This is a genomic window from Bradyrhizobium genomosp. I (2014) (assembly GCF_000261685.1).
Classification (GTDB): domain Bacteria; phylum Pseudomonadota; class Alphaproteobacteria; order Rhizobiales; family Xanthobacteraceae; genus Bradyrhizobium.
This window is the reverse complement of sequence record NZ_AJQE01000085.1, coordinates 1-51,096: the sequence shown is the minus strand read 5'-3', so window position 1 is coordinate 51,096 and position 51,096 is coordinate 1. Positions and strand designations below refer to the sequence as shown.

At 65.1% G+C, this 51,096-nt stretch carries 47 protein-coding genes; 21 read left to right on the top strand and 26 right to left on the bottom strand.

Annotation, left to right across the window (positions count from 1 at the left end):
* Positions 1-247: 247 nt before the first annotated feature.
* The 7 genes from IC50_RS08225 to proB form a co-directional block, all read right to left on the bottom strand.
* Positions 248-1,606, bottom strand: a complete 1,359-nt coding sequence (locus tag IC50_RS08225) for a S41 family peptidase (RefSeq protein ID WP_035702865.1) — start codon at positions 1,604-1,606, stop codon at positions 248-250.
* The gene (locus IC50_RS08220) at positions 1,603-2,940 is read right to left on the bottom strand and encodes a murein hydrolase activator EnvC family protein (protein WP_035702863.1); all 1,338 of its coding nucleotides are present in this window, start codon (positions 2,938-2,940) and stop codon (positions 1,603-1,605) included. The genes IC50_RS08225 and IC50_RS08220 overlap by 4 nt, the downstream gene beginning before the upstream one ends.
* Positions 2,941-2,974: 34 nt before the next feature.
* On the bottom strand, positions 2,975-3,457 hold the full coding sequence (gene rlmH / locus IC50_RS08215; RefSeq protein WP_035702862.1) for a 23S rRNA (pseudouridine(1915)-N(3))-methyltransferase RlmH: 483 nt from the start codon (positions 3,455-3,457) through the stop codon (positions 2,975-2,977).
* A 110-nt stretch (positions 3,458-3,567) separates the two neighbouring features.
* Positions 3,568-3,924 carry a ribosome silencing factor gene (gene rsfS / locus IC50_RS08210; RefSeq protein WP_035702860.1) on the bottom strand — a complete coding sequence of 119 codons (357 nt, stop codon included), beginning with the start codon at positions 3,922-3,924 and terminating at the stop codon, positions 3,568-3,570.
* Between the two features lie 197 nt (positions 3,925-4,121).
* Complete coding sequence (locus tag IC50_RS08205; protein WP_035702859.1) at positions 4,122-4,766, bottom strand: nicotinate-nucleotide adenylyltransferase; 645 nt, start codon at positions 4,764-4,766, stop codon at positions 4,122-4,124.
* Between the two features lie 19 nt (positions 4,767-4,785).
* Positions 4,786-6,093: a glutamate-5-semialdehyde dehydrogenase gene (locus IC50_RS08200; protein WP_035702857.1), complete on the bottom strand. Its 1,308-nt coding sequence runs from the start codon at positions 6,091-6,093 to the stop codon at positions 4,786-4,788.
* Positions 6,094-6,312: 219 nt separating this feature from the next.
* Positions 6,313-7,434: a glutamate 5-kinase gene (gene proB / locus IC50_RS08195; RefSeq protein ID WP_035702854.1), complete on the bottom strand. Its 1,122-nt coding sequence runs from the start codon at positions 7,432-7,434 to the stop codon at positions 6,313-6,315.
* A gap of 204 nt (positions 7,435-7,638) precedes the next feature.
* Between proB and IC50_RS08190 the strand changes: the two genes are divergently transcribed.
* Positions 7,639-8,604, top strand: a complete 966-nt coding sequence (locus IC50_RS08190) for a Bug family tripartite tricarboxylate transporter substrate binding protein (RefSeq protein ID WP_035702852.1) — start codon at positions 7,639-7,641, stop codon at positions 8,602-8,604.
* A 102-nt stretch (positions 8,605-8,706) separates the two neighbouring features.
* On the opposite strand, the gene IC50_RS08185 is transcribed toward IC50_RS08190, so the two are convergent.
* Positions 8,707-9,933, bottom strand: coding sequence for an ABC transporter substrate-binding protein (locus tag IC50_RS08185; RefSeq protein ID WP_035702850.1), 1,227 nt, complete (start codon positions 9,931-9,933; stop codon positions 8,707-8,709).
* 193 nt (positions 9,934-10,126) lie between these two features.
* Positions 10,127-10,483, bottom strand: coding sequence for a DUF1304 domain-containing protein (locus IC50_RS08180; RefSeq protein WP_244429557.1), 357 nt, complete (start codon positions 10,481-10,483; stop codon positions 10,127-10,129).
* 99 nt (positions 10,484-10,582) lie between these two features.
* On the opposite strand from IC50_RS08180, the gene IC50_RS08175 reads away from it, so the two are divergent.
* Positions 10,583-11,113: a methylated-DNA--[protein]-cysteine S-methyltransferase gene (locus tag IC50_RS08175; protein WP_035702848.1), complete on the top strand. Its 531-nt coding sequence runs from the start codon at positions 10,583-10,585 to the stop codon at positions 11,111-11,113.
* A 10-nt stretch (positions 11,114-11,123) separates the two neighbouring features.
* Here IC50_RS08175 and IC50_RS08170 read toward each other — a convergent pair whose 3' ends face one another.
* On the bottom strand, positions 11,124-13,913 hold the full coding sequence (locus IC50_RS08170) for a [protein-PII] uridylyltransferase (RefSeq protein ID WP_035702847.1): 2,790 nt from the start codon (positions 13,911-13,913) through the stop codon (positions 11,124-11,126).
* Between the two features lie 250 nt (positions 13,914-14,163).
* On the opposite strand from IC50_RS08170, the gene IC50_RS08165 reads away from it, so the two are divergent.
* The 3 genes from IC50_RS08165 (at position 14,164) to IC50_RS08155 (ending at position 17,710) form a co-directional block, all read left to right on the top strand.
* Entirely contained in the window at positions 14,164-14,673 is a 510-nt protein-coding gene (locus IC50_RS08165) for an OsmC family protein (protein ID WP_035702846.1), read from the top strand.
* Between the two features lie 168 nt (positions 14,674-14,841).
* Entirely contained in the window at positions 14,842-15,651 is an 810-nt protein-coding gene (locus IC50_RS08160) for a hypothetical protein (protein WP_035702845.1), read from the top strand.
* A gap of 382 nt (positions 15,652-16,033) precedes the next feature.
* Entirely contained in the window at positions 16,034-17,710 is a 1,677-nt protein-coding gene (locus IC50_RS08155) for a methyl-accepting chemotaxis protein (protein WP_085973631.1), read from the top strand.
* A 94-nt stretch (positions 17,711-17,804) separates the two neighbouring features.
* Here the strand turns inward: IC50_RS08155 and mutS are convergent, their stop codons facing one another.
* Positions 17,805-20,543, bottom strand: a complete 2,739-nt coding sequence (gene mutS / locus IC50_RS08150) for a DNA mismatch repair protein MutS (RefSeq protein ID WP_035702839.1) — start codon at positions 20,541-20,543, stop codon at positions 17,805-17,807.
* Positions 20,544-20,758: 215 nt separating this feature from the next.
* Between mutS and pcaF the strand changes: the two genes are divergently transcribed.
* The 5 genes from pcaF to IC50_RS08125 all read left to right on the top strand — a co-directional run bounded on the left by pcaF (position 20,759) and on the right by IC50_RS08125 (position 26,562).
* Positions 20,759-21,967, top strand: a complete 1,209-nt coding sequence (gene pcaF / locus IC50_RS08145; RefSeq protein WP_035702838.1) for a 3-oxoadipyl-CoA thiolase — start codon at positions 20,759-20,761, stop codon at positions 21,965-21,967.
* Between the two features lie 206 nt (positions 21,968-22,173).
* A complete protein-coding gene (gene pcaH / locus IC50_RS08140; RefSeq protein WP_035702837.1) occupies positions 22,174-22,875 on the top strand; it encodes a protocatechuate 3,4-dioxygenase subunit beta in 702 nt (233 codons plus the stop codon).
* Entirely contained in the window at positions 22,876-23,478 is a 603-nt protein-coding gene (gene pcaG / locus IC50_RS08135; protein ID WP_085973630.1) for a protocatechuate 3,4-dioxygenase subunit alpha, read from the top strand. It abuts the gene before it with no gap.
* 254 nt (positions 23,479-23,732) lie between these two features.
* Positions 23,733-25,421 carry a methyl-accepting chemotaxis protein gene (locus tag IC50_RS08130; RefSeq protein ID WP_035702836.1) on the top strand — a complete coding sequence of 563 codons (1,689 nt, stop codon included), beginning with the start codon at positions 23,733-23,735 and terminating at the stop codon, positions 25,419-25,421.
* Positions 25,422-25,470: 49 nt separating this feature from the next.
* Positions 25,471-26,562 carry a phosphotransferase gene (locus tag IC50_RS08125; RefSeq protein ID WP_035702835.1) on the top strand — a complete coding sequence of 364 codons (1,092 nt, stop codon included), beginning with the start codon at positions 25,471-25,473 and terminating at the stop codon, positions 26,560-26,562.
* 117 nt (positions 26,563-26,679) lie between these two features.
* On the opposite strand, the gene IC50_RS08120 is transcribed toward IC50_RS08125, so the two are convergent.
* The 3 genes from IC50_RS08120 to IC50_RS08110 are packed head-to-tail and all read right to left on the bottom strand — an operon-like array spanning position 26,680 to position 29,920.
* Positions 26,680-28,236, bottom strand: coding sequence for an MDR family MFS transporter (locus IC50_RS08120; protein ID WP_035702834.1), 1,557 nt, complete (start codon positions 28,234-28,236; stop codon positions 26,680-26,682).
* A 39-nt stretch (positions 28,237-28,275) separates the two neighbouring features.
* A complete protein-coding gene (locus tag IC50_RS08115; RefSeq protein WP_035702832.1) occupies positions 28,276-29,445 on the bottom strand; it encodes an HlyD family secretion protein in 1,170 nt (389 codons plus the stop codon).
* A complete protein-coding gene (locus IC50_RS08110; protein WP_035702872.1) occupies positions 29,438-29,920 on the bottom strand; it encodes a MarR family winged helix-turn-helix transcriptional regulator in 483 nt (160 codons plus the stop codon). Before IC50_RS08110 ends, IC50_RS08115 begins: the two co-directional genes overlap by 8 nt.
* 157 nt (positions 29,921-30,077) lie before the next feature.
* Between IC50_RS08110 and IC50_RS08105 the strand changes: the two genes are divergently transcribed.
* The 3 genes from IC50_RS08105 to ispG all read left to right on the top strand — a co-directional run bounded on the left by IC50_RS08105 (position 30,078) and on the right by ispG (position 33,017).
* Positions 30,078-30,572, top strand: coding sequence for a Fur family transcriptional regulator (locus tag IC50_RS08105; RefSeq protein WP_035702830.1), 495 nt, complete (start codon positions 30,078-30,080; stop codon positions 30,570-30,572).
* A 35-nt stretch (positions 30,573-30,607) separates the two neighbouring features.
* Entirely contained in the window at positions 30,608-31,591 is a 984-nt protein-coding gene (locus IC50_RS08100; protein ID WP_035702828.1) for a DMT family transporter, read from the top strand.
* Between the two features lie 142 nt (positions 31,592-31,733).
* Entirely contained in the window at positions 31,734-33,017 is a 1,284-nt protein-coding gene (gene ispG / locus IC50_RS08095; RefSeq protein WP_035702827.1) for a flavodoxin-dependent (E)-4-hydroxy-3-methylbut-2-enyl-diphosphate synthase, read from the top strand.
* 6 nt (positions 33,018-33,023) lie between these two features.
* Here ispG and IC50_RS08090 read toward each other — a convergent pair whose 3' ends face one another.
* The gene (locus IC50_RS08090; RefSeq protein WP_035702825.1) at positions 33,024-33,446 is read right to left on the bottom strand and encodes a type II toxin-antitoxin system VapC family toxin; all 423 of its coding nucleotides are present in this window, start codon (positions 33,444-33,446) and stop codon (positions 33,024-33,026) included.
* On the bottom strand, positions 33,439-33,828 hold the full coding sequence (locus IC50_RS38380) for a DUF7662 domain-containing protein (RefSeq protein ID WP_050990933.1): 390 nt from the start codon (positions 33,826-33,828) through the stop codon (positions 33,439-33,441). The genes IC50_RS08090 and IC50_RS38380 overlap by 8 nt, the downstream gene beginning before the upstream one ends.
* A gap of 132 nt (positions 33,829-33,960) precedes the next feature.
* Between IC50_RS38380 and IC50_RS08080 the strand changes: the two genes are divergently transcribed.
* Positions 33,961-34,857, top strand: coding sequence for a TauD/TfdA dioxygenase family protein (locus IC50_RS08080; RefSeq protein ID WP_035702823.1), 897 nt, complete (start codon positions 33,961-33,963; stop codon positions 34,855-34,857).
* Positions 34,858-34,994: 137 nt separating this feature from the next.
* Positions 34,995-35,807 (top strand): N-acetylmuramoyl-L-alanine amidase family protein, encoded by an 813-nt coding sequence (locus tag IC50_RS08075; protein WP_035702819.1) that lies wholly within the window; start codon positions 34,995-34,997, stop codon positions 35,805-35,807.
* Positions 35,808-35,830: 23 nt separating this feature from the next.
* Here IC50_RS08075 and IC50_RS08070 read toward each other — a convergent pair whose 3' ends face one another.
* The 3 genes from IC50_RS08070 to IC50_RS08060 form a co-directional block, all read right to left on the bottom strand.
* On the bottom strand, positions 35,831-37,438 hold the full coding sequence (locus IC50_RS08070; RefSeq protein WP_035702818.1) for a Na+/H+ antiporter: 1,608 nt from the start codon (positions 37,436-37,438) through the stop codon (positions 35,831-35,833).
* 49 nt (positions 37,439-37,487) lie between these two features.
* Positions 37,488-38,345: a class A beta-lactamase gene (gene bla / locus IC50_RS08065; protein ID WP_035702817.1), complete on the bottom strand. Its 858-nt coding sequence runs from the start codon at positions 38,343-38,345 to the stop codon at positions 37,488-37,490.
* Between the two features lie 187 nt (positions 38,346-38,532).
* Entirely contained in the window at positions 38,533-38,907 is a 375-nt protein-coding gene (locus tag IC50_RS08060) for a nuclear transport factor 2 family protein (RefSeq protein WP_035702816.1), read from the bottom strand.
* A gap of 112 nt (positions 38,908-39,019) precedes the next feature.
* Between IC50_RS08060 and IC50_RS08055 the strand changes: the two genes are divergently transcribed.
* On the top strand, positions 39,020-39,448 hold the full coding sequence (locus IC50_RS08055) for a GFA family protein (protein WP_035702868.1): 429 nt from the start codon (positions 39,020-39,022) through the stop codon (positions 39,446-39,448).
* A gap of 172 nt (positions 39,449-39,620) precedes the next feature.
* Positions 39,621-41,420: a caspase family protein gene (locus IC50_RS08050; RefSeq protein ID WP_035702815.1), complete on the top strand. Its 1,800-nt coding sequence runs from the start codon at positions 39,621-39,623 to the stop codon at positions 41,418-41,420.
* Positions 41,421-41,463: 43 nt separating this feature from the next.
* On the opposite strand, the gene IC50_RS08045 is transcribed toward IC50_RS08050, so the two are convergent.
* On the bottom strand, positions 41,464-42,156 hold the full coding sequence (locus IC50_RS08045) for a DUF1345 domain-containing protein (protein WP_035702807.1): 693 nt from the start codon (positions 42,154-42,156) through the stop codon (positions 41,464-41,466).
* Between the two features lie 9 nt (positions 42,157-42,165).
* Positions 42,166-43,089, bottom strand: a complete 924-nt coding sequence (locus IC50_RS08040; RefSeq protein WP_035702867.1) for a polyprenyl synthetase family protein — start codon at positions 43,087-43,089, stop codon at positions 42,166-42,168.
* Between the two features lie 169 nt (positions 43,090-43,258).
* On the opposite strand from IC50_RS08040, the gene mtgA reads away from it, so the two are divergent.
* The 3 genes from mtgA (at position 43,259) to IC50_RS08025 (ending at position 45,083) form a co-directional block, all read left to right on the top strand.
* The gene (gene mtgA / locus IC50_RS08035; protein WP_035702805.1) at positions 43,259-43,933 is read left to right on the top strand and encodes a monofunctional biosynthetic peptidoglycan transglycosylase; all 675 of its coding nucleotides are present in this window, start codon (positions 43,259-43,261) and stop codon (positions 43,931-43,933) included.
* A 170-nt stretch (positions 43,934-44,103) separates the two neighbouring features.
* Positions 44,104-44,286, top strand: coding sequence for a 50S ribosomal protein L32 (gene rpmF / locus IC50_RS08030; protein WP_007598106.1), 183 nt, complete (start codon positions 44,104-44,106; stop codon positions 44,284-44,286).
* Between the two features lie 143 nt (positions 44,287-44,429).
* Entirely contained in the window at positions 44,430-45,083 is a 654-nt protein-coding gene (locus IC50_RS08025) for a hypothetical protein (RefSeq protein ID WP_035702803.1), read from the top strand.
* A 6-nt stretch (positions 45,084-45,089) separates the two neighbouring features.
* Here IC50_RS08025 and IC50_RS08020 read toward each other — a convergent pair whose 3' ends face one another.
* Positions 45,090-45,350, bottom strand: a complete 261-nt coding sequence (locus IC50_RS08020; RefSeq protein WP_035702797.1) for a hypothetical protein — start codon at positions 45,348-45,350, stop codon at positions 45,090-45,092.
* A 221-nt stretch (positions 45,351-45,571) separates the two neighbouring features.
* On the opposite strand from IC50_RS08020, the gene IC50_RS08015 reads away from it, so the two are divergent.
* Positions 45,572-47,266, top strand: a complete 1,695-nt coding sequence (locus IC50_RS08015) for a bifunctional diguanylate cyclase/phosphodiesterase (RefSeq protein WP_035702795.1) — start codon at positions 45,572-45,574, stop codon at positions 47,264-47,266.
* A gap of 86 nt (positions 47,267-47,352) precedes the next feature.
* Here IC50_RS08015 and IC50_RS08010 read toward each other — a convergent pair whose 3' ends face one another.
* From IC50_RS08010 to IC50_RS07995, 4 genes are all read right to left on the bottom strand, one after another.
* Positions 47,353-48,861 (bottom strand): tripartite tricarboxylate transporter permease, encoded by a 1,509-nt coding sequence (locus tag IC50_RS08010; protein WP_035702791.1) that lies wholly within the window; start codon positions 48,859-48,861, stop codon positions 47,353-47,355.
* 4 nt (positions 48,862-48,865) lie between these two features.
* A complete protein-coding gene (locus IC50_RS08005; protein WP_035702789.1) occupies positions 48,866-49,351 on the bottom strand; it encodes a tripartite tricarboxylate transporter TctB family protein in 486 nt (161 codons plus the stop codon).
* Between the two features lie 153 nt (positions 49,352-49,504).
* A complete protein-coding gene (locus IC50_RS08000) occupies positions 49,505-50,482 on the bottom strand; it encodes a tripartite tricarboxylate transporter substrate binding protein (protein WP_035702786.1) in 978 nt (325 codons plus the stop codon).
* 203 nt (positions 50,483-50,685) lie between these two features.
* Positions 50,686-51,096, bottom strand: a 411-nt coding sequence (locus tag IC50_RS07995; RefSeq protein WP_035702784.1) for an EAL domain-containing protein, incomplete at its 5' end; no start/stop codon positions are given.

Here is a 51,096-nt window from a genome sequence, read left to right as displayed (position 1 = left end):
AACGGCGGCCGCAGCCGGCGTTTCCGGCGCGGCTTGTCCTGTCCGAGCGGGGCGCTCAGATCATCGGCCGTTTCAGTCATGCGAGATCCCGAATCACTCCAGCCGACGATACCACGCCGCGGTCAAGCGGCGGCAGGCCGGGATAGGACGGGGACGGCGGAGTTCCAGGCAAAAAGGGCGGCTCGAAGAGCCGCCCTTTTTTCGTGAGATCGTGAGACCGCGCGTGGCGTCGACTTAGTTCGCCGCCTTAGTTCGCCGCCTTGGGCTTGTCGGCCGTGGCCTTGCTGTCGCCGCCGGGCGCGGGTGCGGCGGAGGCGCTGTTCTTGATGCCGTGGAGCAGGTCGCCGGCAAGCTTGAGTGCCTTGTCGTCCTTGGCATCGGGCGGGACGTAGGACTGCGAGCCGGTCTTCTCGTCGCCGTCGTTCTTCAGATGGCCGCGCAGCGAAGCCTCGCCCTTGGTGTCGGTGCGCGACTTCAGCTCGTCCGGCACGTCCTGGAGCACCTCGATGTCGGGCACGATGCCCTTGGCCTGGATCGACTTGCCCGACGGCGTGTAGTAGCGGGCGGTGGTCAGCCGCAACGCGCCGTTGCCGCTTCCCAGCGGAATGATGGTCTGCACCGAGCCCTTGCCGAACGAGCGCGTGCCGACGATGGTCGCGCGCTTGTGGTCCTGCAGCGCGCCGGCGACAATTTCCGACGCCGAGGCAGAGCCGCCATTGACCAGCACGATGACCGGCTTGCCCTTGGTCAGGTCGCCCGCATGCGCGGTGCGGCGCTGGGTCTCCTCGGCGTTGCGGCCGCGGGTCGACACGATCTCGCCCTTCTCCAGGAACGAGTCGGAGACGGTGACCGCTTCCTCGAGCAGGCCGCCTGGATTGTTGCGGAGGTCGATGATGTAGCCCTTGAGCTTGTCACCGATCTGGTTCGAGAGGTTGGCGACCTCGCGCTTCAGGCCTTCGGTGGTCTGCTCGTTGAAGGTGGTGATGCGGATATAGGCGATGTCGTCCTGCTCGACGCGCGCGCGCACCGAGCGGACGCGGATGTTGTCGCGCACCAGGGTGATGTCGATCGGATTGTCCTGACCCTTGCGGATGATCTTGAGCTTGATCTTGGTGTTGACCGGGCCGCGCATCTTCTCGACGGCCTGGTTGAGAGTCAGGCCCTGCACCGCCTCGTCGTCGAGATTGGTGATGATGTCATTGGCCATGACGCCGGCGCGGGAGGCCGGCGTGTCGTCGATCGGCGAGACCACCTTGATCAGGCCGTCTTCCATCGTGACCTCGATGCCGAGGCCGCCGAACTCACCGCGGGTCTGCACCTGCATGTCGCGGAAGCTCTTGGCGTCCATGTAGCTCGAATGCGGATCGAGGCCGGTGAGCATGCCGCTGATGGCGGATTCGATCAGCTTGGTATCGTCGGGCTTCTCGACATAGTCGGAGCGCACGCGCTCGAAGACGTCGCCGAACAGATTGAGCTGACGATAGGTGTCCGCAGTGGCGGCCCGCGCGCTGGAGCCCATGAACACCGCGCGCGGCTGGGTCACGAACAGCGTCAGCGCCGCACCGGTGGCGGCGCTGAGGAGGATTACTGAAGTCTTGCGCATCATCCGCGAACCTTCTCGCCTTCATTTGCGGCCCACCATGGGCCTGGATCGATTGGAGTGCCGTCCTTACGGAACTCGACATACAGCACAGGTTGACTCGCGTTCGTGGCGAGAATGGAGGCGACTTGAGATGTCGACCCCATGGTCGCGACCGGCTCCCCCGTGAGCACAAACTGTCCGATGTTGACCGAAATGCGCTCCATCCCGGCGATCAGGACATGATACCCGCCCCCGGCATTGAGGATCAAGAGTTGTCCATAGCTGCGGAATGGGCCGGCATAGACCACCCAGCCGTCACACGGCGTCGTGACCTGGGAGCCGGGCCTGGTGGCCAGCGAAATGCCCTTCTGAACCCCGCCGACCCCGTCGGAACCGCCAAAGTCCCTGATCTTGTTACCGTTAACCGGGAGAGGCAGGAGGCCCTTGGCCGACGCGAAGGCGATCGCCGGGGTCGTGCGGGACCGGTCCTTGAAGGCGGCCGGACCGGATTTGGCACTCGTATTGGCGCTGGCGGCCGCCTTGGCTTCGGCCTGCCTGGCGGCCTCAGCCGCCTTCTCCGCGGCCCTGGCGGCGCTTTGCAGATCCTGCTCCATCTTGGCGATCAGCCCCTGGAGATCGCCGACCTGTCTCGAGAGCGCGATGGCGCGCGCATTCTCGGCATCGAGGTCCTTCTCGCGTGCCGCCTGCTGGCGCTGCCGCTCGTCGACCAGGGCGGTGAGTCGGGTCTGGTCGTTGCGGACCTTGTCGCGGTCGGCGGCGAGTTGGTCGCGTTCGGTGGCGATGGTCTTGCGCAAGGCCACGAGCTCGCCGAGCTCGCCCGCGATCTTCTCGGCACGGCCACGCAATTCCGGCACGACGGCGCCGAGCAGCATCGCCGTGCGCAGCGATTGCAGCGCATCTTCGGGCCGCACCAGCAGCGCCGGCGGCGCGCGCCGGCCGGCGCGCTGCAAGGCCGCCAGCACCTCGACGATGTCGGAACGGCGCGAATCGAGCGAGATGCGCATCTGTTGCTCGCGGTCGTTCAGCGCGCGCAGTCGCGCTTCTGCCTCGTCGATCTTGGTCTCCACGGTGCGCACGTTGGCGGCGGTCTCGATCAGTTGCTGATTGAGCTGGGTGCGGTCCTGGCCGAGCGCGGTGATCTCGGCCTTGAGCTTGGCCTGCGCTTCCTCCGCGCTCTTCTGCCTGGCGCGCGCGGCCTCCAGCTCCTGCTCACGCTGCTTGATCGCGTCGGGCGAGACGGCTGCGGTCTGCGGCGCCGGCGTTGCCGTCTGGGCTTGCGCGAGGCTTGCGCCGGCGACGTTGGCGATCAGCAGCAGGTTGAGAATCGGCGCTCGCATCGCTTCTCAGCAAAGTTGCTCGTTGTGGCGCGCATCACGCGCGGTGATAGGGATGGCCGGCCAGAATGGTGGCGGCCCGATAAAGCTGTTCCAGAAGCATGACGCGGACCATCTGGTGCGGCCAGGTCGCAGAGCCGAACGCGATCGCGAGCTTGGCCTTACGGCGCAATTCGGGCGAAAGTCCGTCCGCCCCTCCGATCACGAAGACAGTATGTCCGGCGCCTTCGTCGCGCCAGCGCCCGAGATGCCGTGCGAATACGGTGGAATCGAGATTCTGGCCGCGCTCGTCCAGTGTCACCAGGATGGATCTCTCCGGAACATGCGCTGAGATCGCCGTGGCCTCTTCGGCCATCCGTGTCGCAGCATCGCGCGCGCGGCTCTCGGGAATTTCGTGGATGCTGAGCTCGCGGAATCCAAGCTTGCGGCCGGCCTCGTCGAACCGCTCGAAATAGCGATCGGCAAGCTCCCGTTCGGGGCCCTGCTTCAGCCGGCCCACCGCAATGACAGCAACACGCATGATATCTTCAGGGTCTGATATCTTCAGGGTCGCGCTTCGAGACCGCGCGCTACAAGCGCGCGCACGACGCTAGCATGCGCGTCAGCCGATTCGAAATCGGCTCGATGAGCCTAGATCGCCTTCGCCGCCCCAGGGCCCTGCGTGTACAATCGCTCGAGATTGTAGAACTCGCGGACCTCGGGTCTGAACACGTGCACGATCACGTCGCCGGAATCGATCAGCACCCAGTCGCAATTGGGCAAGCCCTCGACATGGATGTTCTTGACGCCGTTTTCCTTGAGGCTCTTGGTGACGTTTTCCGCGATCGCGCCGACGTGCCGGTTCACCCGGCCGGTGGTGACGATCATGTAGTCGGAGTACGCCGATTTGCCGCGAAGGTCGATGGTGACCGTCTCTTCCGCCTTCATGTCCTCGAGGCGGGAGAGGATCAGGCTCAGCGTCTTGTCGGCGTCGGGTTGCGCCTTCAAGGCCGCAGCTTTGGTCGATGTTTTACGCGTAGGCTTGGCAACCTTGGGTAAAACAGGCTTGGACAATACAGATGTGGTCAGGGACCATTCCTTTCACTGTATCGCGAACGCCGAATCCGACGCTCACTGGTTACACTACATCATGTGGGGTTAAGGGTTTCAATATGCCAGAGAGCCTCCAGCCCGCACACTTCGTCTCACTTCGTACCTTTCCAGCTGCCGTCCGGGTTCCGCAGGCCGGTCGAGGAGAGGTTCAGCTTCAATCCGGTCAGGAATACCCAGGCCGGAGCCCGTCGATCCGCAAGCCCTGCCGCCTTGTCCTCGGGCAGACGGTAGCGCGATAGCGCCTGAGCGGCAGGCGAGCCGAGGGCGCGAAAACTCTCCGGGGGGCGATCGATGATGGCCATTGGCACCTGGGCGGCGATGCGCCGCCAGTCCTGCCAACGGTGGAATTGAGCGAGGTTGTCGGCGCCCATGATCCAGACGAAGCGCAAGCCAGGGAAGCGGCGGCGCAAGGTGTTGATCGTGTCGATAGTATAGCGGGTGCGAATGACGGATTCGAGACAGCTCACCTCGATGCGCGGATCGTTGGCGACGTCGCGCGCGGCCTGCATGCGCGCGCCGAGTTCGTGCAGCGTGCCGTTCTCCTTGAGCGGATTGCCGGGGGTCACCAGCCACCAGACGCGATCGAGCTGCAATCGCTTGAGCGCAAACCGGCTGATCGCGCGATGCGCCTGATGCGGCGGATTGAAGGAGCCGCCGAGCAGGCCGATGCGCATGCCCTTGGTGGTGGGCGGAACCGCTTGGGCCACGAAACGCGGCACGACGAAATTGCTGCTCAATGCCCGCGCCTCGCGACGTCTACGGCCGGGTCTGTCCGGTGCCGTGAACGCGATATTTGAAGCTCGTCAACTGCTCGGCGCCGACCGGGCCGCGGGCGTGAAACCGGCCGGTGGCAATTCCGATCTCGGCGCCGAATCCGAACTCGCCGCCATCGGCGAACTGCGTCGAGGCGTTGTGCAGTACGATCGCAGAATCGACCTCGCTCAGGAATTTCTTCGCCGCACGCTCATCGGCGCTCACGATCGCATCGGTGTGATGCGAGCCGTGGTTCTGGATATGTGCGATCGCGCCGTCGACGCCGTCCACCACCTTCGCCGCGATGATCGCGTCGAGATATTCGGTGTCCCAATCGTCCTCGCCGGCGGGCTTGACCCGTACATCGGTCTTCTGCACGGCGTCGTCGCCGCGTACTTCGCAGCCGGCATCGAGCAGCATCTCGACCAGCGGCTTCAGGTTCGCAGCAACGGCGGCTCGGTCGACCAGCAGCGTCTCGGCCGCGCCGCAGACGCCGGTGCGTCGCATCTTGGCGTTGAGCACGATCGACTTCGCCATGGCGAGGTCGGCACTGCCGTCGACATAGACGTGATTGACGCCTTCGAGATGCGCGAACACGGGCACACGCGCTTCCTGCTCGACGCGCGCGACGAGGCTCTTGCCGCCGCGCGGCACGATCACGTCGATCGCGCCGTTCAGGCCCGACAGCATCATGCCGACCGCGGCGCGGTCGCGCGTCGGCACCAGCGTGATCGCGGCTTCGGGCAGGCCGGCTTCGCGCAGGCCCCGCACCAGGCACTCATGGATGGCGCGGCACGAGCGAAAACTGTCCGAGCCGCCGCGCAGGATCACGGCATTGCCCGACTTCAGGCAGAGCACGCCGGCATCCGCCGCAACGTTGGGCCGGCTCTCGAAGATCACGCCGACGACGCCGAGCGGCACGCGCACGCGCTCGATGGTCATGCCGTTCGGCCGCTGCCAGCTCTCGGTGACGACCCCGATCGGATCGGCGATGCCGCGCACGATGCCGATGCCCTCGGCCATCCCTTCGACGCGCGCCGGGGTCAGTGTCAGGCGGTCGATGAAGGAGGAGGTGGCGTTGCCGGAAGCGCGGGCCTCCGCAACGTCCTCGGCATTGGCAGCGAGAATCGCAGCAGAGTTTGCGCGGATCGCCCGCTCCATGGCCTCGAGCGCCCGGTTCTTCTGCTCCGGCGGCGCCAGCGCCAGCACGCGCGCGGCAGCGCGAGCACGGGCGGCGAGATCGGACATCAGCGCCAAGAGATCGCCAGCTCGATCGGCATTGCCGTCAACGGCTTTGAGGGGGGCGGCCATGGGGTTCAACCTTCTGCTAAGGCGGTGTCCTAGCACGGAAATCCCGCTTTTGCGAAGGGTGGGGAGGGTATGGCTGGTCTCCCGATGGCGGGTCAGTTGGTTCAATGGCCCAGTCCGATCGCATTCCGCGGCGGTGCGTCAGCACCGAAATGTCGAGATCCCCGGCGCGCAGTCGCGGTCTGGTCCTTCGGACCATCCCGGAATGACTGAGCAAAGGGGCTACCCGCCCACGACCAGATCGTCGCGGTGGATCATCTCCGATCGCCCGCTGATGCCGAGGATGGCCATCACGTCCGGGGAGGAGCGGCCCTTGATCCGATCGGCGACCTCGGCGTCGTAGGCGATCAGGCCGCGGCCGACCTCGCTGGCGTCGGGGCCGCGGACGATCACGGCATCGCCGCGGGCGAACTGGCCCTCGACGTTGATCACGCCGGCGGGCAGCAGGCTGGCGCCGGCGCGCAGTGCGGTCACCGCGCCGGCATCGATGGTCAGCGTGCCCTTCGGCTCCAGCGTGCCCGCGATCCAGCGTTTGCGCGAGGTGATGGGATTGGCCGGCGTCAGGAACCAGGTGCAGCGGCCGCCATCGGCGATCGCCTGGAGCGGATGCTCGATCTTGCCGGAGGCGATCAGCATGTGCGTGCCGCCCGTCGTGGCGATCTTGGCCGCCTCCACCTTGGTGCGCATGCCGCCGCGCGACAGTTCGGACTCGGCATCTCCCGCCACCGCCTCGATCTCGGAGGAGATGCTCTCGACCACCGGAATGAGCTTTGCGTCCGGGTTGTTCTTCGGGGGGGCGTCGTAGAGGCCGTCGATGTCGGAGAGCAGCACCAGAAGGTCGGCGCTCGCCATCGTGGCGACGCGCGCGGCGAGGCGGTCATTGTCGCCGTAGCGGATCTCGTTGGTGGCGACCGTGTCGTTCTCGTTGATCACGGGGATCGCGCGCCATTCCAGCAGCTTGCCGATGGTGGAGCGGGCGTTGAGATAGCGGCGGCGCTCTTCGGTGTCCTGGAGCGTCACCAGGATCTGCCCGGCGCCGATGCCGTGGGCGCCGAGCACCTCCGACCAGATCCGGGCCAGCGCGATCTGGCCGACGGCGGCGGCGGCCTGGCTCTCTTCCAGCTTCAGCGGACCACGCGGCAATTTGAGCCGGCTGCGGCCGAGCGCGATCGAGCCGGAGGAGACGACGAGGACGTCGCGTCCTTCCTTGTGCAGCTTGGCCATGTCGTCGGCGAGCGCGGCGAGCCAGGACGCCCGCACCTCGCCCTTGTCGGAATCCACCAGCAGCGCGGAGCCGACCTTGACGACGATGCGGCGGAATTGACTGAGTTCGGGGCTGGCCATGTGTGTATGTGCTGGCGCGTGTGACGAATGGCTCTGCATCGAGAAACGGCGGAGCGAAAGGCGGCGCCGGTGAGGACTGCTTTTGCAGCATGACGATGGCCGGCGCAAGGCGGGCGACAGGGTAGACGGCCGACGGCGGCCTTGTCTTGGACGCCGTTCCGGTTCTAATGCCGGCAACCAAAAACGAGGCTGGAGAGGAAACGTATGGACCGACGCAAATTCATGGCCGGATGTCTGGGGCTGCCGCTGCTGGCCCAGGCGGGCGAGGCGCAAGCGCAGGCCGGGCTGAGCAAGATCATCTTTCCCTTCGCGGCCGGGGCCGGCGGCGATACGCTGTGCCGTCTGATCGCACAGGAGATGGCCCCAGTGCTGCAACGGACCATCGTGGTCGAGAATCGCACCGGCGGCGACGGGCTGATCGGCATCAAGGCGGTGAAGGGCGCAAGCCCCGACGGCAGCATGGTGCTGGTGACGACGGGACCGACCATGTACCTGCTGCCGATGGTGGAGACGACACCGAGCTTCGACACCGCCAAGGATTTTGTGCCTGTATCGCTGCTGGCGCGGTTCGAATTTGCGCTGGTGATCAACCCGGCGGTCGACGCCACCGATTTCAAGAGCTTTGTGACGTGGCTCAAGGCGCATCCGGACAAGACCTCGTTCGGGGTGCCGAGCAACGGCACGATTCCGCATTTCATGGGCTCCAAGCTCGAGAAGGATCTCGGTATTCCCCTGACCCGCGTGCCCTATCGTGGCAGCGCGCCCATCCTCAACGACCTCGTCGGCGGCCACATCTCGTTCGGCATCACCACGTTGGCCGACGCGCTGCCGCAACATCGCGCCAGGGGCGTGAAGATCATTGCGGTCTCGAGCGTGGAACGTTCGCCCTTTGCGCCCGACGTGCCGACTCTGAAGGAGAGCGGCATCGATCTCGTTGCCGATGCCTGGTACGGCATGTGGCTTCCCGCCGGCAGTCCGCCGGATCTCGCCAGCAAGCTCGGCGCCGCCGCAAGCGCCGCACTGGCCAAGCCCGAGGTGAAGGAAAAGCTCACCGCGATCGGGCTCATTCCGGTCGGCTCGACACCGGACGGATTGACGAAGGAGCTCGCAGCGAACATCGCGTCGTGGCAACCGATCGTGAAAGCGACGGGATACAAGATCGAGAACTGAGGCGTTGCTCGCACGACGCGCTCCGCCGTCATGGCCGGACTCGATCATGCCCGGGTCAAGCCCGGGCATGACGGCATTGAGGCAGTTGCGTCCCGGCTTGGCCTAACCCGACGGGCCCGTGTCCTCGATGATCGGTCCGAACAGCTCCCAGCGTTCGCCGTTGAACTTCATCATCTGCATCTGCTTGTTGACGCGGTAGTCGTTCGGCCCGGTGGTGATCTTGATGCCGGGCAGCGCCAGGCTCGGCGTGTAGCCCTTGATGTTGGCGGCCTGCTTCATCACGTTCTCGCGCGTGAGGTCGTCGCCGCATTGCTTCAAGACCTGCACCAGCAGCTCGGCCACCGAATAGGCATAGGTGTTGATGGTGTTGAGCTTGTCGCCCTCCGGGAAATACTTGTCCATGAAGGCGAAGAAGGCCTTCACGCCCGGATCGTCCTTCCACTGGGGATCGCCGGGATCCTTGCCGTAATTGGTCGAGATGATGCCCTTGGAGATGTCGAGGCCGGCCGGCTTCAGCGTTGCCGACACCGGGCTCGCATTGATGTCGAGGATGTGCACCGGGGTCCAGCCGAGATCGGCAAGCTTCTTGATCGCCTGCGCCGCGAATTTCGGCGTCGAGGCATCAAAGAACAGATCGACCCCCATCGACTTCAGCTTGACCACCTGGGAATCGACGGTCGGGTCGGTGACTTCGTAGGAGACCTCGCCGACGATCATGCTGGCGGCCTTGTCGCCGAGGCCGCTCTTGAGGCCGGCCAGATAGTCGCGGCCCATGTCGTCGTTCTGGTAGAGCACGCCGATCTTGGCGTTGGGATGCTCCTTGAGAATGTACTTGGCGTAGATCCGCCCCTCGGACACGTAGTTGGGATTGTAGGCGATGGTCCAGCGATAGTTCTGCGGATCGCTGAAGCGCGCGGCGCCGGTCGAGGCGAGGAGTTGCGGGACCTTCTTGCCGTTGAGGTACTTCTGCACGGCCGCGTTCGCGGCTGTGCCGATCAGTTGGAAGGTGAACAGCACTTCGTCGCCCTCGACGAGCTTGCGCACCTGCTCGACGGTCTTTGGTGGCGAATAGGCGTCGTCATACTGGATCAGGTTGATCTTGCGGCCGTTGATGCCGCCCTGATCGTTGATCATCTTGAAGTAGGCGGCCTGGGTCTTGCCGATATTGGCGTAGACGGAATAGGCGCCGGAGAACGGCACGGTCTGGCCGATCTTGATCTCGGTGTCGCTTGCACCGGTGTCATACTTCTTCTGGGCGAGGGCCTGGCTGGTGGAGACCACGAAGGCGAGCGCCGCCGTGGCAGCTATGAAGGCTCTGCGATTGTTCATGTTGGGCTGTTCCTCCTGACGGAATTTTCGGCCGACGGTCTTTCTCCGTTGATTGCAACGGTCGCCATCGCTGCCGAAGATTGTGGAGGAAGGTTCGCCGCTACGCAAGGATCGCAGCGCTGCGCCGTAGCGTCTCAGGCCAGGAAGTCTTCGGTCAGGGACTCTTGGGTCAGGGAGTCTTGGGTCAGGCGTCTCAGGCCAGGAACAACGCAGCCAGCGCGACCGCCGCCGGCAGCGCCTGCACCATCAGGATGCGGGGGCTGACGGTGGCGGCGCCATAAGCGCCGGCTACGATCACGCAAAGCAGGAAGAACGTCTTGACCTGAAGTCCGAAGGCGGGGTTGCCGTGCACGAGGCCCCAGACCAGGCCCGCAGCCAGGAAGCCGTTGTAGAGGCCCTGATTGGCCGCCAGCACCTTCGTGATCTCGGCCTTCTCCGGCGAATTCCGAAACACTTTCAGGCCCAGCGGCCTGTTCCAGAGAAACATCTCCAGGATCAGGAAGAAGACGTGCAGTGCCGCGACCAGCGCCACCAGGACATTGGCGATCAGGTTCAAGGTGAGCTCCCCCAAAGCGTCAGCTTTCGGGTGGACGCTAGCACGGCCGGCATGGCAAGTGCGATGGGTGTGTTTCGATTGCCTGGTGCCGCAATGCCCGCTCGATCAACCAAGACGCCTGAACGCTTCGGCCTCGATCGCCTGGCGACGCCGATCGGGGTCGCGTTGCTTGTCACCGATGCCGAAGGCGCGTTGCGCGCGCTCGACTGGGAGGACTACGAGCACCGCATGCGCGGGCTGTTGCGCCTGCACTACGGCGCGGTGGATCTGAGTAATCAGCCTGCGCCCGCGGGTATGCGGACGGCGTTGTCCGGCTATTTCGAAGGCGAACTCGGTCGGCTCTCGGGCATCGCGTGGCGCATCGCCGGCACGCCGTTCCAGCAAAAGGTCTGGACCGCGCTCGCGCGCATCCCTGCCGGCACCACGATGAGCTATGGCGCGCTCGCCGCAAGGATCAACATGCCCAAAGCCATTCGTGCCGTTGGCCACGCCAATGGTTCCAACCCGATCAGCGTGGTGCTGCCTTGCCATCGGCTGATCGGTGCAGATGGTTCACTGGTGAAGTACGGCGGCGGACTGGAGCGCAAGCGCTGGCTGCTGCGGCACGAGGGTGTGGAGGTGTAGGCCTCTCCGCTCACGCCGCCGGCTGAACCGCCTTGTCGCCGGCCATCACATGGGTCAGCGCGCTCTTGATCGCGGCCTGCCGCGTCGGCGCGTTGATCTGCGCGCCCAGGAGGTCGGTGACGTAGAACACGTCGCGCGCACGCTCGCCGAAGGTCGCGACATGGGCGGAGGCGATGTTGAGATTGAGCTTGGAGATGGCCGTGGTCAGCTCGTAGAGCAGGCCGGGCCGGTCGAGGCCGGAGACCTCGATCACGGTGTAACGGTCGGACCACTGGTTGTTGATGGTCACTTCCGGCTCGATCACGAACGGCCTCGCCTTGCTGCGTACGGTGCGCCGCGCCACTGCTTCGGGCAGGCGCAGCTTGCCCTCCAGCACGTCCTCGATCATCTCGCCGATGCGCGTGGCGCGCCGGCCCTCGTCCTCGTCGCGGTCGTATTCCCGGGAGATCGAGATCGTGTCGAGCGCGCGACCGTCGGTCGTGGTGTAGATCTGGGCGTCGACGATGTTGGCGCCGGCCGAGGCGCAGGCGCCCGCGATGATCGACAGCAGCCAGGGATGGTCGGCGGCGAAGATCGTCAGCTCGGTGACGCCGCGCACCTCGTCGAAGCCGACATTGATTGCGAGCTTGTGGCCGGCCTGCTCGCTGGAGCGGACGAAGCGGGCGTGGCGGATCTTGCGCGGCAGCTCGACCTTGAGCCAGTAGGCGGGATAGTGCCGGCCGATATAGGCGTCGAGCTCGTCCTTCGGCCATTCGGCGAAGGCCATTCGGAATTCGGCCTGCGCGGCGGCAAGGCGTTTTCCCCGGTCGACTTCCGAGAAGCCGCCTGTGAGCACCGGTTCGGTCTCATAGTACAGAGAGCGCAAAAGCTGCGCCTTCCAGCCGTTCCACACGCCCGGGCCGACGCCGCGGATGTCGGCCGTGGTCAGGATGGTCAGGAGCTTCATCTGCTCGACCGACTGCACCACGGCGGCGAAATTCTCGATGGTCTTGCGATCCGAAAGGTCGCGCGACTGTGCGACCGTGGACATCGTCAGATGCTCCTCGATCAGCCATGCCACGAGCTCGGTGTCGGCCGGGCTGAAGCCGAGCCGCGGGCAGAGCCGGCGGGCCACCTTGGCGCCGGCGATCGAGTGATCCTCGGGCCGCCCCTTGGCGACGTCGTGCAGCAGCGTCGCGATGTAGATCACCGCGCGGTGCTCGGGCCGGGTCTTGCGCATCAGGTCGCTGGCGAGCGCGAACTCCTCGATGCCGCCGCGCTCGATGTCCTGGAGGAAGCCGATGCAGCGGATCAGGTGCTCGTCGACGGTGTAGTGATGATACATGTTGAACTGCATCATCGAGACGATCTTGCCGAAGGCGCGGATGAAATGGCCGAGCACCCCGGTCTCGTTCATCCGCCGCAGCACGATCTCCGCGTTGTCGGAGGTCAGGATCTCCATGAACAGCCGGTTGGCCTCGGGATTCTCGCGCAGCTGTGCATTGATCAGGCCGAGCGACCGTGTGACGTCGCGCATCGCATCCGGGTGGAAGGCGAGGTTGTTCTTCTGCGCCAGGCGGAAGATGCGGATCAAATTGACCGGGTCGTTCTTGAAGACGTCGGGCGCGGCGACGTTGATGCGGTTGTTGTCGACGATGAAGTCGTCGCTGTCAGGGACGCGCCGCTTCACCGCGGTCGGTCGCAACCGCGCCATCATCCGGCTCAGCACCGGGGCGGGCTTGGCCTGCTGGTCCTCGAGCTTGGCGCAGAGGATGGCGGTGAGGTTGCCGACCTCCTTGGCGACCAGGAAGTAGTGCTTCATGAAGCGCTCGACGTCCTGCATGCCGGGATGCGAGGTGTAGCCGAGCCGCACCGCGATCTCGCGCTGGAGGTCGAAGGAGAGGCGCTCTTCGGCGCGGTTGCAATAGAAGTGCAGATTGCAGCGCACCGACCAGAGGAAATCGGCGCAGCGGCGGAAGCTGCGATATTCCTGCGCGTCGAACACGCCGCGCCCGACCAGCTCGTTCGTATCGCGCACGCGGTAGACGTATTTGGCGATCCAGAACAGCGTGTGCAGATCGCGCAAGGCCCCCTTGCCGTCCTTGACGTTGGGCTCGACCAGATAGCGCGACTGGCCGCCGCGGCGGTGCCGCTCCTCGCGCTCGGCGAGCTTTGCGGTGACGAATTCCGACGCGGTGCCCTGCACGACTTCCTTGTCGAAGCGCTCGACCAGCTCCTCGTAGAGCGGCTTGTCGCCGGTGAGGAAGCGCGTCTCCAGGATCGCAGTGCGGATCGTCATGTCGCCGCGCGCCTGCCGGATCGATTCGTCGACCGAGCGCGTGGCGTGGCCGACCTTCAGCCCCATGTCCCAGAGGCAATACAGGATCGCTTCGGCGACCTGCTCGCCCCAGGCGGTCTGCTTGTAGGGCAGGATGAAGAGCAGATCGATGTCGGATTCCGGCGCCATCAGGCCGCGGCCATAGCCACCGGTCGCCACCACCGCCATGCGCTCGGCGCCGCTCGGGATCGGCGAGCGGTAGAGATGGCGGGTCGCGGCCGAATACAGGATGCGGATGATCTCGTCCTGCACGTGGCACAGCCGCTCGGCGCAGCGCCGGCCGTGACGGTCCTTCAAGAGGATTGCCTGCGCGGCCGCGCGCGCCGCGATCAGTTCCGCCTTGAGCAGTTGCGCCATCGCCGTGCGGAACGCGTCCTCGCGCCCCTGGTAATTTTCGGCAAGCGCATCGACCGCGGCGGTGATCCGCGCGGTGTCGAAACGATCGTCCACCCCGGCCTTCTGCTCAGTCGCGATGCTGTCCATGTCTCTCCGGATATAAGAGGTGACAGGCGCTGTCACGAGACATTCGCGAGAGGGCCACAGATGGGCTTGGCTGCACAGATGGGTGGGGCGCGGGGCCGGTCTCGATGGTCTGACGTAACATAATGAATATGCTGGATTTTCGGATTTGAGCTCCGGACGTTCATGGCAGCTTCGATCAATCATGGGCTGACACGAAACGGATCGCCTTCTATATCGCTCGTCAGATGCGATTTTTCCGGGAGAGAACGAGATGGACGCTGCCCAACTGCGCCAGATGCAAGCCCCGATCAAGGAGCGCTACAAGACCGATCCCAACGCCGCGCTGATCACGCTGAAGGCCAAGGGCTCCACCGATAGCGAAGGCATCGCCTGCAAGGTCGAGACCGGGCGCGCCATCGCAATGGCCGGTCTGCATCCGGGCACCGGCGGTTCCGGCCTCGAACTCTGCTCCGGCGACATGCTGCTGGAAGCCCTGGTCGCCTGTGCCGGCGTCACGCTCAAGTCGGTCGCGACTGCGATCGAAGTGCCCTTGAAGACCGGCAACGTCTACGCCGAGGGCGATCTCGACTTCCGCGGCACGCTCGGCATCGACAAGGTGACCCCGGTCGGCTTCGCCGAGATCCGGCTGCGCTTCGAGGTCGATACCGACGCGCCGCAGGACAAGCTCGATCTGCTGTTGAAACTCACCGAGCGTTATTGCGTGGTCTATCAGACCATCAAGAACGGCCCGAAAGTCTCGGTGTCGCTGCAGCGGATGTGAGGAGCGAAGGTCGCCACTCCACGGATGGTGTCGTTCCCGCGTAGGCGGGAACCCATAACCTCAGGCCGCCGTGACTTCGGACGGTCGTCGCTCCAGCTCTAGAACCACAACGGCCTGTGGTTATGGATTCCGGGCTCGCGCTTCGCGCGCCCCGGAATGACGGATAGAATGTCTCTCGACCTCCATTTCCTCCTCTTCCTTCTTCTGCGCATGGCGATCGCGGCAGCGTTCGTGGTGACGGCGTCGATCGTCACCGAACGCTCCGGGCCGGTGATCGGTGCGCTGGTCGCGACCCTGCCGGTGTCGGCCGGTCCCTCCTACGTCTTCCTCGCGATCGATCATGACGCCGCCTTCATCGCGCAGGGTGCGCTGGCGAGCCTGCCGGTCAATGCGGCGACGATCGTTCTCGCGCTCACCTATGTCGTGCTGGCGCAGCGACATGGGCTTCTCGTGAGTTGTGGAAGCGCAATCGCGGTCTGGATCGTGCTTGCATCGATCATCCGCCAGTTCGACTGGTCGCTCCCCGCTGGGCTCGCCGTCAATTTGATCGCGTTCGGCATCTGCATTCCGCTCTTGGCCGGCTATCGCCATGTGAAGATGCCCCTGGTGACGCGCCGCTGGTACGACGTGCCCATGCGCGCTGCGCTGGTTGCGACCCTCGTCGCCATCGTGGTCTCGACATCGAGCTGGGTCGGCCCTCGCATCAGCGGCATCATCGCGCTCTATCCCGTGGTGTTCTCCAGCATCATGGTGATCCTGCATCCCCGCATCGGTGGACCGCCGACGGCCGCCGTGCTTGCCAACTCCGCCTGGGGCCTGCTCGGATTTGGCATGGCCATCGCCGTTCTGCACGTTGCAGTCGTGTGGTTCGGCTCCGCGATCGGTTTGAGCTTCGCGCTCGGCACTTGCGTCGTCTGGAATCTGACGCTGTGGGGGATTGGTCGGCGCGCGGTGCGCAAGGCGCGGCCGACGCCGTGAGACTACGGATCAGCGCGCCGCCGTGTCGCGAAAAGTCATGTCCGGGAATATCTATCTCATGCTCGAGGGCAATGCAGCGTCTTCGCAAGCCATTGAATGAGATGTGTCATTTCAAGTCGGGCCGCCGGCCGGGACTGATCGCGACGCGAGCAGAGACCGTTCCAGGTCCCGCCAATTTCCGACACTTGTATTAGAACTTTGTTCGAGCTTTTCGCTTACGAATGACTCAGCGTACCCGCTCCGCTGTCGTCAGCGCGAACTCGTCCTAGCTGCATCCGAGTGCAGGGACTCGCGGGAATTGTCGATTTGAATACGGCTGTGTCGCCGCAATTTTTACTTCCCCTACGAGCCGTCCACGCTATTTCGAGATGGAGATTCCTTGATGTTCGGTCGCAAGTCCCACGGTGATGCACAGGCACGGCTCGACGCCATCGGCCGTTCGCAGGCCATGATCGAATTCAATCTCGATGGCTCGATCATCACGGCGAACAAGAACTTTCTCGACGCCCTCGGTTATCGGCTCGACGAGATTCAGGGCAAGCATCACTCCATGTTCGTGCCGGCCGATCAGCGGGGCACCGCCGAGTACAAGGCGTTCTGGGCTGCATTGAACCGTGGCGAGTATCAGGCGCGCGAGTTCAAGCGGATCGCGAAGGGGGGCCGCGAGGTCTGGATCGAAGCATCCTACAATCCGGTGCTCGACGGCAACGGCAAGGCGGTGATGGTCACCAAGATTGCAACCGACATCACGGCGAGGAAGATCCGGAGCATGACGGATGCGTCGAAGATCGCCGCCATCGGCCGCGCCCAGGCCGTCATCGAATTCAAGCTCGACGGCACCGTCGTCACCGCCAACGAGAATTTCTGCAAGGCGCTCGGCTATTCGCCGGCCGAGATCGAGGGCAAGCATCACGGCCTGTTCGTGCCCGAGGCCGAGCGCAACGGCACCGCCTATCGCGAGTTCTGGGCCGCGCTCAACCGAGGTGATTACCAGGCCGGGGAGTTCAAGCGTATCGGCAAGGGCGGCCGCGAGGTCTGGATTCTCGCGTCCTACAATCCGCTGCTCGACGAGAACGGCAAGCCGTTCGGCGTCGTCAAATTCGCCACCGACGTCACAGCGGACAAGCTGAAGAATGCCGATCTCGCCGGCCAGATCGCCGCGATCGACAAGGCCCAGGCGGTGATCGAGTTCAACATGGACGGCACGATCATCACCGCGAACGCCAATTTCCTCGGCGCGCTCGGCTATTCGCTGGCCGAGATCAAGGGCCAGCATCACAGCATGTTCGTCGAGCCCTCGGAGCGCGATGGAGCCGGCTATCGCGAGTTCTGGGCCGCGCTCAATCGCGGCGAATACCAGGCGGCCGAATACAAGCGCATCGGCAAGGGCGGCAAGGAGGTCTATATCCAGGCCTCGTACAACCCTATCCTCGATCTCAACGGCAAGCCGTTCAAGGTGGTGAAATACGCCACCGACACCACGCGGCAGGTGCTGGTCCGCATGGGCAATGAGCGCGTCCGCGGCATGATGGAATCGGTCGCCGCCGGCTCGGAGGAGCTCAACGCCTCGGTGCGGGAGATCTCCGAGGCGATGACCAAATCCCGGGAAACGGCGATGAGCGCGGTCGAGCAGGTCTCCTCCGCCGACGCGCAGGCCCAGCGCCTCACCGAAGCTGCGCAGGCGATGAGCGGCATCGTCGAGATGATCAACAGCATCACCGGGCAGATCAACCTGCTCGCGCTCAACGCCACGATCGAGTCAGCCCGCGCAGGCGAGGCCGGCCGCGGCTTCGCGGTGGTCGCTTCCGAAGTCAAGAGCCTCGCCAACCAGGCCAAGCAGGCGACTGACAAGATCGGCGAGGAGATCGGCAGCCTCAACAGCATTTCCGGCGACGTCGTCAGCGCGCTCGGTTCGATCAAGCAGGCGATCAACAATGTCAGCGAGTACGTGACATCGACCGCCGCAGCGATCGAGGAGCAGAGCACGGTGACGAACGAGATGTCGACCAGCATGCAGCGCGCGGCCGCGGAAGCGGCAGCAATTGCGGCAAGGGCGTAGGCTATCCAGCCTGCATTTGTAGCCCGCATGAGCGCAGCGATATGCAGGACATACGTCCCCGGATGTCGCTTCGCTCATCCGGGCTACGATACCACTATTGCTTCGGCAGCCTGGCCTTCAACGCATAGAGCGCGTCCAGTGCCTCGCGCGGCGACATCTCGTCGGGGTGCAGCGCCTTCACCGCCTCCATGAGCAACTCGGCCTCGCTCGGCGGCGCGGCTTCCGCGGCGGCGCGCGAGGGGACGGCGAACAGCGGCAGGTCGTCCACCAAGGCTCGCGCGGTCTGGCCGCGGTCCTGCGCCTCCAGCTTGGAGAGCACGGATTTGGCGCGCGTGATGACCGCCGGCGGCAGGCCGGCGAGCTTGGCGACCTGGATGCCGTAGGAGCGGTCTGCCGAGCCCGGCAGCACCTCGTGCAGGAACACGACGTTGCCCTGCCACTCCTTCACCCGCACCGTCGCGTTGAACATCCGCGGCAGCTTGGCCGAGAGTGCGGTTAGCTCGTGATAGTGCGTGGCGAATAGCGTCCGGCAGCGGTTGCTCTCGTGCAGGTGCTCGATCGCGGCCCAGGCGATCGAGAGGCCGTCGAAGGTCGCGGTGCCGCGACCGATCTCGTCTAGGATGACGAGCGAGCGTTCGCCGGCTTGATTCAGGATCGCCGCGGTCTCGACCATTTCGACCATGAAGGTGGAGCGGCCGCGGGCGAGATCGTCGGCGGCGCCGACGCGGGAGAACAGGCGGTCGACGATGCCGACCCGCGCGCGCGTGGCCGGCACGAAGCTGCCGATCTGCGCCATCAGCGCGATCAGCGCATTCTGGCGCAGGAAGGTCGATTTACCGGCCATGTTGGGACCGGTGAGCAGCCAGAGCTGGCCTGACTTCTGCGCCGGCGCAGGCGACAGGTCGCAGGCATTGGCGATGAACGGCTCGCCGTTGCGCTTCAGGGCCTGCTCGACCACGGGATGGCGGCCGGCCTCGATGGCGAAGCTGAGCGAGCCGTCGACCTCGGGCCGCACATAGTTCTCGTCCACCGCCAGCCTGGCGAGCGACGTCGCGACGTCGAGCAGCGCAAAACCCTGCGCCGCAGCGCGCAGATCGTCGCTGATCTCGAGCGCTTTCGCACAGAGCCGCTCGAAGATTTCGAGCTCTAGCCCGAGCGCGCGATCGCCGGCATTGGCGATCTTGGCTTCGATCTCGCCGAGCTCGGAGGTGGTGAAGCGCACCTGCCCTGCCAGCGTCTGGCGATGGATGAAGGTGGTGTTCAGCGGCGGCGACATCAGCTTGTCGCCGTGCTGCGCCGTGACCTCGACGAAATAGCCGAGCACGTTGTTGTGGCGAATCTTCAGGGCCTTGACGCCGGTGTCGTCGGCGTAGCGCGCCTGCATCGAGGCGACCACGAGGCGCGAGGCGTCGCGCAGGTTTCGCGCCTCGTCGAGCGCGGGCTCAAAGCCCTGGCGAACGAAGCCGCCATCACGCTTGATCAGCGGCAGCTGATCGTCGAGCGCACGGGTAAATTCGGATGCGAGCGCGCGCGACGGCCTTTGCAGCGCTGCCATCACGGCCGCGATCTCCTGCGGCGGCTCGTCCAGTTCGGAGAGCCGTGTCAGCACCTGGTCGGCGGCGATGATGTCGTCGCGGATGCCGGCGAGATCGCGTGGTCCGCCGCGGCCGACCGAGAGCCGAGCCAAAGCGCGCGACATGTCGGGCGCGCCGCGCAGGATGCTGCGAATGTCCTCGCGCGCCGCGGAATCGGCAACGAAGGCGCTGACCGCGTCGAGCCGTCGGGCGATCGCCGGGGCATCCGTCAGTGGCGCCGCCAGGCGCTGTGCGAGCAGGCGCGACCCCGCCGAGGTCACCGTGCAGTCGATGGCGTCGAGCAGCGAGCCGCGGCGCTCGCCCGCCAGCGTCCGCGTCAGCTCGAGATTGGCGCGGGTGGCCGGATCGATCGCCATGGTCGCGCCGGAAGCCTCGCGCGCGGGCGGCGACAGCGGCGGATGTTTGCCGACCTGGGTGCGGTCGACATAGGTGACGGCGGCGGCCGCGGCGGTGGCCTCCAGGCGCGTGAGCTGGGAGAGCCCGTCCATGGTCGCGACCGCGAAATAGTCGCATAGCCGCTTCTCGGCGGTGGCACCGTCGAAGACATCGCGGGTCAGTGGCGTCACGGCCGGCAGCTCGCGGAGGGTCTGTCCGAGCTCGCCGTCGTTGTAGAGCGCGTCGGCGACGATCGCCTCGTTCGGGTTGATGCGCGCCAGCGTTGCGGGGAGCTCGCCGCTGGAGCATTCCGTCACCATGAACTCGGCGGTCGAGATGTCGATCCAGGCGAGGCCGAAGCGGTCGCCGCCGGCCGAGGAGCGGGCGCGCGCGATCGCCAGCAGGTAATTGTTGGCGCGCGCGTCGAGCAGCGTGTCCTCGGTCAGCGTGCCCGGCGTCACCAGCCGCACCACGCCGCGCCGTACCACGCTCTTGTTGCCGCGCGCCTTGGCCGCAGCGGGATCCTCGGTCTGCTCGCAGACGGCGACCCGGTGGCCGGCGCTGATGAGCCGATGCAGGTAATCCTCGGAGCGCTCGACCGGCACGCCGCACATCGGGATATCGGCGCCCTGATGCTTGCCGCGCTTGGTCAGGACGATGCCGAGCGTCCTGGAGGCGATCTCGGCGTCCTCGAAGAACAGCTCGTAAAAGTCGCCCATCCGGTAGAACAGCAGCAAGCCCTGATGCGCCGCCTTGATCTCAAGGTACTGTTCCATCATCGGCGTGACGCGCGCGGCGGCTTCGGCCTGCGGCGCGGGCGTGTCGTCGGGGGGCGGGACAGGTATCGGCTGTTGCATCGTCATGGGCGGCGCAACCTACAAAATTTCGGCACCTGCTCCTATCGCTTTGGCCGGAGAGGCGAGGTTTTCCACGTTGTCCGCACGGTGGCATGCGCTTGCGGCGTGCAGCCCCCTCGGAACACGCGCGCATCAGTCAATTGACCTGCCGCGGGCGCCCTCCTAAAACTCCGCCGACATTGAAGAATTTGGCCGGGCCGCGGCATTCAGGGAGAACAACGATGCGTGACGTCTTTATCTGTGATGCCGTGCGGACCCCGATCGGCCGTTTCGGCGGCTCGCTCGCCAAGGTGCGTGCCGACGATCTGGCCGCAGCCCCCATCAAGGCGTTGATGGCAAAGCACCCCAATCTCGATTGGGCGCAGGTGGACGAAGTGTTCTTCGGCTGCGCCAACCAGGCCGGCGAGGACAACCGCAACGTCGCGCGCATGGCGCTGCTGCTGGCGGGCCTGCCGGATTCGGTTCCCGGCCAGACCCTGAACCGGCTCTGCGCTTCGGGGCTGGATGCAGTCGGCGCAGCGGGCCGCGCCATCCGCGCCGGCGAGATCGAGCTCGCCATCGCCGGCGGCGTCGAGTCGATGACGCGCGCGCCCTTCGTGATGGGCAAGGCGCAGGAAGCCTTCTCGCGCTCCGCCGAAATCTTCGACACCACCATCGGCTGGCGCTTCATCAATCCGCTGCTCAAGGCGCAGTACGGCGTCGATGCCATGCCTGAGACCGGCGAGAACGTCGCCGAGGAATTCCAGGTTTCGCGCGCCGACCAGGACGCCTTCGCCATTCGCTCGCAGCAGCGCGCGGGCGCGGCGATCGCGGCGGGCTATTTCGCCGAGGAAATCATCCCGATCACCATTCCCGGCGGCAAGGCCGGCCCTGTTACGATCGACAAGGACGAGCATCCGCGTCCCGAGACCACGCTGGAAGGCCTCGCCAAGCTGAAGCCGATCGTGCGCAATCCCGGCACCGTGACGGCCGGCAACGCGTCCGGCGTCAATGACGGCGCCGCCGCCATGATCCTGGCCTCCGAAGCTGCGGTGAAGAAGCACGGCCTGACGCCGCGGGCACGCATCCTCGGCCTCGCTTCGGCCGGCGTGCCGCCGCGCATCATGGGCATTGGTCCCGTTCCGGCCACCCGCAAGCTGATGGAGCGGCTCGGCAAGAAGATCAGCGATTTCGACCTGATCGAGCTCAACGAAGCCTTCGCCTCGCAGGGCATCGCCTGCCTGCGCCAGCTCGGGGTCAAGGACGACGCCGATTTCGTCAATCCGCATGGCGGCGCCATCGCGCTCGGCCATCCGCTCGGCATGAGTGGCGCCCGCCTCGCCCTCACCGCCGTGCACGGCATGGAGAAGCGCGGCGGCAAGCTGGCGCTCGCCACCATGTGTGTCGGCGTCGGCCAGGGCGTCGCGGTTGCGATCGAGAAGCTGAACTGACGAGACGCGCGGCGTCTCATCATCCCGGAGCCGCTCGTTAGAGTGGAATCCGGGATCTCCGGGTTCCGGGTTCAGCCCTTGCGGGCTGCCCCGGAATGACAGCTTCGGGAAGCCGTGAAACCCGCTTCCCCAAATTAGTTATATCCTATAATGATTGGCGGAAGCGTTGTCCGGCCGGACTACAATGGCCGGGGAGGAGTTCGCCAATGACGTTCATCTATCCCACTGACAGCAACAAGGCGCATCCGGTGCCGCTGTCGCCCGACTACAAGAGCTCGATCAAGCGCGCGCCGAACAAGCCCCTGATCCCGATGCGCCATACGTTGTCGGAGCTGACCGGTCCGGTCTACGGACACGAGACCGTGCGGGAGGGCGACGACGATCTCACCCGCCAGCACAGTGGCGAGCCGCTCGGCGAGCGCATCATCGTGCACGGCCATGTGCGAGACGAGGACGGCCGCGGCGTGCCGAACTCATTGATCGAGATCTGGCAGGCCAATTCCTGCGGCCGCTATGTCCATGTCCGTGATCAGCACCCGGCGCCGCTCGATCCGAATTTCACCGGGGCGGGCCGCACCGTGAGCGATGCTTCCGGCTACTATCGCTTCGTCACCATCAAGCCTGGCGCCTACCCCTGGGGCAATCACCACAACGCCTGGCGCCCCGCGCACATCCATCTCTCGGTGTTCGGCTATTCCTTCGTCACGCGCCTCGTGACGCAGATGTACTTCCCGAACGATCCGCTGTTTCCGTTCGATCCGATCTTCAACTCGGTGCCGGACGAGAAGGCGCGGGCGCGGATGGTCTCGTCGTTCGATCTCGAGAACACGAAGCCCGAATGGGCGCTGTGCTACCGCTTTGACGTCGTGCTGCGCGGCAAGAACGCCACCCCCATGGAGAACCATTAAGTGGAAGAGTCCGTGAAGCCCGACGGGATCACCCCATCGCAGACCGTCGGTCCGTTCTTCAAATACGGCCTGACGCCGAACGGCGAGTACGCCTGGAATGACGCGTTCACCAACTCGACGCTGACCCCCGACGTCTCAGGCGACCGCATCCGCATCGAGGGCCGCGTGTTCGACGGCGACGGCGTTGCCGTGCCGGATTGCATGCTGGAGATCTGGCAGGCCGATGCGCAGGGACGCTTCGCCGACCCGCAGGACAAGCGTGCGTTGCCGAATGCGAATTTCCGCGGCTTTGCCCGCTGCGGCACCGACAAGGACGGCAACTACGCCTTCGAGACCATCAAGCCGGGCGGGGTGCCGGATCCCGACGGCAAGCCGCAGGCGCCGCACATCCTGCTTGCGGTGTTCGGCCGCGGCATGCTGCGGCATCTCTACACCCGCATCTATTTCAGCGACGAGACCGGTAACGCCGCCGATCCCGTGCTTGCGCTGGTGCCGGCTGACCGCCGCGCCACGCTGACCGCGGTCCGCGAGGCGGGTAAGGCGGTCTACCGGCTCGACCTGCGGCTCCAGGGCGACGACGAGACGGTGTTCTTCGAGGTCTGAGCGAATGCGTGCCGGCGACGTCGGGATGCCCGGCACGCGTTTCTCGTCTGGCGCAACCGCGGTGCTGCATCGAAGCCGGCTTGAGAGGTCTGGCCTCCCTGTACGTCAGCCTCACTGACTCAAAAAAGATTATTCGACGCCCTGTGCCCGTAGTTTTGCGAGCATTCTTTTCGGAGATTTCGTCCCCGCGAAATCCCGTATTTACCGTATCCGGTTAGGGTTAGCGCTGTTTCGACGCGCACCGGATTATTTTCATGAAATTTCGCCTTTCGCTGTCCTCCGCGATCATCGCGTTCGGGATCGTGCTCGCCATCGGGTTCACTGCGGTCGTCTCCACCAGCCTCTATGCGCTGCGCGAGCTCAAGGTCGGCGGCCCGCTCTACTCCGACATCAAGCTGGGCAACGACCTGATCGCGGACATTCTGCCGCCACCGGAATATGTCATCGAATCCTATCTCGAGGCGACCCTGGCCATGCGCGAGCCGGATCAACTGGCGGCCCACGGCGAACGCCTGGTCCAGCTTCGCAAGGACTACGATGAACGCAAGGCGTTCTGGGTCTCCTCCAGCCTCTCGGCCGACCTGAAGACGGCGCTGGTGTCGAAGTCCGACGCCGAGGTGCAGAAGTTCTGGAAGGCGTCCGACCGGCTCCTGCCGGCCCTCAAGGCCAAGGACGCGGCGGCGTCCGAGCGCGCCTACGCGCAGCTCAAGGACGCCTATACGGGGCATCGCGCCGTGATCGACAGCATCGTCGAGAGCGCCAACAAGCGGAATGCCGCCATGGAGAAGCTGGCCGCGGACCGCGACAGCTCCATCCTCTATGTCCTCCTCGGCGTCTCCGCCGCCGTTCTCGCCTTCATCGCTGCGGGCCTGCTCGGCGTGGCCCTCGGCGTGGTCCGTCCGATCGTGCGCATGACGGATACGATGCAGAAGCTCGCGACCGGCGATCTCGCCGCCGACATTCCGTTCGCGCACCGCCGGGACGAGGTCGGCTCGATGGCGGGTGCGCTCCAGGTGTTCAAGCAGGCGGCGGTCGAAAACTTTCGCCTGCGCGAAGAACAGTTGCGGCAGGAGCAGGAGGCGGCGCTGGCCAAGCGTTCCGCCCTGCACCAGATGGCCGAGACCGTCGAGCGCGAGACCGGCCGCTCGGTCGACACGGCGAGCGCGGCGAGCCATGGCGTGGAACGGGCGGCCGCCAGCCTGTCCGAGATTGCAAGTTCGCTCTCTGCGCAGTCGCAGGCGGTCGCGGCGGCTTCCACCCAGGCGCTCGGCAGCTCGCAGACCGTCTCGGCCGCGGCCGAAGAGCTCAGTGCTTCGATCCGCGAGATCGCGAGCCAAGTCGCGCGAACCAGCACGGTCACCAAATCCGCGGTTGCCGGACGCGAGCAGGCGCGTTCGACCATCCAGGCGCTGGCGGGTTCGGTGAAGAAGATCTCCGAGGTTTCCGACCTCATCGGCGGCATCGCGGGCCAGACCAACCTCCTCGCGCTCAACGCCACGATCGAGGCGGCGCGCGCGGGCGAGGCCGGCCGCGGCTTCGCCGTGGTCGCTGCCGAGGTGAAATCCCTGTCCGACCAGACCGCCAAGTCCACCGAGGAGATCGGCCGGCTGATCGCCGAGATCCAGACTTCGACGCAGGCGGCGGTCGATGCCGTCGAGGCGATGGGGGGCCACATCGTCGAGATCGATGGCATGGCGACCTCGGTCGCCGCCGCGATGGAAGAGCAGGACGCCGCAACGCGGGAGATCTCGCGGTCGATTTCCGAGTCCGCGTCCGCGGCGAAGGAGGTCTCGGCCAAGATCGGCAACGTCAGCCGCGACGCCGCTTCCGTCAACCAGCGCGCCGCGGACGTCAGGCAGGCGATCGCCGGCATGGCGGCCAATCTCGAGCAGTTCCGCTCGGTCGTGGTGCGGACCGTGCGCGACTCGACCGCGGCCGCGTGAAGTCGGGCACGAGGTCCGCTGCTGGTGCCCGGGAGTGTGATCATGCAGTATGGCGCGGGACAGGGGCATGGTGGTTATGACACTTCCACAATTGCCGGCGGTCGTTGAGCCGGATCGACTGACCGCTGCGCTGCGCAGGGGCGGCGTGCTGGACGCCGGTGCGGTGCGCGAAGTGAAGGTGCTGCATCAGCGCGACACGGTCGTGTCGCACATTCTCCGTCTTGGCCTGCGTTACGTCGGCGAATCCGCCGGCGCGCCGCAATCCCTGATCCTGAAGACGGCGAATTCCGCGTTCGCCGAGAAGCTGGCCAATGGCGGCCGGCGCGAGGTGGAATACTACACCCAACTGACGCCGAGCATGCCGCCGGGACTCGTCCCCCGCTGCTTCGACGGGCACTTCGACGAAGGCAGCCTCACCTGGCATCTTCTGCTCGAGGATCTGACCGACAGCCACGACATCGCGACGGTGTGGCCGCTGCCGCCGTCTCGCGATCAGGCGATCGCGATCGTCACCACGCTCGCGCGCTGGCACGCGGCGTGGTGGGACCATCCGAGCCTCGGCGACAGCGTCGGCACCTGGGCGAGCCCCGAGGACAGTGCGGCGCGGATGGAGACCTTCGCGGGCCATTACGACCGCTTTGCCGATTCTCTCGGTGACCGCCTCAGTGAGGAGCGGCGCATCCTCTATCGTCGCCTGATCGATCGGTCCGACCTGCTGTCGCAGCGCTACCACTCACGCCGTCGCCTCAGCATCACCCATGGCGATGCCCATATCTGGAACTTCCTGCTGCCGCGCACCGGCGTTGCCGATACCGTGCGCATCTTCGATTTCGACCTGTGGAGCATCAACGTTCCAACCCACGACCTCGCTTACATGATGGCGATGCACTGGTATCCGGAGCGCCGGCAGGCGCTCGAGCGCGCGATGCTCAACCACTACCACGACGCGCTGATCGAGAGCGGTGTCTCCGACTACACCCGCGGCGCGCTCGATCGCGACTACCGCTGGGCCGTGCTCTGGCAGATCACGCGGCCGGTCTGGCAGTGGGGCATCAATATCCCGCCTGTGATCTGGTGGAACAATCTGGAGCGGATATTTGCGGCCGTGGATGATTTGGGCTGCGAGGAGCTGCTGGGGTAGGACGCGCCGTCCGCTCTGTGCGGTGTGAGGCGCGATGACGGCTCAACCTTCTCGGTGTCGTCCCCGCGAACGCGTGCGTTCGCAGGGACGACAGCGGAGAGTGTGGATCGAGCGCGCCTACTCCATCACCGCATGTTCCGGCCCCGCGGCCTGCTTGCGCAGCGCGGCCTTGGTCGAGCCGATCAGCAAGGCGAGCGGGATGGTGCAGACGATGAAGACCATCACGAGCTGGTAGTCGTGCGCGAAGGCGATGATCTGCGCCTGCACGCTGACCATCCGGTCGGCCATGGCGCGGCCGACGTCGGTGGACAGATTGATCATGCCGCTGACGCTGGGCATCTGCAGCGCGTGGTTGAACGGATTGATGTGCTCGGAAAGGATCGCATAGGTCCGCCGCGTGCCCTGCGTCAGCTCGGCGATGACGACGGAGATGCCGACCGAGCTTGCGACGTTGCGCATCAGGGTCAGCATCGCGGTGCCGTCGGTCCGCAGCTCGTTCGACAACGTCAGGAACGCCACGGTCGAGAGCGGCACGAACACGAGGCCGAAGCCGAAGCCCTGGATGACGCTGACGGTGACGATCTCCGGCACCTGGGTCAGGTCGGTCCAGCCTGTCATCTGGAACAGCGAGCCCGCGGTCAGCGTCAGGCCGGCGATGATCAGCGTGCGCGCCTCGAAATAGCGCATCATGCGGCCGACCAGCATCATGGCGAAGAAGGTGCCGATGCCGCGGCTCGCCAGCAGCAGGCCGGCGGTGATGATCGGATAGCCGATGACGTTCTGCATGTAGGGCGAGGCCAGCGCCATGGTCGAGAACAGCACGAGCCCCATCACGATCATGAACACGCAGCCGGTGACGAAGTTGCGATCCCGAAACAGCGCGAAACGAATGAACGGCGTCGAGGTCGTGAAGGAATGCGCCAGGAAGAAGTAGAAGGCGACGGCCGAGACGATGAACTCCGCGAGAATCTCATTGGATTCGAGCCAGCCCAATTGCTCGCCGCGGTCGAGTGCGAGCTGCAGCGCGCCAATCGAGATCGCCAACGCGGCGAAACCGAACCAGTCGAATTTGAGGCTGAGGTCCTTCCTGGTCTCGTCCATGAAGATGATCAGCCCGAGCACGGTGATGGCGCCGAACGGCAGATTGACGAAGAACACCCAGTGCCAGGAATAGGTCTCGGTCAGCCACGCGCCCAATGACGGACCCATGATCGGACCCATCATCACGCCCATGCCCCAGATCGACATCGCCTTGGCGCGCTCCTGGAGCGTGTAATAGTCGAGCATCACCGACTGCGACAACGGCACCAGCGCGGCGCCGAACACGCCTTGCAGCAGGCGGAACAGCACCATCTGGTTGATGTCCTGCGCGAGCCCGCACAGCACGGAGGCCATGGTGAAGCCGGCCGAGCAGATGATGAAGATGCGCTTGCGGCCGAAGCGGTTGGCGATCCAGCCCACCGGCGCCGTCATGATCGCGGCGGCGACGATATAGGATGTCAGCACCCAGTTGATCTGGTCCTGCGAGGCCGACAGCGTGCCCTGCATGTAGGGCAAAGCGACGTTGGCAATGGTGGTGTCCAGCGCCTGCATGATGGTCGCGGTCATGGCGCAGATCGTCACCATGTTCCGGCGCAGGCCGGGAACCATCAGGCTGGCATTGGCGTCCGACATCGGATCAGTCCCTGTCGCAGTCTCTCGCTTGGTCTCTATTTAGTCCTGGTCTTTGTCCTGCCCCGCGGTCGCCGACAGGCCGAACAGGCCGGCGAGCGAGCGCTTGTGGCCGGTGTCGATCGTGGCATAGACGCTCATGCCGGCCTTCAGCTTTCGCACGTATTTGTCGGTCTCGTCGAAATAGATCCTGATCGGCACGCGCTGCACCACCTTGACGAAATTGCCGGTGGCGTTCTGCGGCGGCAGGATCGCGAACTGCGCGCCGGTGCCGGGCGAGAGCGAGCCGATCCTGCCCTTGAAGACATGATTCGGGAACGCGTCGACCTCGAGCGTCACCGGCTGTCCTTCCGTCACATAGGTGAGGTCGCTCTCCTTCGGATTGGCGTCGACCCAGGGATGGGCAACGTCGATGATGGAGAATACCGGCGTGCCGGCGGCGACGTAGCGGCCGAGCTGAATCTGCTCGACCTGCGTCGCCACGCCGCCCATCGAGGCGCGCACCACGGTGTGGTCGAGATTGCGCTCGGCATTGTCGAGCTTGGCCCTGGCTTCCGCATAGGCTGGGAATTTCTCCAGCGGCAGGTCGGGGTCGCCGAGCAGCTGGGTCTTCGCCGTCGAGAGCTGCTGCCTGACATATTGCGCGACGGACCCGGACGTGACGAGCGCATTCGCGGCGTTGTCGAGGTCGAGCTGCGAGCCGTAATTGTTCTTCACCAGTGCCTGCTTGCGCTCGACGTCGCGCTGCTTCAACTCGACGCCCTGCTGGGCGAGGTTGAGCATGTCGCCGTAGATCTTGATGTTGGCGCGCAGATTGTCATAGGTCGTCTGCGCCTGCATCAACTGCGCCCTGGCCTCGTCGACGGCGAGGCGGAACGGAACGGGGTCGATCTCGAACAGCTCGTCGCCCCGCTTGACGACCTGGCCTTCCTTCACCACGACCTTCTGAATCTTGCCGGAGATGTCAGGCGTCACAAGCACCTTCTGTGCGCCGACATAGGCGTCGTCGGTGCCGACATAGCGCCCGCCATTGAGATAGAAGGTGAGGCCGCCGATGGCGGCGAGGACAGGCAGCACGATCAGGAGCAGGAAACGGCGATAGCGGCGCAGGCCCGCCACCAGGCGGCGGCGCGGATCGGTGCCGGCCTTCTTGGTGGGCTTGCCGCCGTCGCTCTTCTGCTCGGGCTGAAACTTGAGGACCTGATCAGCCATAGTGCTGCTCCCTACGCGCCTGTTCCGCGCCGCTGGTCTGGATCGCGGTCCGCACGTTTTCCTTGATGGTTTCGAGTTGGGTGAGGAGACGGTGGGCGTCTGCCGGATTGATGCCGTCGAGCGCGTTGGCGGTGATTTCGGACCTCAGCCCACTCATCCGGCCAAGCAGCTGCCGGCCGGCCTTCCTCAGGTAGAGACGCTTGACACGGCGGTCCGAGGCGTCGTTGCGCCGTTCGAGCCAGTCGTTGTCGCAGAGCTTGTCGATCAGGCGTGTCAGCGTGATCGGCTGCACCTCCAGGAGTTCGGCGAGCTCCGACTGTTTCATGCCCTCGCTGCGCTCCACCTTGGCCAGCACCGCCCATTGCGCACGGGTGATGCCGAAGCGCGATGCCTCCTTGTCGGCATAGAGGCGCAGCAGGCGGTAGAGCTCGGCGAGCGTGAACAGGAAGTTCTGGTCGACAGACCCGCGGGTCATGAGCTTGGTCTCCAATAAGCAGGAGATATAATAAGCAAGCTTATGATTATTTCATGGCGGATTCCCGGGTGGCTGTCCCGCGGCGCCGGCATGGCTGGCAGCCGTTTGCAGTGTCGTGCTTTGGGTTCCCGGGCCGAAATGCTAAAAGGTCGGCCGCATGACCCTCGCGAACCCGGCATTTCCCGCGCCCGATCACGATCACCGCCGCTGCACCGCGGATGCACTGGCGCATGCCGAGGCGGTCTGCGAGCAGCGCGCGCAGAGATTCACGCCAATTCGCCGCCAGGTGCTGGGAGCGCTGCTCTCCAGCCACCGCCCGCTCGGCGCCTATGAGGTGATCGACGAACTCGCCAAGTCGATGGCGCGGCCGGCACCGATCACGGTCTATCGTGCCCTCGATTTCCTGATGGCCAACGGCCTCGTGCATCGCATCGAGAGCCGCAACGCCTATCTCGCCTGCGCCGCCCATGATCACGATACGACCTCGGCTGTGGCGTTCCTGATCTGCGAGCGCTGTGGCCTCGTCGGCGAGATTCCGTCGGCGTCCTTTGCCGGGGATATCAACGCCGCCGCGCGCGCCTCGGGCTTCGCCCCCAAATTGTCCGTGGTGGAGATCACGGGCGTCTGCACCCATTGTCAGAAGACTGCATAGACCAACAACGGCGCAAAGCCGGTATCCGGGAAGAAATGTCCTCAGCTCAGATAGTGCCCTCCGCCGCACGTCCCCTCAGTGCCGGCGCCATCGCCCTCATGCTCATGCTGTGCCTGACCTGGGGGTTCAACCAGATCGCGGTGAAGCTGGTGCTGCCGGATATTCCGCCGATGCTACAGGCCACGATCCGCTCGATGGGCGCGCTGCCGGTGTTGTTCATCATCGGCACCCTGCGTGGCGTCAATTTCTTCGAACGTGACGGCACCTGGAAGCCCGGCCTGATCGCCGGGCTGATGTTCGGCATCGAATTCGTGCTGATCTTCCAGGGGCTGCGCTTCACGTCCGCTTCGCGTGCGGTGGTGTTCCTCTACACCGCGCCGTTCTTCGTGGCGCTCGGCTCCTATCAAGTGCTCGGCGAACGTCTTGGCGCCTCGCAATGGCTGGGATTGGCCATCAGCTTTGCCGGCGTTGCCCTCGCGATCGGCGTGCCGCAGCCCAATGTCGATTCGCATGTTCTGCTCGGCGATCTCATGATCGTCGGCGGCGCCGGGCTCTGGGCGGCGACGACGCTGGTTGCCAAGGGCACAAGGTTGCGGTTCGCCGCGCCCGAGAAGGCGCTGGGCTACCAGGTCGCCACCTCGATCCCGATTCTGGGGACGGCGGCCTGGCTGTTCGGCGAGTCCATCACGCACATGCCGGCGCCGCTGTCGCTTGGCCTGATGGCGTTCCAGGCGATCTGGGTGGTGGGAACCACGTTCACGCTTTGGTTCGCGCTGGTGAAGGCCTATTCGGCCAGCAAATTGTCGGCTTTTACCTTCATCACCCCTTTGTTTGGCGTGGTGGGTAGCTATTTCATCATGCACGACACCCTAAGCCTGGCGTTCGGGGCCGCCGCCGTCCTTGTAATTGCTGGGCTTTTCCTGGTTAACCGTCCGAGTGCGGCCGTTCAGGAGCTCCCTCTCCCGGTGCCGCAAGCTCGTAAGGGAGCTCCTGAACCGGAGGCCGCACTCGATTCATAAGTTCTTGGTATTCCTTTGAATTCGAAGTTCGCTCGGGGGCGCCGCAAGGGAGGCGAACTTCGAACTCAGAGGAATACCCTCATCGGCTGCGGCGCCGCGCGATGCATTGCTGAACGTCACCAAAACCTGATATTTGGACCCCATGAACAAGCTCGAAAACCCTCTCGATTCAGACATCGCGGGCCCGGCGCCCCGGCATCGGACCACCCAGGTCAAGGTCGGCAACGTCGCCGTCGGCGGCGGCGCGCCGATCGTCGTGCAGTCGATGACCAACACCGACACTGCCGATGTCGACAGCACCATCGCCCAGGTCGCAGCGCTCGCGCGCGCCGGCTCCGAAATGGTCCGTATCACCGTAGACCGCGAGGAGGCTGCTGCCGCCGTTCCGCACATTCGCGATGGCCTCGCCAAGCGCGGTATCACGACGCCCCTGATCGGCGACTTCCACTATATCGGCCACAAGCTGCTCGCGGCCTATCCGGCTTGCGCCGAGGCGCTCGCCAAGTACCGCATCAATCCCGGCAATGTCGGCTTCAAGGACAAGCGCGACACCCAGTTCGCCGACATCATCGAGATCGCGAACAAGAACGACAAGCCGGTCCGCATCGGTGCCAATTGGGGCTCGCTCGACCAGGAGCTTTTGACCAAGCTGATGGATGAGAACGCAGCCTCGCCCAATCCGCGCGACGTGCGCGCGGTGACGCGGGAGGCCATGGTGCAGTCCGCGCTGCTCTCGGCCGCGCGCGCCGAAGAGCTCGGCATGCCCAAGGACCGCATCATCCTCTCCGCAAAGGTCTCGGCGGTGCAGGATCTCATCGCGGTCTATCAGGATCTCGCGTCGCGCTCCGACTACGCCATCCATCTCGGCCTGACCGAAGCCGGCATGGGCTCGAAGGGGATCGTGGCGTCGTCGGCCGCGCTCGGCATCCTGCTGCAGCAGGGCATCGGCGACACTATCCGCATCTCGTTGACGCCGGAGCCCGGCGGCGACCGCACCCGTGAGGTGCAGGTCGGCCAGGAACTGCTGCAGACCATGGGCTTCCGTACCTTCGTGCCGCTGGTTGCGGCCTGCCCCGGCTGCGGCCGCACCACCTCGACCACGTTCCAGGAGCTGGCGCGCTCGATCCAGGATTTCATCCGCGATGAGATGCCGACCTGGAAGACGAAATATCCCGGCGTGGAAGAGCTCAACGTCGCGGTGATGGGCTGCATCGTCAACGGCCCCGGCGAATCCAAGCACGCCAATATCGGCATCTCGCTGCCCGGCACCGGCGAAGCGCCGGCCGCGCCTGTCTTCGTAGACGGCAAGAAGTTCCGCACGCTGCGCGGGCCGACCATCTCCGCCGACTTCAAGGCGCTGGTGATCGACTACATCGACCAGCGCTACGGCCAGGGCGCCAAGGTGCCGGTGACCGCGGCGGAGTGATCGAGGTCAGCACGCGATGGTGCTGACCTGGCCACCTTCTCCATACTTGAGCAGCAATCGGTCGCGCGTGATCAACGTACCTCCGATGTCGCGCGTCGTCGCGAGCATGATGCGATCTGCAGGGTCGCGCGGCGGCTCGCCTGGCAAGAAGGACGACGCAATCAAGATATCGGGGGTGAGCTTGGCTAGCTGGACTCCGTCGATTGCAAGCAGCCGCTGGAACCAGCGCTCGGGTGTGGTGGAGAGGCCTATGCGATTGCGCGAAACAAGTAGACCTATCTCCCAGGCCGTGATCGGAGATACGAAGATCGGGCTGCCCGCGCGGTAAGCATTTTCGATCGCTTCCTTAGCCTCCACCGCGATAGGCTCGTCCTCGACGACCCATATCGCGGCGTTGGTGTCGAGCAGCAATGGCGCGGCTTCACTCATAGACTTTGCCCCAGTCTGGATCGGCCGGCTCCGTCAAATCCACGCCCGGTGGAATCCGCACCATTCCCTTCAGGGCACCGAATAGCGGGTGCCGACCACTTTTCCTGGTCCTCTGGGGCAGGGTCTCGGAAGGCCTTTGCTCCGTCCGTCGAAACACGACTTTGCGCGCCCTTGTGTCCACCTGTTCCGTTCGGAATCCGGCAGCCAGCCACACCTTGGTCATGACGTTGTTCGTCGGATTGTTGCTCCACCAGGCCGGATATTGAGGCGAGTTAGGAGGCAGCTTCCCGCCAATTACTCTTTCGATCTCGGCGAAGGTCATCGGCACCTCGCGGGTCTTTTGCGACCTCAGGAACTCGCCCAGACGGTCATATTTTCCCATGGCTCGTCTCCATCGCTCGGAAAACAATACTAAAGCTTTAGAAGTGTGTCAACATACTTGAAGTAAACCCATTGCGCCTCATCGTGTGGTGCCTACGATGACTGCAATCAAAAATACCAAGGGAGAAGCATCATGAGCTCACTCGCCGGCAAGCAGGGCCCGCGCTATCGCCACACGGCCGAGGACGGCGCACCTTACGAGACCATCGCGGTCGAGAAGCTCACCCCCATCATCGGCGCGGAAATCTCGGGCGTCGATCTCGGCTCGCTCGTCGATGGCGACGCCCGCTCCAACCGGCAGATGGACGAGATCCACCGCGCGCTCGCCGAAAACCTCGTCATCTTTTTCCGCGACCAGCAGATCACGCCGCAGCAGCACCTCGCCTTCGGCCGCAAGTTCGGCGAGCTACACTTCCATCCGGCCGCGCCGCACGAGGATGAAGACCCGGCGCTGATGAAGATCTACGCCGACAAGAACTCGCCGCGCGCCAATGGCGAGGGCTGGCATTCCGACGTGTCCTGCGATCTCGAGCCGCCGATGGGCTCGATCCTCTACATCAAGCAATGCCCGCCGCGCGGCGGCGACACGCTGTTCGCCAACATGTATGCGGCCTATGAGGCGCTGTCGGACCGCATGAAGGCCTATCTCGACGGGCTCACCGCGCTGCACGATGGCGAACCGATCTATCGCGGGCTTTACGCCAATTACGGCGTCGCCGACCGTCCGAGCTACCCGCATGCCGAGCACCCCGTGGTGCGCACGCATCCGGTCACGGGCAGGAAGGCGCTCTACGTCAACCGCGGCTTCACCCGCCACATCAACGGCATCCCGCGCGACGAAAGCGACGCGATGCTGGCCTATCTCTACCAGCACGCCGAGAACCCGCTGTTCCAGTGCCGCTTCCGCTGGACCGAGAACGCCATCGCCTTCTGGGACAACCGCTGTACCCAGCACCGTGCGATGTGGGACTACTGGCCACACACGCGCTCGGGCACGCGCGTGACGGTGAAGGGGGAGCGGCCGGTTTAACCCCCCCTCACGCTCTGCGTCGCGTCCGGGACGCGAGCGCTATCTTGCGTTGACGCACTCCAATTCCCGCGCCAATCTTCCCGAAAACAAATCGCGGGCTTCGTCGTCGCCCGTGGGTCGCGGCAGCGGAGTAGCGCTTGGGGCAATCGCGCAGGATCATCGCCGGGCTGGTCGCGTCGATCCTGCTGTCGTCGCTCGCCCTTGTCGATGCCGGCGAGGCTGCTGCCGCGCGAAAGATTGCAAGACCCAGGCCGAAGCCGTCGCCGCCGGCCAAATGTGAGATGCCGAAATTTCGGATCGTCGTGGATGTCGGGCACACCCCCGATTCCTACGGCGCGTTGAGCGCGCGCAATGATCCGGAGTTTGGCTTCAATCTCGTTCTCGCAAGACTCATCACAGCGAAGCTCAGGTCCGAAGGCTTTGCGGCAACGCGCCTGCTCGTCACCGATGGCAAGGCGCGGCCGAGCCTGTTCAAGCGGGTCAGTGCCGCGAATGACGGCCGCGCCGATCTCTTCCTGTCGGTCCATCATGATTCGGTGCCGGACAGGCTGCTCGAGACCTGGGAATTCGACGGCGCAAAGAGCTATTTCAGCGACCGCTTTTCGGGTCACTCGCTGTTCGTGTCGCGGCAAAATCCACACTTCGCCACCAGCCTGATGCTTGCGCGGATGATCGGCAGGCAGTTGAAGGAGCAGGGCCTGCATTATGCAAGCCAGTACACCCTGCCGGTGATGGGCCGCTACCGGCGCCAGCTCCTCGACAAGGAGGTCGGCGTCTACCGCTATGACGGGCTGGTCGTGCTGTCGCGGACGAGGAGCGCCGCCGTGCTGCTCGAAGCCGGCTCGATCGTCAATCGCGACGAGGAAATGGAGATGAACTCGCCGGAGCGGCACGAGGCGATCGCGGGAGCTGTCGCAGCGGGGATAGGGGAGTTTTGCGCGAGGCGGTAGTTTGCGCTCGCAATGACGAAAGCCTACAGCGGCCCACCCCGATATTCCCGGTTCGCCAGGCTTGCCTCCTCCAGGTCCAAATCGCGCTCGATCCGCCGCCTTGTCTCGTCGGTGATCTGGCCGTCGCGCAGGAGATCGTGGATGAATCTCCTTTCGGCGGCGATCAGGTCGCGGGTCAGCGCGGTGCCGGCGGCTGAGACGACGTGGTGGTTGGGATCGAGCGAGTCCGGGAGCTGGTTGACCCGGATATCGTGTCGTGCGCGCAGCAGCCGCATCACTTCTTCGGACACGTCCTTCTGCACGGTCAGCGCGTCGAGCGATTCCAGTGCGGCATCGAGCGCCTGGCGGCGGGCGGCGATCTCGGCTTCGTGCTCGGCGACATGCTCATGGCGGCCGGCCTCGGCGACGCCGAGCCAGCGCACGACCGGCGGAAGCGTCAGGCCGATGCCGATCAGCGTGACGAAGATGACGCCGAAGGCGACGAACAGGATCAGGTCGCGATATGGAAAGACCTCGCCATCAGGCAGCGTGAACGGCAGCGCCAGCGCGGCCGCGAGCGACACCGCGCCGCGCACGCCGGTGAAGGCGAGCACGAACGGCCATTGCCAGGGTGGCGACGGATCGCGCGCGCGCAGCGACTTGCTGAGCATTCGCGGCAGATAGGTTGCGGGATAGAGCCAGGCGAAACGCGCGACCACGACGATCACCAAGACCACGGCGGTTGCGATCAGGATGTCGTCGAGCGGGAACGCCTTCGATTTCTCGTAGAGCGCGCGCATCTGGAATCCGGTGAGCAGGAACAGCAAGCCCTCGATCAGGTAGATGATGAGGTCCCAGAAGAAGATGCCTTGCAGGCGTGTCGCCGAGGAGATCAGCAGGGGGCCGTTCCAGCTCACATAGAGGCCGCAGGCGACGGTCGCGATCACGCCGGAGCCGCCGACATGCTCGGGCAGCCAGTAGGAGACGTAGGGCGTGATCAGCGACAAGGTCAGCTCGACCTGCGGATCCCCCGACCATTTGCGGAAGCGAAGGGAGAGCCAGCCGACGCCGATGCCGAAGGCGATCTCACTGGCGACGATGAGGAGGAATTCGCCGGCCGCGAGCGGCAGCGAGAAATGCCCGACCATGATCGCGGCAAGCGCAAAGCGATAGAGGATCAGCGCCGTGGCATCATTGGCGAGCCCTTCGCCCTCGAGGATGACCAGTAGCCGGCGCGGCATGTTGAGCCGGCGCGCGATCGCGAGCGGCGCCACCACGTCGGGCGGCGCGACGATGGCTCCCAGCAGAAAGGCGATGGTCCAGGGCAGGCCGATCATGTAGTGCGTGGCGGCCGCTACCATCGCCGCGGAGAAGATCACCGCGCCAACCGCGAGCAGCACGATCGGGCGCAGATTGTTCCTGAACTCGCGCCAGCTCATGGCGACGCTCGCGGAGTAGATCAGCGGCGGCAGCACCATCAAGAGCACCAGTTCCGGCGGCAGCTCGACCGGCGGCATGCCCGGCACGAAGGCCAGGCCGACGCCGGCCAGCATCAGCAGGATGGCAGGGGCGACGTTGAACCGGCGCGCGGCCAGCGCCACGCCTGCCAGCACGGCGAGCAGGATGAGAAAGGTCTGAAACTTCGCTTCCATAGTGGTTTGTCTTGAACCGGAAGCGCCTGCACCGTCAATGCGGTGTCGCTCACGCCAGCCGGCCGGCTACCATTCGTCCAATCTGCGCAAACAAAGCCGCGATCTGCGCCGCATTCGGCGAGCCGCCCTGAGTGTAGGCCGCGATCAGGATCGGCACGTCGGGCTTCGGCCAGACGACCGCGATATCGCCCGACGCATCCTTGCCGTTGTTGCCGGTCTTGTCGCCGATCTTCCAGCTTGGCGGCAGCCCGCCACGCAGCCGGTTCGCGCCGGTCTTGCAATTCACCATCCAGTCGGTGAGCTGGAGGCGCGATTGCGCGGACAAGGCTTCGCCCAGCACCAGCCGCCGCAGATTGCCCGCCATCGCCGCCGGCGTCGTGGTGTCGCGGGGATCACCGGGCGGTGAGCGGTTGAGCTCTGGCTCGTTGTGGTCGAGCCGCGAGGTGGTATCCCCGAGCGACCGCCAGAATGCGGTCAGCGCGGCGGGCCCGCCGATCCGCGCCAGCAGCAGATTGGCGCAGGTATTGTCGCTGAGTTCGACGATCGCCTTGCACATCTCGCCGACCGACATCTTGCCGGCCGCGAGATTTTGCCGGGCGACCGGTGCGTATTCGAGCAGGTCGGCCTGGCCGTAAGGGATCATGGCCGCAAGGTGCTCCTCACCGCGATCGACCCGCGCCAGCACGCAGGCCGCAAGCGAGGCCTTGAATGTCGAGCACATGACGAACCGCTCGTCGGCGCGCCAGGCGAGCTTTGCGCCGGTCGCAAGGTTCTCCGCATGGACCCCGACCCGCCCGCCGCTGTCGCGCTCATAGGCTTCGAGCTCGGCCGGCGCCTGCGCGGCAAGCGCGGGAGAAGCGGCGATCCAGCACAGGGAGGCGAGCAGGGAGCGGCGATCGAGAAGCATGGGAGACCTTTGGCGTGGGTCAGACGGGGTAGGGATGTAGCGTGCGCTTCATCCGCACCGTCATTGCGAGCGGAGCGAAGCAATCCAGTCTGCCTCCGCGGCGAGATTCTGGGTCACTTCGATTCGCTCGCGATGACGAATGGAGAACGAGTGCGACAGATTTCAGGCAGCGGAAGATCTGGAGGACTCACTCCCGCAGGTCATACCTGTACGATTTCGATACGATCTGCCAGCCATCGGCGAGCTTCATCGCCACCAGATAGTCGGTGAAATAGCGTGGCGGCAGCTGGCATTTGACCTTGATGAAGGCGGTCTTGTCGTCGGAACGATCGATGGTGACGATGAAATCCTCGCGGGGCTTGCCTTCGGCTTTGGCGGAGGCGCGCTTGCGGACGCGGTCGAGCCAGTCGGGCACGGTCAGAACCTGGAGCTCGCCCTTCTCGACCCAGCGCAGGTCGGCGGAGGGATGGAAGATGGCGCCGAGCTTTTCCGCGTCGCCCTCATAGAGCCCGTCAAAATAGGATTGCACGACGGCTTCGACGCTCGAACGGTTCTGGCTCATGGGTCATCCCTTTGCATGATGGCTTGCCCTTGCATGATTGCTTGGGCGGAACTTAGTCGTACGCATCAAAATGCGCTATGGGTCTGTCAGCCATTTGCGCGAAGGCATCGTCATGACCGGTTCAGACAATTCGAACGCACGTATTCTCACCGGCGAATGCTATTGCCGCGCTGTCCGCTTTGAAGTGGCGGATGCGTTCTCCTATGCGATGAACTGCCACTGCTCGAACTGCCGCCGCACCACCGGCGCCGCCTTCAAACCGTTCGCCGGCATCCCGCAGGACAAGCTCCGCATCGTCCAGGGTGGGGACCTACGGATGATCTTCGGCGACGATACCACCCATGATGCCCATTGTTCCCGCTGCGGCTCGCTGCTCTATTCCCGGGTGCGTGAAGGACAATGGGTCCATGTCGCCATGGGGACCCTGGTCGACGCCCCCTCGATCAGGCCGAGCGCCCATATTTTCGTCGGCTCGAAGGCGCCTTGGCATGAAATTACGGACAATCTGCCGCAATATCGGGAGCACATCGGTGTTGTCTGAGGGAACCCGATCCTCCCGGCGAACCGCGATCCCGCTGGTGCGACAAACAAAAAAGTGGCCTTTCGGCTTGTCGTTGGCACCCTTCGTGACCTCCATCACAAGCGCCCGCGGTGAATCTTGCTAAAGCGGTCCCAAAGGGCCCAAGCGGCCCCGAACCATCGGAAGTCGTGTCATGCGCAATTTGCTCAGACTTTGTCCGCTTTTCGTCGCGCTCGGCCTGCTGTTCGGTGCCGGGCCCGCTTTTGCCGGAAAGCGCGTCGCGCTGGTGCTCGCCAATTCGGCCTATCAGCACGCGCCCTCGCTCGCCAACCCCGTCAACGACGGTTCCGTGATGACGAACACGCTGAAGGAGGCGGGCTTCGATGTCGTCGAGTCCCGGCACGATTTGTCGGCGCTCGATACGCGGCGCGTGCTGCGCGACTTCGCCGACGCGACCCGCGATGCCGATATCGCCGTGGTCTACTATGCCGGACACGGCATCGAGGTCGAGGGCTCGAACTATCTGATCCCGGTGGACGCCAAGCTCGAGCGCGACACCGATGTCTACGACGAGGCGCTCTCGCTCGACCGTGTCCTGGTCGCGGTCGAGCCGGCAAAGCAGCTTCGCCTGGTGATTCTCGATGCCTGCCGCGACAATCCGTTCGGCAAGAGGATGAAGCGCACGATCGCCTCGCGCGGCATCGGGCGTGGTCTCGCCCAGGTCGAGCCGACCAGCCCCAACACGCTGATTGCCTATTCGGCCAAGGCCGGGTTCACGGCGCAGGACGGCGACGGGGCCAATAGCCCGTTCACGGTTGCGCTGTCGAAGCATCTGACGACGCCGGGCCTCGACGTCCGCCGCGCCTTCGGCTTCGTGCGTGACGACGTGCTCAAATCGACGGGCAACAAGCAGGAGCCCTTCGTCTACGGTTCGCTCGGTGGCGAGGACGTGCCGCTGGTGCCGGTCAAGGTCGCGGCCGTAACGCCGGCGGCGAATCCCCAGGCTGATATCCGCCGTGACTACGAGCTCGCGCTCCAGGTCGGCAACAGGCCGGCGTGGGAAGCGTTCCTCGCTCAGCATCCCGACGGTTTCTATGCGAGCCTCGCCAAGCTTCAGCTCGAAAAGATCGGCGCCGAGCAGGCTCACGTCGCGGCCATCGAGAAGGCGAAGCGGGCCGACGCTGAGCGCGATCGCCTTGCTGCGGTCGGCGCGCAAAAGGATGCGCAGGCCAGGGCTGCGGCCGATGCGAAGGCCGCCGAGCAGGCGCAGCTTGCCGCGCAGAAGGCCAAGGAGCAGGCGCAGCAGCAGGCGGCTGCCGCCGAGCAGCAACGCGTCAACCTCGCCGCCACGGCGCCGAGCACCGCGCCGGCCAGCACGACGAGCGCCGCGGGCACGAGCGTCGCCTCGCTGACCCCGGCAACCGCGCCGGCCGATCTCAACCGCTCGGTGCAGACTGAGCTCGGTCGCGTCGGGTGTTTCTCCGGGCAGGCCGACGGCAACTGGAATACGTCCTCGCAGCGATCGCTGTCGCAGTTCAACCGCTATGCCGGCACCAAGCTCGACGTGAAGATGGCGAGCGCCGACGCGCTCGATGCGGTCAAGTCAAAACCATCGCGCGTCTGCCCGCTGGTCTGCGAGCACGGCTTCAAGACCGATGGTGACAAGTGCACCAGGATCGTCTGCCGCGAGGGTTATGCGGTCAACGATGACAATGAATGCGAAAAGCAGCGTGCCGCCAAGCCGGCCAGGCCTGCGACCGCGAAGCGCGACGACGGCGACGAGCGTCCCGCACGGCAGCGTCGTCAGTCTGGCGGCGCGGCGGGCGGCTATGGTGCCGCCGGTATTGCTGCTGCTGGCGCCGGCCGCGCGACGAGCGGGGGGCAGATCTACTGCAACAACACCGGTTGTCGTCCGGTCCATCGCGGTTGCCGTCTCGAATATCGCGGCGGCGGCGGCCCGGGCAACGACGCCAATGCCGAGGTGTGTTACTGACCGCCACTTGATGGGTCGTCCCGGCGAGGGCCGGGACGACAGATTATTTTGAGATCGCGCTCGCCGCGATGTTCACCGTCAGCGCCAGCAACGCCGTGTTGTAGATAAAGGACACGATGCCGTGCGCCGTCGCGGTGCGACGAATGGTCTTGTCGGTGATGCCGACGTCGGAGACCTGCGCCGTCATGCCGATCACGAACGAGAAATAGACGAAATCCCAGTAGTCGGCGTGGTCTTCCTTGTCGCCGCTCGGGAATTGCAGGCCGCCCGGCTTGGCGTTCCGGTAGTAATCATGCGCGTAATGCAGCGCGAAGGTCGTGTGCACGGCAGCCCATGACAGTACGATGGTGATGATCGCGATCGTCAGATCCAGGCCGCCGCGATGCGGCGTGCCGAGCTCGGAGACGATCGCGGCGATGCTGGCGAAGGCGCCAATCGCCGTCACCAGCAGGATCACGAAGCGGCCGTCGTCCTGCATCGCGGCGGCGCGGCGGATGTGCTGGTGGTCGTTGCAGAGCATCATTGCGTAGACCAGCGCCAGATAGGCCGCGATCAGTGCATCCCAGCCGAACAGGAGCCGCGTCACCAGCCGGTACGAGCCCGGCAGCAGCAGGCAGACGAGGATGCCGACGGCGAGCGCAATGAACGTCCGCGGCCGGGCATAAAGCAGCCGCATCGGCCGCGACATCTGGCGGAAGCGGACAAGGACGGGGTCTTCTTTGCCCTCGACCGCCATCTGTCTGCGTCAGTTCTTCCGTTCGGCGACGAAGCGCGCGGCGGCCTGCAGCACGGCGGCGCGATCGCCGAAGATCGACACGGCGCTGTCGGCGCGCGCGAGCAGGTCGCGCACGCGCTGCTTTGCGCCGTCGATGCCGAGCTGGGTGACGAAGGTGGTCTTGCCGAGCGCGGCATCGGCGCCGGCCGGCTTGCCGAGGGCTGCCGCATCGCCTTCGACGTCGAGCAGATCGTCGGCGATCTGGAAGGCTTCGCCGAGCGCGCGGCCGTAATCGTCGAGCGCCTGATATTCCGTACTCGAGGCCTGGCCGAGGATCGCGCCGGCGATGCAGCCATAGCGCAGCAGCGCGCCGGTCTTCATCTGCTGAATACGGGCGACATCGATCGGCTCGTTGCCACCGAAGCGGCCTTCGCCGGCGAGATCGAGGATCTGGCCGCCGACCATGCCGCCGATGCCGGCGCAGCGCGCCAAAGCGCGCGTCAGCATCAACCGCACATTGGCGTCGCGATGGATCTCGTCGCGGGTGATGATGTCGAAGGCGAGCGTCAACAGGCCGTCGCCCGCGAGGATCGCGGTGGCGTCGTCGGTCTTCTTGTGCAGGGTGGGGCGGCCGCGGCGCAGGTCCGAATTGTCCATCGCCGGCAGGTCGTCATGGATCAGCGAATAGCAGTGGATGCACTCGAGCGCCGCGCCGGCGAGCAGAGCCGCCTCGCGCGGAACGCCGAACACGGCCGCGCTCTCGACCACCAGGAACGGCCGCAGGCGCTTGCCCCCGTTGAGGCTCGAATAGCGCATTGCGTCCATCAGTCGCTTGGGCCGGGCGATTTCGTCGTGCAGGATGTCGTCCGACAGCAGGCGCCCGAGCAGGGCCTCGGTGTCATCAGCGGTCTTGTCCAGACGTTTGGCGAAATCGGACGGGGACGTGCCGGTCATCAAGAAGGGCTCCAAGGCTCCAGAACTAAAATTCGGCGGGACAATCCTTTATGCGCCCGCCCCAGTCAATCGTTTGGAAGGCCTAAAAAGTGCTGGAAAAGGCCCGAATAATCACAGACTTAATGGTCCAGCCCGTGGCCGCGTTTCATTTTGCGCCGGAAAGATCGATTTGCGCATCGTCAAAATCCTGCTGGCAGTGTTCGTGGTCGTGGCTCTCGCGCCCTATGTGATCGCGCCGTTCTATCGCACCGGCCATCCCGTTTCGACGCTGATGGCCTGGCGCTCGCTTCGCGGTGCGCCGATGCAGCGGGAGTGGATCGATCTGGCGGAAATGTCGCCCTATTTGCCGCGCGCGGTGGTGGCGGCAGAGGATGCCCATTTCTGCAAGCATCATGGCATCGATTGGGGCGCGTTGCGCGAGGCGATCGACGACGCCCAGGAGGATGGTACGCCATTCCGGGGCGCCTCCACGATCACCCAGCAGGTGGCGAAAAACCTGTTCCTCTGGCAGGGGCGGGATTTCGTCCGCAAGGCGCTCGAATTCCCGCTGGCGCTCTGGATCGATTTCGTCCTGCCCAAGCCCCGGATCCTGGAGATTTACCTCAACGTCGCCGAGTTCGGCCCGCGGGGCCAGTTTGGCGTCGAGGCGGGCAGCGCCTTTGCCTTCGGCAAATCGGCCGCCAGCCTTTCCCCGCGAGAGGCGGCCCTTCTGGCCTCCATCCTGCCAAATCCGGTCAAACGCAGCGCCAAAACCCCCGGCCCGGGTGTCCGGCGGCTGGCGGCAACCTACATGGCGCGGGGGCAGGCGAACTCGCTTGCGATCTGTTGGCGCGAAAATCGCTGATTTTTTGGCCCGTTCCGGACGCATTTTCCGGCCCAAGAGCCTAGCTTTACGGCCGGCCTTCCTCTATAAGCGCGGCCTTGATCGGCATTCAGCTCGCCTCGTATTGCGGGTGCTGAGCCGTCCCTTCGCGGACGATGCCCTGATGACACCAATCCCTAGAGGATATTGAAATGGCCGTTCCGAGAAGAAAAACCTCGCCGTCGCGCCGTGGCATGCGCCGCTCGGCTGACGCCATCAAGAAGCCGACCTATGTGGAAGACAAGGACTCCGGCGAGCTCCGTCGTCCGCACCATCTCGACCTCAAGACCGGCATGTACAAGGGCCGTCAGGTCCTGAAGAAGAAAGAGTCCTGAAGACAGGACCTTTCCCTCAGGCGGGATGATTGAACCCGCGTGATTTCGGCCAACCCATGAGCTAGACGGTGACGGCGGCGGAGCAAATGCTTCGCCGCTGCATTGTTCTGTCCGGATATCTTGATCGAGAAGGCATTTCGCCGATGGTCGGTTTCCCGCTGCTTCTGATTCCGCTCGCGGTGTACAACATCATCGCCTTCCTGATGCCCAGCGTGTCCTTTTCGGACGTGCTGTTCCAGGTGCCGATGGTCACGGGCGAGACCTGGCCGGTCACGCTCGCCGATCTCCTGCTCGCGCTCGGCGTGGTTCTGCTGCTGCTCGAAGTGGTCAAGGGTGCGCGGCCGGGCTCGAAATTCCTGATGGATCATTTGTTATCGCTGATCGTCTTCGGCGCCGCCGCCGCCGAATTCGTGATGTGGCCTAAATTCGGCAACTCCACCTACTTCCTGCTGGTTTTGCTGGCGATGGCCGACTTCCTCGGCGGCATTGCCCAGCGCACGCGCCGTCGCGTTACCTACATCGCCGAGACGACGGTGCCGGCGCCACGCAAGGCCAAGCGCACGGCCGAACCGCCGGCGGATGATGCGGAGGCTGCCTCCAGGTTCGAGCCGGTGATTGCGCCGCAGCCGGCGCCGGTGGTGCCGCCCGCATCCTCGGCGCAATCCGTCGCCGAATCCGTGCTGATGGATCATCCAGCGCCGAAGCCGGTTCAGGGCTCACCCTCGCCGGAAATTCCCTCGCCGCATCTTCAGCCGGGCAACGGTACGCCGCCCTCGCCCGATACGCCGCCGCGCTGATCAGCCTCAAGCCACCTGCCGTGTCCGCGCGCTGACGCTTCCCAGCGGACGCTTGCTGCCATAGGCCATTCGCGCATCTTCGGAAGAGGCGCGGCGGAGCCGGCCGGTCTGGGGCAAATATTCGGCATTGGCGATCAGCTGGGTAACGAAGCTGGGATCGGGGCGCGGCAGCGGCGCCTTCTGAACCCACTGCAACGTCGGCATGAGCGGCACCAGGGCCGTGCCCGTGCCGTTGTCCGCCGTGTCCGATCGTTCAGTACTCAACATCGCAATCACCGTTGATCCGGCGAGATTGTCGCGTTTCGGGACGCCAGCGCCGGTGCGAGTCCTGTACTCGCAAGGCCTATGCCGCCCGGGCCGGTTTGGTTCCGACGCCTTCGGAAACGTGGTTTCCAAATTGTTTATCAACTTTGCCTAGGGTCGGGGACGAATCCGGCTCTATCCTGTGCCGGCTCAGGACTTCTCCACTGTCCCAGAACGAGGCGATTTTGACCCCCGCATTGCCGCAAGCCTCCGACATCCTGGCCGCCCTCGGGCAGGCCGTGTTCGCCTGGGACATCGCCAGCGATGCCATCGCCTGGGGTGAACAGGTCGCCAGCATCTTTCCCGGTATTCCCGCCGAGCGGCTCGCGACCGGCGCCGAATTCGCCAAGCTGATCGAGCCCGCGCAAACGCTGCGGACCGCAGCCTTGGCGCAGACCTCCGCCGTCCACGGCGCCGACGGCACGCCCTACCGGGTCGAGTACGGCGTGCGCATGAGCGCCTCCGATCCAGTGATCTGGGTCGAGGAGACCGGCCGCTGGTTTGCCGGTCCCGACGGCCGCCCCACGCGCGCGATCGGCTCTGTCCGCATCAACAACGAGCGCCATGCCCGCGACGAGGAATTGGCCAAGCTGGCCCGGCTCGATCCCCTGACCGGTGAGCTCAACCGCTCGCATCTGGTCGCGGCACTGGCTGAGGCGATCGAGGAGACGAGCCGCTTCCGCTCGACCGCGGCCTTCATGCTGGTCGGTATCGATCATCTCGCCCGCGTCAACGACGCCTTCGGCTTCGACGTTGCCGACGCCGTGATCCTCGAAGTCGCCAAGCGCATTCGTTCGCGCCTGCGCGGCGGCGACGTGCTCGGACGCTTCTCCGGCAACAAGTTCGGCCTGATCCTGAAGAACTGTACCGTCGACGACATGAACGTCGCCGCGGAGCGCTTCCTCACCGGCATCCGCGACGAAGTGGTGCCGACGAAATCCGGACCGGTCTCTGTCACCGCGTCGATCGGCGCGGTCAGCCTGCCGCGCTATGCCCGCAACACCGATGAAGCCGTCAACCGCGCCCATGAAACGCTGGACGCCGCCAAGCGCCGCCGCGCCGGCTCGTTCGCCGCGTGGCGCCCGGATGCCGCGCGCGACGCGCAGCGCCGGGTCAACATTCGTGTCACCGACGAGATCGTCACTGCGCTGAACGAGCGCCGCATCAAGCTTGCCTATGAGCCGGTGGTCTCGGCCGCCTCGCGCGAGCGCGCATTCCACGAATGCCTGGTGAGGATGGACCAGGGCGATGGCCAGGTGCTGCTCGCGCCCGACATCGTGCCGGTCGCCGAGCGGCTCGGCTTGATCCGTCTGGTCGACCATCGCGTGCTCGAACTCGTGGTCGCCGAGCTCGCTGCCGCGCCCGACATCTGTCTCAGCCTCAACATCTCGCCGGACACGACGATGGATCCGGATTGGTGGGCCGGGATCGAGTCGCTGATGCTGGCACATCCCGGTGTTGCCGAGCGGCTGATCGTCGAGATCACCGAGACGGTCGCGATCCAGGACATCGACGACGTTCGCGCCTTCGTCAGCCGCCTCAAGCATTTCGGCAGCCGCATCGCCATCGACGATTTCGGCGCCGGCTACACCTCGTTCCGAAACCTGCGCAAGCTCGGCGTGGATATCGTGAAGATCGACGGTGCCTTCGTGCAGAACATCACCCATTCCGCCGACGACCGCGCCTTCGTGCAGACCCTGATCGACCTCGCCCGGCGCCTCGACATCAAGACCGTGGCCGAGTGGGTGCAGGACGAGGAAGCCGCAAGCATGCTGCATGAGTGGGGCTGTGACTACATCCAGGGCCGTTTGATCGGGCTGGCATCGGCCGAGCGGCCGTGGAACGCGGTGACCGATAGCGCGCTGCCTGCGGCGGGGTAGGAGCTCGTCGTCTCAATCGCGCGGCGATCTCGCCTCCCTCTCCCGCAGGGGGAGAACGAGGAGATGGCGCAGCGGCTACAAAATCCTCACGCTCCCTCATCCAGCGCCACCAACTCGCGCTTCTTGCGCAGCGACGGCAGCAACGGTGCGATCAGCAGCACCAGTGCAAACACGAGACACACCCCCGAGATCGGTCGCTGCACGAAGGTCCAGAGGTCGCCCTGCGACAGGATCAGCGATTTGCGCAGATTGTTCTCCATCATCGGCCCCAGCACGAAGGCGAGCACCAGTGGCGCCGGCTCATAGCCGAGCTTGCGCATGAAATAGCCGATGATCCCGAACGCGATCATCACATGGACGTCGAACACATTGTTGCTCGAGCAGTAGACGCCGAGGATCGTGAACAGGATAATCAGGGGGAACAGGATGTTGTAGGGCAGCTTGAGCAGCTGCACCCACATGCCGATCATCGGCAGGTTCAGGATCAGCAGCATGACGTTGCCGATATACATGCTGGCGACGATGCCCCAGAACAGGCCGGGGTTTTGCGTGATCAGCAGCGGTCCCGGCTGCAGGCCGTGAATGACGAAGGCCCCGAGCAGCAGCGCCATCACCACATTCGGCGGTATGCCGAGCGTCATCAGCGGAATGAAGGCGCCGCCCGCCGCGGCGTTGTTCGCCGACTCCGGCCCCGCGACGCCTTCGATCGCGCCATGGCCGAAACGCTCCGGCGTCTTCGACAGCCGCTTCTCCAGCGCGTAGGAGGCGAATGACGCCACCACCGCGCCGCCGCCCGGCAGGATGCCGAGGAAGAAGCCGAGGATGGTGCCGCGGCCGACCGGACCTGCGCTCGCCTTCCAGTCCTCCTTGTTGGGCAGGAGATGGGTGATCTTGGTGTTGATGATGTCGCGCTTGATGGCCTGCTCGGTGTTGAGCAGAACCTCGGCGACGCCGAACAGGCCCATCACGACGGGCACGAGGCCGATGCCGTCGATCAGCTCCATGCGGCCGAAGGTCAGCCGCGGCTGCGCGTTGATGCTGTCGAGCCCGACCAGCCCGAGGACGACACCGATGCACGCCATCAGCAGTGCCTTTGGCATCGATCCCTGGGTGAGGAAGGTGAGTACGACGAGGCCGAGCACCATCAGGCTGAAATACTCTGCCGGGCCGAACGCGATGGCGACACTGGCGAGCTTCGGCGCCACCAGCATCAAGGCGATTAGCGCAAAGGTGCCGGCGGCGAAGGAGCCGAAAGCGGAGATGCCGAGCGCGGGGCCCGCGCGCCCCTGTTTCGCCATCTGGTGGCCGTCGATGCAGGTGACGACGGAGGCTGCCTCGCCGGGAATGTTGACCAGGATCGATGTGGTCGAGCCGCCATACATCGAGCCGTAATAGATGCCGGCCATCATGATGATGCCGGATTCCGGCGTCCCCGACAGCGTCACGGGCAGCAGCAGCGACATCGCCGAGATCGGCCCGATGCCCGGCAGTACGCCGACCAGCGTGCCGATGAAGACGCCGATAAAGCAGTAGAGCAGGTTGATCGGCAGCAGCGCGACGCCGAATCCATGGGCGACATTGACAAGCGTATCCATGCGCTCAACCGATCCCGAACAGGCCTGAGGGCAGCTGGATCAACAGCAGCCGCTTGAGCACCCACCACATGCCCAGTGGCACCAGCACGGCGATCGGGACCGCCAGGGTCCAGCGCACCGGATCGATCAGGCGCAACAGCAGAAGCATCAGCGGGATCGACGACAGCAGGAAGCCCAGCGGCTCCAGCGCGAAGGAGAACGCAGTGAGGCAGGTAATGAGGAGAAGCGGTTTGCTCCAGCGCATATTCTCCCAGCGCGAGGCCAGCGTCGGACCGCCCTCGGTGATCGCCGAGACGATGATGGCGCCTGCGAACACGCACATCAGGATGCCCGTATAGAACAGCACATAACCGGAGCCGGGATCGTTGATGGTGCCGAGCTTCAGCTTCAGGCCCTGCCAGATCACGAAGCCGCCGAGCCCGAGTCCGATCAGCCCGCCCCAGAGTTCGGAGTTGGAGAGGCGGAGTTTGACGTTGGTTTGGTTGTTCATCTGGAATGCTCTCGGATCACCGTCGTCCTGAGGTGGCGAAGCGCAGCGTAGCCTCGAAGGGCGGCGGTGCCCCAATCCATCCTCCGAGGCGAGCCGTAAGTGCGGCTCGCACCTCAGGATGACGCCAGCATCTGTGTGGCAGGCAGCAGAACGCTACTTCTTCGCAAGCCCGAGCGTCTCGATCACCTTGCGTTCGGACGCCGTGACCTCAGCAACGAACTTCTTGTAGTCCTCGGTGTTCTTGTAGTTCGGAACCATGTCGTACTTGGCGAGCGTGGCGACGACCGCAGGATCCTCGATCGCCTTCTTGAAGGCGTCGTGCAGCTTGGCCACGATCTTCGGATCCATGCCCTTCGGGCCGGCGATGCCAAACGGGGAATCATAGACCATGGGATAGCCGAGCTCCTTCAGCGTCGGCACATCGGGATAGTTCGGCGAGCGCGCGCTTGTCCACACCATCAGCAGCTTCAGCTTGCCGGCGTCGACCAGGGGTCGCCATCCAGTGGAGTCCGCCTGAAGCATCGTGTGCTGTCCCAGCACTGCGGCGTTGGTCTCGGCGCCGCCCTTGAAAGGGACCTGCGTCAGCTTGATGCCGGACATCGCGGCGATCTGCTCCATGCCGATATGCAGCGAAGTGCCGGCGCCCGGTGTGGCGTAGGTCACCTTGCCCGGGTTCGCCTTGGCGAACTCCACCACGTCCTTCCAGCTCTTGAACTGCGACTCCGCGCTGGTCGTCACACCGAAGGTGTAGCCGGTGAGATGGACGATATACGTGAAATCCTTCGCCGGATCCCACGACACCTCCTGCATCAGCGGCAGGCGGAACACCGTGATCGGGATCTGAGAGATGGTATAGCCGTCCGGCTTCGCGGCCGCCGCCATCGTCGCCGGTCCGACGGTACCGCCGCCGCCGGCCTTGTTGTCGATCACGATCGGCTGACCCAGGATCTTCGAGGCGCTGTCAGCGATCGCGCGCATCGAGATATCGGTCGAGCCGCCGGCCGGCCATGGCACGATCAGCGTGATGGGCTTGGTGGGGTAGTCCTGCGCACTGGCGGCAGTAGAGAGCAATGCGCCGATGACAGCGTGCACAGCGGCAAATGCGATCGTCTTCAGCCTGTATCCTGACATCGAAACGCCTCCCTCGCAGCGGCCTCTTTGTGACCGCCGTCTCTGTTCTTGTGAGGCGATTGTTCCTGAAATTGAGAAAGAAGAAAAGCGCATTGCGCGGACCGTGCGGGACGGCCGGTCACGCAATGCCGGCAGAGCCGGCACATGCGACAATTCGTCGTTTGGCTGCGTGCCGAGAGACGGAATTTGAGGCGCCGACGCCGCTAGGCCACGCGCCGGACCAGGTTCAGCCTCTCGATGGCGCGGCCGACCTCCGATGCGAGACACGGCCTGCCGAAATAGTAGCCTTGCACGGCGGTGCAGCCGCATTCGCGGACGAAATCGAGTTGCGCCTTGGTCTCCACCCCCTCCGCCGTGGTCTCGACGCCAAGCACGGAGCCGAGGCTTGCGATCGTTCGGACGATGGCCACGCTCTCCGGGCTTTCGCCGAGCGTGCCGACGAAGGAGCGGTCGATCTTGATGCGGTCGAACGGAAACTTGCGCAAATAGCTCAGCGAGGAATAGCCAACGCCGAAATCGTCGAGGCTGACGCGCACCCCTAACGCGCGGAGCTGGTGCAGGATGTCGACCGTCGCCTCGCCGTCATCGAGCAGCGCCGTCTCCGTGACCTCGAG

Bases quoted from the DNA above. Each gene is read 5' to 3' on its own strand.
- IC50_RS08020 (WP_035702797.1), bottom strand. From the start codon at position 45,350: ATGTTGAGTACTGAACGATCGGACACGGCGGACAACGGCACGGGCACG.
- mutS (WP_035702839.1), bottom strand. From the start codon at position 20,543: ATGACGATGCAACAGCCGATACCTGTCCCGCCCCCCGACGACACGCCC.
- IC50_RS08200 (WP_035702857.1), bottom strand. From the start codon at position 6,093: ATGGCCGCCCCCCTCAAAGCCGTTGACGGCAATGCCGATCGAGCTGGC.
- IC50_RS08055 (WP_035702868.1), top strand. From the start codon at position 39,020: ATGACCGGTTCAGACAATTCGAACGCACGTATTCTCACCGGCGAATGC.
- IC50_RS08190 (WP_035702852.1), top strand. From the start codon at position 7,639: ATGGACCGACGCAAATTCATGGCCGGATGTCTGGGGCTGCCGCTGCTG.
- IC50_RS08165 (WP_035702846.1), top strand. From the start codon at position 14,164: ATGGACGCTGCCCAACTGCGCCAGATGCAAGCCCCGATCAAGGAGCGC.
- IC50_RS08110 (WP_035702872.1), bottom strand. From the start codon at position 29,920: ATGACCCGCGGGTCTGTCGACCAGAACTTCCTGTTCACGCTCGCCGAG.
- IC50_RS08010 (WP_035702791.1), bottom strand. From the start codon at position 48,861: ATGGATACGCTTGTCAATGTCGCCCATGGATTCGGCGTCGCGCTGCTG.
- IC50_RS08060 (WP_035702816.1), bottom strand. From the start codon at position 38,907: ATGAGCCAGAACCGTTCGAGCGTCGAAGCCGTCGTGCAATCCTATTTT.
- IC50_RS08175 (WP_035702848.1), top strand. From the start codon at position 10,583: ATGCCCGCTCGATCAACCAAGACGCCTGAACGCTTCGGCCTCGATCGC.
- IC50_RS08155 (WP_085973631.1), top strand. From the start codon at position 16,034: ATGTTCGGTCGCAAGTCCCACGGTGATGCACAGGCACGGCTCGACGCC.
- IC50_RS08005 (WP_035702789.1), bottom strand. From the start codon at position 49,351: ATGAACAACCAAACCAACGTCAAACTCCGCCTCTCCAACTCCGAACTC.
- IC50_RS08040 (WP_035702867.1), bottom strand. From the start codon at position 43,089: ATGACCGGCACGTCCCCGTCCGATTTCGCCAAACGTCTGGACAAGACC.
- IC50_RS08070 (WP_035702818.1), bottom strand. From the start codon at position 37,438: ATGGAAGCGAAGTTTCAGACCTTTCTCATCCTGCTCGCCGTGCTGGCA.
- proB (WP_035702854.1), bottom strand. From the start codon at position 7,434: ATGGCCAGCCCCGAACTCAGTCAATTCCGCCGCATCGTCGTCAAGGTC.
- IC50_RS08125 (WP_035702835.1), top strand. From the start codon at position 25,471: ATGGCGCGGGACAGGGGCATGGTGGTTATGACACTTCCACAATTGCCG.
- IC50_RS38380 (WP_050990933.1), bottom strand. From the start codon at position 33,828: ATGGGAAAATATGACCGTCTGGGCGAGTTCCTGAGGTCGCAAAAGACC.
- IC50_RS08185 (WP_035702850.1), bottom strand. From the start codon at position 9,933: ATGAACAATCGCAGAGCCTTCATAGCTGCCACGGCGGCGCTCGCCTTC.
- rpmF (WP_007598106.1), top strand. From the start codon at position 44,104: ATGGCCGTTCCGAGAAGAAAAACCTCGCCGTCGCGCCGTGGCATGCGC.
- IC50_RS08100 (WP_035702828.1), top strand. From the start codon at position 30,608: ATGTCCTCAGCTCAGATAGTGCCCTCCGCCGCACGTCCCCTCAGTGCC.
- IC50_RS08115 (WP_035702832.1), bottom strand. From the start codon at position 29,445: ATGGCTGATCAGGTCCTCAAGTTTCAGCCCGAGCAGAAGAGCGACGGC.
- IC50_RS08120 (WP_035702834.1), bottom strand. From the start codon at position 28,236: ATGTCGGACGCCAATGCCAGCCTGATGGTTCCCGGCCTGCGCCGGAAC.
- pcaH (WP_035702837.1), top strand. From the start codon at position 22,174: ATGACGTTCATCTATCCCACTGACAGCAACAAGGCGCATCCGGTGCCG.
- IC50_RS08050 (WP_035702815.1), top strand. From the start codon at position 39,621: ATGCGCAATTTGCTCAGACTTTGTCCGCTTTTCGTCGCGCTCGGCCTG.
- IC50_RS08080 (WP_035702823.1), top strand. From the start codon at position 33,961: ATGAGCTCACTCGCCGGCAAGCAGGGCCCGCGCTATCGCCACACGGCC.
- IC50_RS08130 (WP_035702836.1), top strand. From the start codon at position 23,733: ATGAAATTTCGCCTTTCGCTGTCCTCCGCGATCATCGCGTTCGGGATC.
- IC50_RS08045 (WP_035702807.1), bottom strand. From the start codon at position 42,156: ATGGCGGTCGAGGGCAAAGAAGACCCCGTCCTTGTCCGCTTCCGCCAG.
- ispG (WP_035702827.1), top strand. From the start codon at position 31,734: ATGAACAAGCTCGAAAACCCTCTCGATTCAGACATCGCGGGCCCGGCG.
- IC50_RS08160 (WP_035702845.1), top strand. From the start codon at position 14,842: ATGTCTCTCGACCTCCATTTCCTCCTCTTCCTTCTTCTGCGCATGGCG.
- IC50_RS08105 (WP_035702830.1), top strand. From the start codon at position 30,078: ATGACCCTCGCGAACCCGGCATTTCCCGCGCCCGATCACGATCACCGC.
- IC50_RS08225 (WP_035702865.1), bottom strand. From the start codon at position 1,606: ATGATGCGCAAGACTTCAGTAATCCTCCTCAGCGCCGCCACCGGTGCG.
- IC50_RS08090 (WP_035702825.1), bottom strand. From the start codon at position 33,446: ATGAGTGAAGCCGCGCCATTGCTGCTCGACACCAACGCCGCGATATGG.
- IC50_RS08025 (WP_035702803.1), top strand. From the start codon at position 44,430: ATGGTCGGTTTCCCGCTGCTTCTGATTCCGCTCGCGGTGTACAACATC.
- IC50_RS08220 (WP_035702863.1), bottom strand. From the start codon at position 2,940: ATGCGAGCGCCGATTCTCAACCTGCTGCTGATCGCCAACGTCGCCGGC.
- pcaF (WP_035702838.1), top strand. From the start codon at position 20,759: ATGCGTGACGTCTTTATCTGTGATGCCGTGCGGACCCCGATCGGCCGT.
- rlmH (WP_035702862.1), bottom strand. From the start codon at position 3,457: ATGCGTGTTGCTGTCATTGCGGTGGGCCGGCTGAAGCAGGGCCCCGAA.
- bla (WP_035702817.1), bottom strand. From the start codon at position 38,345: ATGCTTCTCGATCGCCGCTCCCTGCTCGCCTCCCTGTGCTGGATCGCC.
- IC50_RS08170 (WP_035702847.1), bottom strand. From the start codon at position 13,913: ATGGACAGCATCGCGACTGAGCAGAAGGCCGGGGTGGACGATCGTTTC.
- IC50_RS08000 (WP_035702786.1), bottom strand. From the start codon at position 50,482: ATGTCAGGATACAGGCTGAAGACGATCGCATTTGCCGCTGTGCACGCT.